33 protein-coding genes, 1 tRNA gene and 1 pseudogene (1 of these 35 running past the window's edge) are annotated in these 50717 nt (G+C 55.1%); 22 read left to right on the top strand and 13 right to left on the bottom strand.

Going from position 1 to position 50717, the window contains the following annotated elements; all coding sequences use genetic code 11:
• Positions 1-90: 90 nt before the first annotated feature.
• Genes alr through leuB form a run of 3 tightly spaced genes read right to left on the bottom strand, consistent with a single transcriptional unit; the run spans position 91 to position 2986 of the window.
• Positions 91-1239: an alanine racemase gene (alr, locus tag HNQ64_RS15800; RefSeq protein WP_184210324.1), complete on the bottom strand. Its 1149-nt coding sequence runs from the start codon at positions 1237-1239 to the stop codon at positions 91-93.
• Positions 1236-1826: a methyltransferase domain-containing protein gene (locus tag HNQ64_RS15795; RefSeq protein WP_184210322.1), complete on the bottom strand. Its 591-nt coding sequence runs from the start codon at positions 1824-1826 to the stop codon at positions 1236-1238. The genes alr and HNQ64_RS15795 overlap by 4 nt, the downstream gene beginning before the upstream one ends.
• A 53-nt stretch (positions 1827-1879) precedes the next feature.
• Positions 1880-2986, bottom strand: a complete 1107-nt coding sequence (gene leuB, locus HNQ64_RS15790) for a 3-isopropylmalate dehydrogenase (RefSeq protein WP_184210320.1) — start codon at positions 2984-2986, stop codon at positions 1880-1882.
• 177 nt (positions 2987-3163) lie between these two features.
• Between leuB and HNQ64_RS15785 the strand changes: the two genes are divergently transcribed.
• A complete protein-coding gene (locus HNQ64_RS15785) occupies positions 3164-8347 on the top strand; it encodes a putative Ig domain-containing protein (protein WP_184210318.1) in 5184 nt (1727 codons plus the stop codon).
• Positions 8348-8426: 79 nt separating this feature from the next.
• On the opposite strand, the gene gatB is transcribed toward HNQ64_RS15785, so the two are convergent.
• Positions 8427-9890 carry an Asp-tRNA(Asn)/Glu-tRNA(Gln) amidotransferase subunit GatB gene (gatB, locus tag HNQ64_RS15780; RefSeq protein ID WP_184210316.1) on the bottom strand — a complete coding sequence of 488 codons (1464 nt, stop codon included), beginning with the start codon at positions 9888-9890 and terminating at the stop codon, positions 8427-8429.
• 179 nt (positions 9891-10069) lie between these two features.
• Between gatB and HNQ64_RS15775 the strand changes: the two genes are divergently transcribed.
• Genes HNQ64_RS15775 through HNQ64_RS15755 form a run of 5 tightly spaced genes read left to right on the top strand, consistent with a single transcriptional unit; the run spans position 10070 to position 16758 of the window.
• Positions 10070-11239, top strand: coding sequence for a sialidase family protein (locus HNQ64_RS15775; RefSeq protein WP_221305468.1), 1170 nt, complete (start codon positions 10070-10072; stop codon positions 11237-11239).
• Positions 11240-11251: 12 nt separating this feature from the next.
• Positions 11252-12211 carry a bile acid:sodium symporter family protein gene (locus tag HNQ64_RS15770; RefSeq protein WP_184210311.1) on the top strand — a complete coding sequence of 320 codons (960 nt, stop codon included), beginning with the start codon at positions 11252-11254 and terminating at the stop codon, positions 12209-12211.
• Positions 12208-13275, top strand: a complete 1068-nt coding sequence (locus tag HNQ64_RS15765; protein ID WP_184210309.1) for a phosphotransferase family protein — start codon at positions 12208-12210, stop codon at positions 13273-13275. Before HNQ64_RS15770 ends, HNQ64_RS15765 begins: the two co-directional genes overlap by 4 nt.
• 19 nt (positions 13276-13294) lie before the next feature.
• Positions 13295-14017 carry an HpcH/HpaI aldolase family protein gene (locus HNQ64_RS15760; protein ID WP_184210307.1) on the top strand — a complete coding sequence of 241 codons (723 nt, stop codon included), beginning with the start codon at positions 13295-13297 and terminating at the stop codon, positions 14015-14017.
• Between the two features lie 41 nt (positions 14018-14058).
• Positions 14059-16758 carry an exo-alpha-sialidase gene (locus HNQ64_RS15755; RefSeq protein WP_184210305.1) on the top strand — a complete coding sequence of 900 codons (2700 nt, stop codon included), beginning with the start codon at positions 14059-14061 and terminating at the stop codon, positions 16756-16758.
• A 59-nt stretch (positions 16759-16817) separates the two neighbouring features.
• On the opposite strand, the gene HNQ64_RS15750 is transcribed toward HNQ64_RS15755, so the two are convergent.
• From HNQ64_RS15750 to HNQ64_RS15735, 5 genes and pseudogenes are all read right to left on the bottom strand, one after another.
• On the bottom strand, positions 16818-22490 hold the full coding sequence (locus HNQ64_RS15750) for a choice-of-anchor tandem repeat GloVer-containing protein (protein ID WP_184210303.1): 5673 nt from the start codon (positions 22488-22490) through the stop codon (positions 16818-16820).
• A 174-nt stretch (positions 22491-22664) separates the two neighbouring features.
• A pseudogene (locus tag HNQ64_RS24485) lies at positions 22665-22850 on the bottom strand (choice-of-anchor tandem repeat GloVer-containing protein); the annotation flags it as partial.
• Positions 22851-23050: 200 nt separating this feature from the next.
• Positions 23051-24862 carry a peroxidase family protein gene (locus tag HNQ64_RS15745; protein WP_184210301.1) on the bottom strand — a complete coding sequence of 604 codons (1812 nt, stop codon included), beginning with the start codon at positions 24860-24862 and terminating at the stop codon, positions 23051-23053.
• A 274-nt stretch (positions 24863-25136) separates the two neighbouring features.
• A complete protein-coding gene (gene acnA / locus HNQ64_RS15740) occupies positions 25137-27941 on the bottom strand; it encodes an aconitate hydratase (RefSeq protein WP_184210299.1) in 2805 nt (934 codons plus the stop codon).
• A 94-nt stretch (positions 27942-28035) separates the two neighbouring features.
• Positions 28036-29007: a ThuA domain-containing protein gene (locus HNQ64_RS15735; protein WP_184210297.1), complete on the bottom strand. Its 972-nt coding sequence runs from the start codon at positions 29005-29007 to the stop codon at positions 28036-28038.
• Positions 29008-29125: 118 nt separating this feature from the next.
• On the opposite strand from HNQ64_RS15735, the gene HNQ64_RS15730 reads away from it, so the two are divergent.
• From HNQ64_RS15730 to HNQ64_RS15695, 8 genes are all read left to right on the top strand, one after another.
• On the top strand, positions 29126-30883 hold the full coding sequence (locus tag HNQ64_RS15730; protein ID WP_184210295.1) for an ATP-binding cassette domain-containing protein: 1758 nt from the start codon (positions 29126-29128) through the stop codon (positions 30881-30883).
• A 77-nt stretch (positions 30884-30960) separates the two neighbouring features.
• Positions 30961-32745, top strand: coding sequence for a phosphoenolpyruvate carboxykinase (GTP) (locus HNQ64_RS15725; protein WP_184210293.1), 1785 nt, complete (start codon positions 30961-30963; stop codon positions 32743-32745).
• Between the two features lie 277 nt (positions 32746-33022).
• Positions 33023-33625, top strand: coding sequence for a nitroreductase family protein (locus tag HNQ64_RS15720; protein ID WP_184210291.1), 603 nt, complete (start codon positions 33023-33025; stop codon positions 33623-33625).
• 117 nt (positions 33626-33742) lie between these two features.
• A tRNA-Ser gene (locus HNQ64_RS15715) sits at positions 33743-33832 on the top strand.
• A gap of 54 nt (positions 33833-33886) precedes the next feature.
• Positions 33887-35800 (top strand): site-specific integrase, encoded by a 1914-nt coding sequence (locus HNQ64_RS15710; protein ID WP_343075899.1) that lies wholly within the window; start codon positions 33887-33889, stop codon positions 35798-35800.
• A gap of 54 nt (positions 35801-35854) precedes the next feature.
• Positions 35855-36664: a zinc ribbon domain-containing protein gene (locus tag HNQ64_RS15705; RefSeq protein ID WP_184210287.1), complete on the top strand. Its 810-nt coding sequence runs from the start codon at positions 35855-35857 to the stop codon at positions 36662-36664.
• 334 nt (positions 36665-36998) lie between these two features.
• Positions 36999-37670, top strand: a complete 672-nt coding sequence (locus tag HNQ64_RS15700) for an NINE protein (protein WP_184210285.1) — start codon at positions 36999-37001, stop codon at positions 37668-37670.
• Positions 37671-37825: 155 nt separating this feature from the next.
• A complete protein-coding gene (locus HNQ64_RS15695; RefSeq protein ID WP_184210283.1) occupies positions 37826-38476 on the top strand; it encodes a recombinase family protein in 651 nt (216 codons plus the stop codon).
• A gap of 436 nt (positions 38477-38912) precedes the next feature.
• On the opposite strand, the gene HNQ64_RS15690 is transcribed toward HNQ64_RS15695, so the two are convergent.
• Both HNQ64_RS15690 and HNQ64_RS15685 read right to left on the bottom strand, forming a co-directional pair.
• Positions 38913-40022 carry a PIN domain-containing protein gene (locus tag HNQ64_RS15690; RefSeq protein ID WP_184210274.1) on the bottom strand — a complete coding sequence of 370 codons (1110 nt, stop codon included), beginning with the start codon at positions 40020-40022 and terminating at the stop codon, positions 38913-38915.
• A 92-nt stretch (positions 40023-40114) separates the two neighbouring features.
• Positions 40115-40537, bottom strand: a complete 423-nt coding sequence (locus tag HNQ64_RS15685) for a hypothetical protein (protein ID WP_184210272.1) — start codon at positions 40535-40537, stop codon at positions 40115-40117.
• A 214-nt stretch (positions 40538-40751) separates the two neighbouring features.
• On the opposite strand from HNQ64_RS15685, the gene HNQ64_RS15680 reads away from it, so the two are divergent.
• From HNQ64_RS15680 to HNQ64_RS15655, 6 genes are all read left to right on the top strand, one after another.
• Entirely contained in the window at positions 40752-42209 is a 1458-nt protein-coding gene (locus HNQ64_RS15680) for a hypothetical protein (protein WP_184210271.1), read from the top strand.
• 266 nt (positions 42210-42475) lie between these two features.
• Positions 42476-42739, top strand: a complete 264-nt coding sequence (locus HNQ64_RS15675) for a hypothetical protein (protein ID WP_184210269.1) — start codon at positions 42476-42478, stop codon at positions 42737-42739.
• Between the two features lie 62 nt (positions 42740-42801).
• On the top strand, positions 42802-43953 hold the full coding sequence (locus HNQ64_RS15670; RefSeq protein WP_184210267.1) for a vWA domain-containing protein: 1152 nt from the start codon (positions 42802-42804) through the stop codon (positions 43951-43953).
• Between the two features lie 37 nt (positions 43954-43990).
• A complete protein-coding gene (locus tag HNQ64_RS15665) occupies positions 43991-44527 on the top strand; it encodes a rhodanese-like domain-containing protein (protein WP_184210265.1) in 537 nt (178 codons plus the stop codon).
• A 51-nt stretch (positions 44528-44578) separates the two neighbouring features.
• Positions 44579-45286, top strand: a complete 708-nt coding sequence (locus tag HNQ64_RS15660) for a response regulator transcription factor (RefSeq protein WP_184210264.1) — start codon at positions 44579-44581, stop codon at positions 45284-45286.
• Positions 45287-45294: 8 nt separating this feature from the next.
• Positions 45295-47256 carry a sensor histidine kinase gene (locus HNQ64_RS15655; RefSeq protein WP_184210262.1) on the top strand — a complete coding sequence of 654 codons (1962 nt, stop codon included), beginning with the start codon at positions 45295-45297 and terminating at the stop codon, positions 47254-47256.
• A 68-nt stretch (positions 47257-47324) separates the two neighbouring features.
• Here HNQ64_RS15655 and HNQ64_RS15650 read toward each other — a convergent pair whose 3' ends face one another.
• Positions 47325-48080 (bottom strand): hypothetical protein, encoded by a 756-nt coding sequence (locus HNQ64_RS15650; RefSeq protein ID WP_184210259.1) that lies wholly within the window; start codon positions 48078-48080, stop codon positions 47325-47327.
• Between the two features lie 94 nt (positions 48081-48174).
• Positions 48175-48621 (bottom strand): D-aminoacyl-tRNA deacylase, encoded by a 447-nt coding sequence (gene dtd / locus HNQ64_RS15645; protein WP_184210257.1) that lies wholly within the window; start codon positions 48619-48621, stop codon positions 48175-48177.
• Positions 48622-48785: 164 nt separating this feature from the next.
• On the opposite strand from dtd, the gene HNQ64_RS15640 reads away from it, so the two are divergent.
• Both HNQ64_RS15640 and HNQ64_RS15635 read left to right on the top strand, forming a co-directional pair.
• On the top strand, positions 48786-50567 hold the full coding sequence (locus tag HNQ64_RS15640; RefSeq protein WP_184210255.1) for a glycine--tRNA ligase: 1782 nt from the start codon (positions 48786-48788) through the stop codon (positions 50565-50567).
• Between the two features lie 70 nt (positions 50568-50637).
• Positions 50638-50717 carry the 5' end (the start) of an ATP-grasp domain-containing protein gene (locus HNQ64_RS15635; protein WP_184210253.1) on the top strand. 736 nt of this gene lie beyond the right edge of the window, so the window shows 80 of its 816 coding nt (coding positions 1-80); it begins with the start codon at positions 50638-50640; the stop codon falls past the right edge of the window.

The raw sequence follows: 50717 nt of genomic DNA, 5'->3' as shown, positions 1-50717 counted from the left end.
CCATGAGGGTGAAGCATGCCATAGGTGTCAATCCCACACAGCGTCAATACCTTCGCTCACAACACCTCGCGCCTATTGCATCATCCGGGTTTAACCGTTTCGATACAAACGAGGAACGCGAGTGTTGATGTTCGTCAGCACTTCATAAGGAATGGTCCCGGCCCACTCAGCCACTTCAGCCGCTGAAATGGACTGCCCCTCAGAGCTTCCTAGCAGGATCACTTCATCGCCATTGTAAGCGGTGCCTTGATCCAGATTCACCATCATCTGATCCATGCACACCCGACCGATGACAGGGTAGCGCACTCCCCTAACGATGACTTCAGACTTGTTTGACAAGGCCCGGAAATAACCGTCACCATACCCCACAGGAACGGTGATCACGCGGACGGGGTGGTCACTTTGCCAAGTGGAGCCGTAGCTGACAGGATGCCCCGGCTGTACTACTTTAAAGTAGGCCACGCGGCTCTTCCACGTCAGCGCTGGGCGCACCGGGACGGTCTGCTGACAGTCTGCGCTGGGATAGACGCCATACAAAAGGATGCCTGGACGCACGAGATCCAAATGGCTCTCTGGCAACTGGAGGATGCCCGCACTGTTCGCCATGTGGCGCATGGGCACTGGCAGGCTGCGCTTTTCATAAAAGGTTAGGACTTCATGGAAGCGCTCCAACTGCAATTTGGCGTGCCCCAAGTCGGCTGCGTCCGCATTGGCGAAGTGCGAATAAATCCCTTCCACCTGCACATGCTCACAGGCTAGACTGGCCTCCAGCAAAGTGGCAGCACTGTAGTAGTGGATGCCAATACGCTCCATGCCGGTATCAATCTTCAAATGCACACGCGCACGTCTGCCCATAGCAGCAGCCGTCTCATTGATGAGGTGCAGCTTCTCGACCGAGGGCGCAGTTAGCGTGAGATCATGCTGAAGGAAGAGCGGAATTTGCTCCCCTGCGATCCCTCCTAAAACGAGGATGGGCGCCGAGATTCCCTGCCGACGAAGAAGGATACCCTCCTCCAAAAAGGCCACACCTAGATAATCCACGCCACACTGCACCATGTGATTGGCCACAGGCACCAGACCATGACCATAGGCATTGGCCTTCAGGATGGTCATCACGCGGGCACTGCCCACATGCTGCTGAATCGCTCTCAGATTCTGTGCTAGGCAGCCTAGATCCACCTCCACATGCGTGGGCCTCACGGGTTGCTCAGCCATGGATGCTTCAAAGACGGAGGTCATGAAATCTTCCGCAGAGCCCGCAGGCGTTCACGTTTCTCGCGCCCAGCATAGGCTTGTTCAGGAATGTAGTCCTCCTCCACAGCCCATGCATGGGGCGGAAACAGAGCGGACAATTCCTCCAGGGATATGCCAAAGGGCGGCCCTGATTCTCCAGGATCCATTTCAGGCTCGATGAACCAGACCCCCACCAGCAACCCACCAGGCCGCAAGAGTTGCCCCACCGTTTCGGCATAAGCCTGCCTCAAGTGAGGAGGCAGGGCACAGAGACAGGTGTGCTCAAAGATAAAGTCAAAACTCCCCTTCCACGCTTCAGGCAGGGCAAACAGATCCCCCAAGACAAAACGCGACGCGTGGCCGGGATGGGTGGCCATGGCGCGCTGGATAGCCGTAGCGGAAAGATCCACGCCGACGGACTCATACCCAGCCTCAGCCAGGAACACCACATCATGCCCGAGGCCACACCCTGGCACCAAGGCACGCCCTTGCAGCTGAGGGTGAGCTTGAACCCATACTGACAAGGGAGGCGATGGCGCTCCCTTGTCCCACGGGGTATTTCCTTCTATGTAGCAGCTTTCCCAATCAGTCATAACAATGACAGAGGGGAGCGCAGCAAGCCGCGCCTGCAACCTGAATCCTTCACTCAGAGAGCGGCCACGATGGCATTGCCCATTTCACGGGTGCCCACCTTGCGGGTGCCTTCCACGCCTGTGAAGATATCACCAGTGCGCAGACCACTTTCGATGGCCTTCTTCACCGCGTTTTCGATAGCGACGGCTTCCTGCTCCAATCCCAGAGAGAAGCGAAGCAGCAGTGCTGCGGAGAGAATCTGAGCGATGGGGTTAGCGATGCCCATGCCCGCAATGTCTGGAGCGGTGCCGCCGCTGGGCTCAAAGAGGCCAAAGTAAAGACCATCGCCCTTCGGTTTACCCAGGCTGGCACTGGCAAGCATGCCCAGGCTACCACAGATCATGGCCATCTCATCACTGAGGATGTCGCCAAACAGGTTTTCTGTGACCATGACGTCAAAGCTGCGGGGGGCTTTGATCAACTGCATGGCCGCATTGTCCACATAGAGGTGAGCCAGAGTCACGTCTGGATACTGAGCAGCCACTTCCAGCATGGTTTCACGCCACAACACACTGTTGGTTAGCACATTGGCCTTATCCACCGAAGTCACATGCTTACGGCGAAGCTGGGCGGCTTTGAAAGCAACGTGGGCAATGCGCTCGATTTCGCTCTTTTTGTAAACCATCGTATCAATCACTTCGATGTCGCCATCTGGCAAGGTGGTGCGGCTCTTCGGCTGGCCAAAATAAAGACCGCCGGTCAGTTCACGCACGCAGAGGACGTCAAAACCACCTTCCACCAGATCTGGCCGGATGGGGGAAGAGGCCGTCAAAGCCGGGTAGCAGAGACCTGGACGAAGGTTGGCAAAAAGGCCAAAATGCTTGCGCAAAGGCAGCAACGCACCGCGCTCTGGCTGCTCGTTCGGGGGGAGTTTTTCCCACTTTGGGCCACCGACTGAACCGAAAAGGATGGCATCGCTAGCTTCGCAGGCAGCCACGGTTTCAGCAGGCAGGGCTTTCCCCACGGCATCAATCGCGGCTCCGCCGACGAGTTGGTGATTGTATTCAAACCCAAAATCAGCCTTGGCGGCGAGGGTATCGAGAACTTGGATCGCCTCGGCCATGACTTCAGGACCGATACCATCACCAGGGAGGACTGCGAGTTTGTACGTGCGACTCATAAATAGGGTCGGGTTTATGGACGAAGAAGCGGCGACGGGCAAGGGCGGAGAATTCAGTTGAGCAATTGGAGCGCCGAATCCGTCCAACACCTAGATGCGACCTAGTGAGTGTTCCAAATACTCCCACATTTTAGCATTGCCTTCTTCTCCCCGTGTCAATACCCTGTCTTTACAACCATGAAAAACCCCCTTTCATCTCTTATCACCACGGCTGCGCTGCTGTGGCTGTCCCCTTTGTCAGGGCAGGCACAGAGTTCTGACGCCCAGGTAGTGGCAGACATCAACACTCAAGCTCCGGCTGCTAATACCTCCCGTAAATCCATGGTGAAGGTCAATCCAGGCAGTGGAGAGATCCTCATCATCGCCGTGGATGATCCTTTAAGCGGGGGCGAACTTTGGCGGAGCGACGGCACTCTGGCCGGCACCCGTCAGGTGCGAGACATCATTCCTGGACCGACAGGCTCAGATCCACGTGACCTCACGACGGTGGGAAACCGGGTGTTTTTCTCTGCATTAGAGGCTAATGGGCGCAGCAGTCTTTGGGTCACAAACGGCGAATTTGCCACCACCAATAAACTGGCTGAATTCCCCACTTCTCCTCAACCGGACAATCGCCGACTGGATCGTTTTACCGCATTCAACGGTCGGCTGATTTTCCGTGGATACGATAGCGACGCAGGCAGTGAAATCTGGATGTCTGACGGCACCCCAGCAGGCACCGTCCGTAACTTAGACATTACAGGTTCATCCCTTAATTCCGACGTGGACCACTTCTTCAATTTGAACAACCAAACGCTCTACTTCACCGCCGATACGAGCAGCTTGGGGCGTGAATTGTGGAAGATGAACAGTTCTTTCCAGACTTCCCTTTACCAGGATATCCAAGAAGGCATTGAATCCAGCTTCCCGTCAGACAGCACCCCAGTCAATGAGACCACGGCCGGATTCAGAACGGAGATGATCGCCGCCACCCCAGATGAAATCCTTTATTTCATCGCAGACAGTCCGCTGGGCATTGAACTCTGGAAGACCGACCGTGCGGGAAATGCGACTGGAACAACCATCGTCCAAGATATTTTACCAGGTTCAGAAAGTTCTTCGCCACGGTCTTTGAAAACGATGACCGTGAGCGGGACGGAATACCTCTTTTTTGCTGCTAACAAAAGCGATACCAGTGGGCGTGAGCTCTGGAGGTCCAACACGATCACAGGCGTCACTGAAATCGTCCGTGACATCGTCCCTGGAACCGATGGTTCCAGCGCGAATAACCTCCACGTCATTGGCAATACCCTGTTTCTCACAGCCAACGATGGCCAGGGCGTGGAACTGTGGCGCAGCAACGGTAGCGTCGGGAACGCTGGAACAACTTTGGTCAGCAACATCAATCCAGGTGCAGGCAGTTCCAATCCGACAAACTTCTTCACCTTTAACAACCGCCTTTTCTTCACCGCAGTCAACGGCACTGGCATGGCCCTCTATAGCTGCGGGACGACAGGTACCGAAACCCTTGTGCGTCAATTTGCTGCGGCAGATACGGCTTCCAGCTTTACTCAGATCGGAACCAATCTGTACTTTCTTGTCAATGGATCCCAGCTTTGGGTCACAAACGGCGTTAATCCCGCAGGGACAACGCTGGTAAAAAACTTCCAGGAAGGCAATGCGGGCTCAGCAGCAACGGGCCTGACAAAAGTGGGCACCACAGAAGTTTATTTCTCTGCCAATGACGGTATCTCAGGCCAGGAACTGTGGAAGACTGACGGGCTACCAGGAGGCAGCACCGTGCAGGTAGCCAATATTCGCCCTGAAGCGGAGGGGCCAAATGCCCCACCGCTTGGCTCAGATCCCCTTTACATCACTCCGTCTGGCAGCAAGGTTTTCTTCAGTGCAGATGCCACCGGCAGCAATCGTGAACTGTGGATGACTGACGGCACAACCCTGGGCACCACCGTTGTCAAAACCACGGGAGATGCCGAAATCAATGTTAGCGGCGCTAGCGACCCGACCTTCCTGGCCGATGTGAATGGTGTGGTTTACTTTTCAGCGGTGTCTTCTGGAAACGGCCGCGAACCCTGGAAGTCTGACGGCACCCCAGAAGGCACTCAGATGCTTGCAAACTTAGTGACGACGACGGGCTCCTCGAACCCTGAAGAGTTCATCAAATTCAAGAATGAAGCGTATTTCGTTTCATCTGCCTCTGGAGAAGGTCGGCGCCTTCGCAAAGCCGTCCCCCCGTATGCAGCCATCATTGATGGCGTTACAAATCCAGGCATCCCTAACGATGCGGGTCCAGATGATCCGAAGGAACTGACCGTCGCTGGCACCGGATCCAATGAACGGCTTTACTTTTCAGCGCGCATTCCTGGCAAAGGCCGTGAACTTTGGAAAAGCGATGGCGCATCCAACCGCACGGAGTGCATTGACATCAATACAGGGGTTAACAACTCCAACCCCGAGCAACTGACCTCTGTTGGCTCCCAGCTCTTCTTTGTGGCCACCGATGGCACTGCGACCAATACCGGACGAGAGCTTTGGGTGACCACAGGCAACCGAGCCACCACTCGCTTGGTTAAAGACATCAATCCAGGCGATGGACACTCCGATATCCAAGACATGATCGAAGCCGGTGGAAAACTCTTTTTCACCGCCGTGACTGCCGCGAATGGACGCGAATTGTGGGTGAGCAACGGCACCTCAGCGGGCACTGTCATGCTTAAAGATATTGTCCCTGGCATCGAGAGCCCAAACATCACCAACATGCGGAATGTGGATGGCATCCTGGTTTTCTCGGCCAACAATGGTGTGGATGGTCGTGAAGTCTGGATCTCCGATGGCACGCCTGCTGGCACCATCCTGCTGCAAAATCTGGCACCACTCTCCGCCTCATCCAACCCAAGCGAATTCACGGCTCTGAATGGCCAAGTGCTATTTGCGGCGACGACACCAACCACGGGCTATGAACTATTAACCTCCTTCATCGGATCCAATCTTGAGGTCCAGCTTCAGCCCGCCAATACTGTCATCAATGCAGGGAGCACGGTGGTCTTCCCCGCTGTAGATTTCAAACTCAACACCACGCTGACGCTGACCTTGAAGAATACAGGCAGCAATGTCCTGAAGGATGTGAAACCCCTGATCAGCGGCGTCAATGCCTCTGAATTTACCCTGGTCGCGCCGAAAGCGGCCACCATGGTCTCTAGCAATGGAAGTACCTCCATGGCTATTCGCTTCACACCCAAGGAAGGCGGGGTCCGGAGAGCGACGCTTTCCATCTTCAGCAATGACAATGAGCCTAAACCCTTTGTTATCCAACTGGAAGGCACCGGCAACAAAGACCCAGAAATCACGCTTCAGCCTCTTCCCCTGATGCTGAAAGTAGGAGAGCCCGCATCCTTTGAATCCACCGCCACTGGTACTGCCCCTCTGGCCCTCCAGTGGAGAAAGGGATCTGCAAGTGTGGCAGGTGCCACCAGCACCACGCTGAACATCAGTGCGGTCACGATCAAAGATGCAGGGGCCTATAGCCTGTTTGTCAAAGGCACCCCCCTTACCGCAGTGAGCAATCCGGCCGAACTCGGGGTGGTAGAAGACTACGTCAGTCCACCTCTGCTCGTGGCAGGGATCGACAAAGTGGCCACGCTGAAGGTGAATGCTGCGGGAAATCAACTCACCTACCAATGGCTGATCCAACGGGCAGGCGATCCACAGCCATCGGAGTTGCAGAATGATGAACGAGTCAGCGGCGCACAGACGAAGACCTTGGTGATTAAAAATCTGCTCACCAGCGATACGGCTGAATACTCATGCCGCGTCACCAACCCTGGCGGCAGCAAGGTGGGCGGCACCACCCAACTCAATGTCTTCAGTGAGTCACCGGATGTTTACAGCACCCAAAATATGCCAAATGGCGTGGTGGGGGGAGACTATAAGCATCAGATTAAAATTGACCCAGCCGCGATTAAATCAGCCCTGACTTACTCCGCCACAGGCCTACCCCCTGGCCTCAAGGTGAATGTCAAAACGGGCGAAATCACAGGCCGCCCGACGAAGGACGGAAACTACAGCCCCGTCCTCACCGCCAAAAACACAGTGGGTAGCGACAGCTATACTGTCGATCCTCCCATCAATATCGAGCTCTTCCCCGCCGGGGTCGAAGGCATCTATGCTGGCACGGTGGAGCACAATGGTGAAATCAATGGTCACCTCGGAGGTCGCCTGGATCTCACCGTCACCAAAACGGGGAGCTTCAGCGGCAGCCTCACGCTCGGTGGCAGCAAATTGCCAATCAAAGGCATCATGAACGTCTATCGTGCTGAAACGAATACGCTGCCGGAATTCGAACTCCTCGTGAAACGCACCGGCAAGCCCGTGCCGGAACCCGTGACCTTGCAGGTCGAGCTTAACCCTGTGACCGGTCTGCTAACTAGCAATAGCAAGGTAACCGTTCTGGGTAAAACAGCTCTCATCGCAGGAGCTCGCCGGGTGGATGCACTCGCAGCCGCATCATACGTGGGATACTACACCTTCGGGATGGAGCTTGGGGACATGGGCCAAGTGGGCGAAGCCTCTGCCGCCACGATTCCTCAGGGTTGGAGTTACGGCTCTTTCACGGTGGCGAAAGATGGTAAACTTACCTTTGCGGGTCGCACGGCCGATGGGGACAAAATCATCGGCGCTTCGTTTGTGGGCGTGGACAGCAAAATCGTTGTTTTCCAGACCATGTATACCCCGCTGAAGGGCTCCCTTCTCGGCAGCTTAACTGTGGACTCTGTGAATACAGCAGACCTCACGGATAACACCCTAACAGGTGATGTGGAATGGGTGCGCCCGGCGGATCCGAAATCGAAGACCCGCACCTATGTCGCAGGCTTTGGTATGACAGGCACGCCCGTGTTAGATCCCGTGCCCCTGGAAGTTACAGGCTCCATCTATGTCAAACCCGTGGGCACAGCACTCACCCTTAACCTGCCTGCACCGACGACTGTGGACCTCGACTTCCGTTATGGCGGCCTTCTTGAGGCCGATGTCATGGCCCGCCTGGATGCCAGCGTGATTGTGGCCGCTAGCCACAAGATCACTCAGCCAACTCCGGCGACCACTGGACAGACGAAGCTTGCCTCCATCGCTGGGGGTACAGGCCTCTTCACCGGCAGCTTCGCCCTGACCGATGCAGACCTCCGACCGAACTTCACCAAACCGCTCATCCGCAAGGTGACCTTCCAGGGCATCATGGTGAAAGACCATTTGGGTGAGAAATTCGGCGCTGGATTCTTCCTCTTGCCAGAGCTGCCAGAAGGCACCGAAACACCGACCACGGTGCCGATTCTGAGCGGTGAGATCGAGCTCACGCCTGTTCTTCCTTAATCATCAGTCATCCATCCAACAGGCGTGAAGGGACACCCCTTCACGCCTGTTTTGTTTTCGACTCAAATGGAGAAGGAATTTAATCCAGGAGCTTCTTGCGCACGATGTCCGTGACAATCTTCGGATTTGCCTTGCCTTGGCTGGCCTTCATGGCTTGGCCAGTGAACCAGTTCATGGCCTTTTCATTGCCGCCTTTGACCTCAGCCACCTTATCTGGATTCGCGGCCAGGATTTGCTCCACAATCGCCTCCAGCGCACCTGTATCACTCACCTGCTCAAAGCCCTTGGCCTTGATGATGGGTGCCGCGCTCTGACCGGTGGTGAACATCTCGGCAAAGACTTCCTTCGCCTGATTGTTGCTGATCTTGCCAGACTCCACCACGGCCACCAATTCATTCAATGCTTCGGGTTTGACCGGGCAGGAGGCGATGCCTTCTTCGCTGTCTTTCATGAGTCCCAGCAGGTCATTGATGACCCAGTTCGCCACCTTTTTAGCGGGCACTTTGAGATCGGCAGAAACAGCCGCTTCATAGTAGCTGGCCAGAGCCTTGTCACTGGCCAGCACACCTGCATCATAGGCACTGCAACCGTAGTCAGATTCAAAACGCGCACGCTTTTCATGCGGCAATTCCGGGACCTGCGGACGCACGCGGGCAACGATGCTCTCTGTGCGCAATGGAATCAGGTCGGGATCAGGGAAGTAACGATAATCGTGGGCATCTTCCTTACCGCGCATGAAGATCGTTTCGCCACGGTCATCGTCCCAGCGCCAAGTGCTTTGCTCTAGCTTGCCGCCACCGTCTAAGACGCCGATCTGACGGTCCACCTCATACTTGATAGCGCGGCGTACGGCCGACATGGAGTTGATGTTTTTGAGCTCGATCTTCGTACCCAAGTCCTTTTGACCTTCAGGCCGAATGCTGATGTTCACGTCACAGCGCATGTTGCCTTTTTCCATATCGGCATCGCTCACGCCTCCATAGATCAAGATTTGCCGCAGGCTGGTGATGCAGGCAAAGGCCTCCTCCGCACTGTCAATGTCTGGGTCTGTCACGATCTCCATCAGCGGCGTGCCAGCGCGGTTAAAGTCAATGGTCGTGAACTTATCGTGGTGGGTGCTCTTGCCCACATCTTCTTCCAAATGGATTCTCGTGAGCTTCACCGACTTGCCCGGATTGACGATGCTTTTTTGCGCATCTTTAGGGTAGGCCAGATCATACAACGGGATGCCACCGCCCAGACACAGAGGCAGATCATTTTGCGTGATCTGGTAGTTTTTCGGCATGTCTGGGTAGAAGTAGTTTTTGCGGTCCCACTTCACCACGGGGGGCGTGCTGCAGCCCAGCATCATGCCTGTGAGGATGGTCTTTTCAATGGCGGCTTCATTCAGCACAGGCAGGGCTCCTGGCAGGCCTAGACAGGTGGGGCAGGTATTCGTATTCGGCTCCTCACCCACCATGACCGGGCAGGCGCAGAACATCTTGCTCTGCGTGGTCAGTTGCGCGTGAACTTCAAGGCCGATGGTGACTGTGTACTTGGGCATGGGAGGGCATGACATTGGAATCCCTTTCCCCTGCTGGCAAGTGGGGCTTCGGCTCCAGCGGCGGAGATTTTCCTGCTGCTGCCTCAGAATCACTTACAAGCCATGTTAACATAACACATTCTTCCCTTCATACTTCACAGGATTGTCCACCAGGGCTGCGTTTATGCCTCACCAACCCAATGAAATCGCTGCCACTTCTCCTCACCACCCTCTTAACCTGGGGTCTTCATGCCCAGGCTGCCGACTGGTCCCAGCAGGCCATGGAAGATGCCAAGCAGGATCGCACCAGCATCCCGTATGATGGCATCACGCCTAACAAAATGGTCTGTGACACGACCCTGCGCCTGCTGCCCGATGGCACCTGGGGGCTCATGATTTTAGCTGGAGGAGACTTTGAGCCATCTCCTGAAAACTACACCGGCATCACCTTCAGTAAGGACGAAGGCCGCACCTGGTCCCCCTTGCAAGCTGTGGACACGGGCCTGCCCCGTGCTGGCGAAACCATTGGCCAAGGGGTGACGGAGCTCATGGTTCGTGAAGGCCGCTGCACCGCCTTCCTTTCCACACATTCGCAGACGTGGGGCCGCCACTGGAAGTCCTGGATCATGCACAGTGACGACAGTTGCAAAACGTGGTCGAAGCCAGAGCCCGTCCCAGGACGCTTGGCCAATTTCACCTTCGTGCGCAATCACATCACCACACGTGATGGCCGCATCCTCATCCCCTTCCAGCATTACGTAGGCCCCGGTGCAGACGTGCCACCGCCCCCAGCCGAAGAAAAACCCTGGCACAAGGCCCTCACCCACTACGTCAGCAATCCCCGCAACGGCATCCTCATGAGCCGTGATGGGGGTAAAACTTACACTGAACATGGCAATGTGCGGCTGACGACTGATGACCGCTACCATGGCTGGGCCGAAAACAACATCGTGGAGCTTAGCGATGGTCGCATCGCCATGATCATCCGGGGAGATCGCCTGGGCGGTGTCCTTTATTATGCTGAATCCAAAGACGGCGGCAAAACATGGCCCGAGTTTGCAACCAAAACAGATATTCCGAACCCCGGCAGCAAAGCCACCCTTTATCCTTTAGGTGGCGATACCGTAGCCATGCTGCACAACCCAAATCCCAAGCACCGCAGTCCCCTTTCCCTCTGGATCAGCTTTGACGGTATGAAGACCTGGCCCTACCAGCGCGTGCTCGTCAAAGAATCCAGCGATGGACCTAAAGGCCGCCTGAATTACCCCGATGGTTTTGTCAGTGCCGATAAAAAGTGGCTGCATTTCGCCTACGATGACAATCGCCACCGTGCCGTGCATTACAGTGCCAAACTACCCGCAATCCCCTAACCACCTTTGCGGATGCAAAATCTCCTCACCCGCTTCACTGGTCTCTACCCCCTGTGGCTGCTTGCTTTTGCCGCCTTGGCTTTTGTAAAACCCGAGAGCCTCTTTTGGTTCTCTGGGCAATGGATTACCTGGGCACTGACCACCGTCATGCTGGGCATGGGCTTTACCCTGACCGTGGATGACTTCCGCCGCCTACTGAAGATGCCGGGCTGCGTCGCGCTCGGTTTTGCGGCTCAATACACCATCATGCCGCTGGCAGGGTGGGCCGTTGCAGAAGCGATGAATTTGGAACCCGGTTTTGCCATCGGCCTCATCCTCGTCGCTAGTTGCCCCGGCGGCACCGCCTCCAACATGATCACTTACTTGGCTCGTGCCAATGTGGCCCTTTCGGTCATCCTGACCTTGGCCTCCACGCTGCTGGCTTTCATCATGACCCCGCTCTGGTGCAAGACGCTGGCCGGCACCTATGTGGCCGTGGATGCCTGGGGACTGTGTCTTTCCACACTTCAGGCTGTCGTGGTGCCAGTCATCATCGGTGTACTGTGCAACTGGCGTTTCCCTCAGACTGTCGCCAAAGTGGCCACGCTCGGTCCCGTCGTCTCCGTCATCGCCATCTGCTTTATCACGGGCGGCATCGTCGCCCAGAGCGCAGACTCCATGGCTGCCAATGCGGGCAAGCTCACTCTAGCGGTGGCTTTGCTCCACCTCATCGGCTTTGCCCTGGGCCACATCGTTTCAAAAGTCTTTGGCTATTCGGACGACGTGGCTCGCACCGTGTCCATCGAAGTCGGCATGCAAAACGGAGGCATGGCAGCCATGCTGGCGAAAAGACACTTCACCACCGAACCGCTTTCCGCCGTGCCTGCCGTCTTCAGCGCGCTGATGCAAAACCTCATCGGCTCCCTCCTCGCCGCCTGGTGGCGTGCCCGGCCTGTGCCATGCACAGACGTGTCCGATAAAAATTGCCCATGAGCCGCAGCCACATTTACTACTGGAAATGCGATCGCCCGGCAGCCTTTCACGGGACTGAGGTGCAGACTTCGGCAGATCTCTACCCACAGGTTCTTGCCCTCCTTAACAAGCAAAATCCAGGCCTAACCATTGATTTAAATGAAGGTGGTGGACAGGGCAATCACCGAACCTTCATCGCTCGCATTCGCGAGGAAGATGTCTTTGTGCGGATTGAAGATGGGCCAGAGCATGACGATTACATCGAAACCGAATCTCGCGTGCAAGAAGCTGTGCGGGCCCTTGGCATTCGCACGCCAAGGATTTTGGGTGTGGATGCCAGCCGCCATGAGGTGCCTTTTGCCTGGCAGCTTATGGAAGTGGTTCCTTATCCAGACCTCAACCACTGGCAGAAACGTGGGGAGTTGAACCTGCCCCGCATGGCTCATGAAATCGGCAGTGCCGTGGCCCGCTGGCAGGATGTTCCGGTGGACCGTTTCGGCCCCTTCCAATCAAGAGGTGAAGGTTTAACAGGCTTTCATGCCAGCTATGCCGATTACTTTCATCTACACCTCGACCGCCATCTGCATTTCCTCAACCAGCATCAATTCCTGTCACTGGCTCACGCCGATGACATCCGCCGGGAAATCAAAATCCACGAACCGCTGCTGCATCTACCCTACGGCTGCCTGGTCCACAAAGATCTCGCCCTTTGGAACATCCTCGGGAAGAAGGATGAAATCCTCTCCTTCATTGATTGGGACGACTCCATTTCAGGAGATCCCATGGATGACCTCTCTTTGCTGGGCTGCTTCTACGATGGCGCCGTCATTGCACAGGCTCTGTCCGGTTATGAACGACTCAAACCGCTACCCCAAGAGCATCGTCGGCGCTTCTGGCTGCATCTTCTCCGCAACATGATCGTGAAGGCCGTCATCCGCGTGGGCGCAGGTTACTTTGACCGTAACGATGGCTTTTTCCTCATCGGCTCCGGCAGTACGGGAGCAGACCTTCGCAGCCTCACTCAGGCCCGGCTTCAGGCTGCACTCCAAGGGCTGCGCGACGACGCAGCCATCACCACACTTTAGCAAATCCCCTTTCCTTTTTATGAATCCTCCTTCGCCTTCACATATCGGCACCTGGCTTTCGATTGGTTCACCTGTGATTGCCGAGTTGGCCGCCGCCTGCGGTTTTGACTGGGTCTTGCTCGACCTGGAACATGGCTGCGAATCTGAAGCCGCCATTCCTAACCAACTGCGTGCGCTACGTGGCAGCTCCACCCAGGGCATCGTACGTGTGGGGGCACCGCACCCAGACCTTATTGCCCGTGTTCTCGACTGGGGCGCCCACGGCATCATGGTTCCGCACGTCAACACCGCGGCGGAGGCTGAAGCCATCGTCAAAGCTGCGCACTATGCCCCCCGTGGTCATAGGGGCTTTTCGCGCACCGTTCGCACCTACGACTATGGTTTAAACCCGCCCGGAGATGAACTAACCCGCCCCATCATCCTCGCTCAAATCGAGACCCTACAGGGAGTCGAACAGGCGGCGGCCATCGCAGCCGTGGACGGCATTGACGCTTTATTCGTTGGGCCAGCCGACCTTGGGCATGACATGAAAGTGCGACAGAGCAAGATCCTTTACGATGACTGCCTCCACACCGTGGCTCAAGCCGCCAACCAGTCAGGCAAAGCCAGCGGCATCCTCATTCGCAATGCTCAAGACCTCGAGAAAATGCGCTCCTTCGGCTTCACTTGGCTGGCGATTGATTCCGATTTGTCCCTGCTGCGTTCGGGATTTTTAGGCCATGTGCAAGCCGCCAAATCCTAACCAATAATTCATCAAAACAACTCTTTCATACCCTTCCCCTTATGAAGCTCTGCCTCACTCTCCTGTCATGGCTGACATTATCAGCCCTGGCTCAAAACGATGCCTCCTTGCCCCCATCCATCTTGGATTTGCCGCTTAAGCCTGTGGTCATCAATACCGATCCCGGCCCCGAATATTCCGATGAACAACGTGACTACGCGATGGTCATCGGTATGGATCGCACGCCGAAAGGCCGCATCTGGGCCGCCTGGGTAGCCGGAGGCGACAGCCCACGCGCTTACTTCGTTGCAGCCAGCAGCGACGATGAAGGCAAGACGTGGTCAAAGCCCCGCCTGGTGATTGATGCGCCAGATGCCCCCACGGGCGTGGAGGTGAGTGTGCTGGTGGGAAATTTCTGGACAGACCCCACAGGTCGCCTGTGGCTCTTCTACGATCAATCCCTTTCCATGTTTGATGGTCGTGCCGGGCTCTGGGCCATCACCTGTGACAATCCCGATGATGACAAGCCCGTGTGGTCTGAGCCGCGCCGCATCTGGCATGGCATGACACTGAACAAACCCACCGTGCTCAGCAACGGTGAGTGGCTGCTGCCCATCTCACTCTGGACACGCGACCGTATCGGCGTGCCAGAGCTACGCGAAAAAGGTTACGCAGATCTCGATGAAGTCCGCATGGCTAACCTTTTCGTTTCAAACGACAAAGGTGTCACCTGGACTCGACGCGGGGGAGTCATGGTCCCAGAAACGGACTTCGATGAGCACATGGTGGTCGAGCTCAAAGATGGTCGTCTCTGGCTGCTGGCACGCACCAAACAAGGCATCTCTGAAAGCTTTTCTAGCGATCAAGGCCGCACCTGGAGCGAAGCCAAGCCTTCTGTGATTCAAAATGCCAGCGCCCGCTTTTTCATCCGTCGCCTCGCATCCGGGAATCTGGTCCTGATCAAAAATGGCCCGTTGGACAAACGCATCAAAGGCCGCAGCCACATGACGGCTTTTATCTCTGAAGATGACGGCAAGACCTGGAAGGGCGGCTTGATTCTCGATGAGCGAAATGGCGTATCCTATCCCGATGGATTTCAATCTCCCGATGGCACGATCAACATCATCCATGATCGTGAACGCGCCAAAGAACGCGAAATCATCATGCATCGGGTCACTGAGGCGGATATCCTAGCAGGCAAATTGGTAACACCGAATTCACAGACCAAGATGCTGGTGAGTAAGGCACGCGGAGCTGAAATCGGCCAGCGTCTTTACAATGGCATCCAACTTCCTAGCGAGTGGCCACCGCGCAACCTTGACGCGAAAAGCTACGAGCCTATGCCGGTGCCTTACTTGAAGGCCAAACCGAAAATCATCCCCATTGATAAAGGCAGACAGCTCTTTGTGGACGATTTTCTCATCGAGAGCACCGACCTTAAGCGCACCTTTCATCAGGCACGCAAACACGAAAAGAATCCTGTCTTTAAACCCGAGACAAAGTATGAGCTTGATCCTGTAAAAATCGAAGGTGACGAGCAGGCCGTCTGCTACCTGGGGCACGGCGGTGTGTTTTTTGATCCGAAAGAAGATCTCTACAAGATGTTTTATACCGCTGGCTGGCGCGGCGGGCTGGCGCTTGCCACAAGCAAGGATTTGCTCCAATGGACACGGCCAAACATCGGCACCGTCGGCGGCAATCTCTTGCTTCCCCCGGGACCTGAGTGGGCAGGCGGCGATAACAGCGTGTGGCTGGACGTGAATGCCAAGGACCCCATGCAGCGAGTGAAGATGATGACGGACCGCCGCCCCTTGCCCGCTGGCCACACATTGCAAACATCTCCCGATGGCAAGGTCTGGTCTCAAGGTGTAGCGACAGGCAAAGCAGGCGACTATTGCTCCTTCTTTTACAATCCATTCCGCAAAGTGTGGTGCTACAGCATCAAGCAAGGCGGCGAACATGGGCGCAACCGCTGGTACTCAGAAAATGCCGACTTCATCAAAGGGGCCGACTGGAGCCAATCTGTCTTTTGGTGCAATGCGGATAAGCTGGATGCACCCGATCCAAAAATCGGTGATGCCGCCCAACTTTACAGCCTCAACGCCACCGCTTATGAAAGCTTGATGCTGGGGGAATTTTACATTCACCTCGGTCCGGATAACAAAATTTGCGAAAACGGTAAATTCCCAAAAATCACGGAAATCAAGCTGGGCTTCAGCCGTGACGGTTTCCACTGGGACCGCCCCGATCGCCAGCCCTTCATCGCAGCCACTCGCCAAGAAGGCGACTGGGATCGTGCCTACATCCACGGCACCACTGGGGTCTGCATTGTCAAAGAAGACGAGATCTGGTTCCCCTACACGGGTTACTCAGGCATCGCCCCGAACGGCAAACGCGGCCTATACACTGGTGCGGCCGTAGGTATGGCGGTGCTGCGTCGCGATGGCTTTGCCTCCATGGACGCGGGTGAAAAGGAAGGTAGCCTCACCACCGAAACCGTCGCTTTTAATGGCCGTCATTTGCGGGTCAATGCAACGACCGCTAAGGGTGAATTACGGGTCGAAGTCTTGAATGAAAAGGGCGAGGTCATCGCTCCCTACAGCCAAGAAAATTGTATCCCATTGAAGGCGGATGCAACTCAACAGACTGTTGCATGGAAAGGCGCCGACTCCCTCGATGCCGTGCGTGGCCTGCCTTTGAAGTTCCGTTTCTACCTTAAACAAGGTAGCCTGTACTCCTTCTGGACGAGTCAAACACCTTGATCAGGCGTTCACAAAACAAGGCTCGCAGCTTAAGATCGCTGCGAGCCTTTTTTGTGGAGTTACGGTGCTGAATTCTCAGAAAGTGAAAAGCTCCCTGACAAAATAGGCGTGCTACCAGTGCCAGCCTGCGGCAGCAGGAAGAACCCCACACCTGCGTGCCCAGGCACCAGCAAGCCGTAAACACTGGCTCTGCGCACTTTGCTTCCAGGCTGCTCAAAGCTACCTGTAAGCTGGCCAGTTTTTACATTGATCTTGAGGTTAAACTTTTCACCAGAGTCTGTGATCGTGAGGGTATTCAGTGTGCTCAAAACAGCCTCGTAACTAAGTGCAGGAGTCACACCTCCATTCGAGGTTTCAACGAAGAGATCTTGTGACAGCCCCAATACCCTCTGGTTTTTTTGTGGCGCGGTGTAAATACCGCCACGGACATTCATCTGATGAAAGAAGCCTGCGGGATAATTCTGAGTCTTACCCTCAGGCTGTTCATTCTTTAGCCAATCCATGCTCCCAGTTACCGTAGGGCTATCCAGGTTTACCCAGCCCTGAACGCTACCTGTGTTGCTGTACAGCAGATTATGAAGGGCGACCTGCCCCCCTGTTCCCATGCTAGTGGCCCCAGTCATCTTACTGCCGTCAGAAAGAAGCCCGCTCCAACTTACCGTGCCCCTAGCGGAAACCGTGAGAATGGCGTGGCCTATGCCCGAGGGGGCACCCGTCTCCGGCAGTGCAGGGGTATTTTCATACATGACGTTATACGTGCCTGCCTGGGAGGCATCTGCCCTGGCACGCCAGGCCTGGATATCGGCCTCCGCGCCTGGGATCCCTACGGTCCCCAGTAATTGCCCTGGATGAACTAGATCTGAAAGCGGCTCCACAGTAAACTCCAACTGCAAAGCGGGAGCTGGCGAACGCCGAAGGATGGTAGCTCGCGCCATCGCCTTTACTGCTTCTGGATCATATTCCAATGTTCCTTTGAAGGCATATACGTTAGGGCCCAATTTGATTTTACCCGTCAGACTCCCTGCGAGATTCGTCACCACTTGAAGCGTGCCGCCAAACCCTTCTTCCGCCCCGCTCACGCCATTGAGAGTGAGATTGCGCTCAACCAAACCATTGAAAGTACCGACAATGCCGGGAGGTAAAGGTTCGACAATCCAGGCCTGAGGTAATGAACTCACGGTGCCTGCCACGTTGGTAGCACTGAAGATGATTTGATAGGGCTGCACCTGTCCTTTAACGATTTTAGCCATTGTCGGTGCTCCAGTAAGAATGCCTGTCACCGCGTCAATCTTAACACCCGGAGGAAGCCCCTTTGCGGTAAACTTTGCTCCATTCTGGCTGGCTGCCAGACCGATAAGAGGCACTGGCTGACTGACAAACAAAGGATCCAGTGACGGCAAAGTCAGAACTGGTAGGGTCAGTACATTCACGACTGTATCTCCATCCGCCACCTCCACTGTGCCCGTGGGGGTAGTCATGGTAATCACGCAGGTATAATTTCCTGTGTCGCCTGTCTGCAAATTCGAGACCTTGAGATTGGCAGATTGAGCACCCGAAATCACACTGCTGGTTAGCGTCGTGCCATCTTCCAAGATCTGTCCTGACCGCTTCCACTGATAACCCACAGAAACTCCCGGCGCTTTCGGAATCGAAACGGTGCTCTTGAGCGTCAATGCAGCCCCCACTTTGAAATTGAGTGTCCCTTGGCGTAAAACGGCAAGGCCCAGGTAAGCATTCTCGGATATTTCTTCCCCGAGGGTATTCTCAGCGAAGACCGAATAAATGCCCACATCGGAAGCTTTAACGGCTGGAAGGTTAAATTCATTGCTGGTGGCATTCCGAATCACAACCAGGTTTTTACGCCATTGCAGGCTCATCGGTTGTTCCCCTACCACATCTACAGCGAAGGAAACGGGCTCGCCAATGAAGCCGATCTGAGAAGCGGGGGGCGTGGTAAAGGAGGGAGTCAGAGGCATGTACCCAGTCCCGGTTAAAGCGATGTCAAAAGGGTTTTCATTGGCATCATTGCTGGTTAGGCGAAGAATGGCCGTCCTCACTCCCGATGCCGATGGAGTGAAGTTGAGAACGAATGAAGTCGAGCCATTGGGGGCCAAACTTGTCACGGTCAGAGGAGCCGCCTCATACTCTGCCGCTTGATCTCCGGTGATGCTGAGGGAAAGATCGGTCAATGCTGCTGTCCCTAAATTACGGATCGTGATCAGCTTTGCCAGCGAGCCATTAGTCGCCACGAGATCAAAGTCCAAAGTTGAAACGCCATCCTCTAGAGATACGTCATTACCCACCGTTACGGCGATCTCTGGCACACTTACGCCCGTTCCGTTGAGAGTGAGTTCAAAAGGATTTTCATCCCCATCGTTACTCACGATTCGCAGAGTGGCCGTGCGACTGCCAGAGGCCTGCGGATTAAAGGTGACCGCAAAATTGACTTCAGATGCAGCGTTCACACTTGTGACGAGAGAGCCGATAAAGAAATCCGCGTTGTGGGTGCCCACAATACTGGCACTGACATTGGAAAGCGTGGCATTTCCCACATTGCGCAGGGTCAATGTGACAGCGTGCAAGTTACCTTGATTGACACTGCCAAAGTCAACCCCAGAGATCCCACTGACCAAATTTTCGACTCCATTCGCCAGAGCAATTTCTGGTGCGGAGACTCCCGTTCCAGATACCTGAATCACAAAGGGATTTTCATCTTCATCGTTACTGCCGATGCTCAAGACGGCAGAGCGTGAGCCACTCGCAGATGGAGTAAAAGTCACACTGAAAGTGGTGCTACCTTGAGCAGCCACTTCTTCAGCAGGCTGCGCTGTGACCACAAAGTCCGCCGCATGGGGGCCACTGGTATTGACCTGCAAAGTCTGCAATAGGCCACTGCCTGTGTTCCTAACAGTGAAAGTACGCACCTGCCCTACACCGACTGTGCCAGAACCGAAATCATAAGAGGCTGTTCCACTCTCCAGATTTGTGGAGTTGGGAGACTCCACCGCGATTTCTGGTAGCAACACCCCTTGCCCTGTTAAAGGAATCTCAAAACTCGCTTCATCCGCATCATTGCTAGTGATGGTCAGCACCGCATTCCGCACACCCGCACCACTGGGTACGAAAGTGATGAGTAAGCCAGTGCTCATTTCTGTAAAAGGCAGACTGCTGACCCCGAGCGGGGTGGAGATAACAAAGTCTGAGGCGTGAGTGCCAGTGATGTTCGCGGTTAATCCTGTCAACTCACCCGTGCCTGCCCCACTGCTGAGGTTCCTCACGACCACGGCCTGCTTGCGCATTTGGCCTAACAAGACGTCTCCCATATTCACCACCGTCACTCCATCTGTCAGTGGCTGCCCGATGGGGGACTCCACAGCAATCTCCGCTTGGGCAGGAACCGAGTTCTGCGGCCCGGTTTGGATGGAACGTAAGGGACCGTAAGAGGGCTCCCCGGTCTGTGTATTTGCCCGGATCCGGTAAAAGTAGGTGGTGAATGCCGGCAAATCAGTCAGCACGACCTCACAAAGACTGCCAGTGTAGCCGGTGCCGGGCGTGGCTGAGGCATTGGCCACATTGCCTAATGCAGTCGTCGGCCCCCACTCGATCTGGCAAGTGATGGCATTCCCATTCGGATTGGCATAACCACGGAGCGTCAGGGTGGTGTTCGCGGCCAAAGAGTAAAACGACGTGACGCTTGTGGAGTTGTATGGCTGCGTCATGACCGCAGGCCCAGTGCTCACTTGATACACCATGCCACCACCTGCAGGTTCTAGATCTTCATTGAATCCAGCCGTCCTATTCACACCATACCACTGGCCATCGCTGTGCTCATACAGCGGACCTGCTGGGGTAAAATCAGGCACCGTTCCTGGTCCTACAATGCCTTCGGCAAGGCTATGGAGCTTGCTCACTGCATTGGTTCCAGGGGTGATCTCATAGATGACCACACGCGGGCTGGCGTATGTGGTAAAGTCCTGCGTCACTTCTGAGCCGATGAAGCGGAGTTTTCCAGAAGCTGCCTTTGTGAGGGTTCCGCCTATCACTCCGCGCTGCGGATAGCTGGTATCCACAGTCGTAAAAACATTGGTGAAAGAGGAGGTTCCTGGCTCAAACTTAAACACCGTCGTGGCGGTCGTGCCCCAGACGTTTCCACTGGCATCCACCGCTAAATCCCCCGTAGGCGTGTGCCCGACCGCCGCACCACTGCTGCCGGTGAAGGCAAGCATGGAGGTAAAGGCGCCTGTGCTCGTTTGAATCTTGAACAAAGTCCCTCGGTTCGAAGGTCCTCCAAACTGGGTCGAACCCCACACATGACCACTCGCATCTGCGGCTAAGCCACAAAGAGGCTCAGTTCCATTGACACTGTCTGCACTGCTGAACGTGCGCACATAAATGACATTGGAGGTAATCGGATCTACCTTGAAAACGCTGCCTAGACTGCTGCTAGAACCCGTGCTGGTCGTCCCCCAAATGTATCCATCTCCTGGAGCGATGAGACTGCCCTTTGGCCGACATCCACCGGTGGTCACGAATGAAGTTAAAGTCGTGAAGGTGTTGAAGCTAGGATCATACTTGAAAAGCGTGCCTACATTGCTGGTGCCACCCTCTTCAGTGGTGCCCCACACCAGCCCATTGGCATCCACATAGACCTTTCCATTCGGCTTTGACCCACGGGCTACACCTGCCGTACCTGTGAAGTGAATCTTTACCTCGCGCTCTCCCGTCGTGGGATTAAAACGATACAAGGTCCCCAGATTATTATTACCTCCCACAGAAGTCGTCCCCCACAGCCAAGGCTGGCTAGCATGGCCACTCACCCCTGCTAATGGCGTGCGCCCCAGGTAAGAAACTCCTGTGTAAGCAGCGCTGCTGGAAAGATGTTCCACCACCTTCGTAAAGGAACCGTCCGAGATTTTGATTTTATAAACGGCCCAACTGCTGGCGCTACCTCCCGCTGTGGCGATCCCCCAGAGATAGCCCTGACCGTCTGTCGTGAAGCCGGCTGCAGGAGACTGAATACTGGCATTCACACCGGTAAGATTGCCGAATTGTAGCACTGTCGTGAGTGTACCCGTGGCCGCTTCGATCTTAAAAACCGTCCCTTCATTGCCAATCCCACCACTCGTCGTCGCTCCCCACAGAAATCCTGCACCATCATTCACCAATGGCCCCACGGGACTCATCCCTTTATTCGTCGCGCCATTGTTGCTGAATTCGATCACGCCCGTAGCGGTATTCGTGGCCATGTGGACTTTAAAGACCGTGCCATTGTCTGACGCTAGACCGCCATCATTCGTGACGCCCCAAAGATAACCCAGACCATCCGGGACTAAAGCCGACTGGCAAACGCTGCCTTTGATAGCCCCCACATCGACCTGAGTTCCGGTGAACTCCACCACCGTGGTCAGTGTATTGCTTGCAATGTTGTATTTGAAGACGGTCCCGTCATCATACGTTCCGCCGAGGCTGGTCGTTCCCCAGAGATTCCCTGCTCCATCATAATACAGTGCACCCTGTGGCACACGTCCTTTCGGGGCAGTGGTATTACTAAAGGTGACCCTGCGAGTGAAGGCCCCTGTCAGTTCATGAATGCGGAAAAGAGTGCCGTGGGAAGCCGTGCCATTGGCTGTGTATTGCGTCATGCCCCACAGATAGCCTTGCCCGTCAGAGACCAAACCTGCCCCCGGACTGTTTCCCATGAACAGGCCTGCATTGCCTGTGAAGGTGACCATATTTTGGAATTCCCCAGTTTCGGGGCGCACGCGAAAAATGGAACTCGCTCCAGGCGCCGCAGCATTGGAACTCGTCGTTCCCCAGAGCCATCCATCTGAACTCGCTAATGGCGTGCTGGCCGGAAACTCCCCCGGCTGACCACCATTCATTCCGTCAAAAGACAACCCGCCAATTTTTCCGGACGGAGACATCTGAAACAGGGTGCCTTTCGTGAAAGCACCTCCACCAGGGCTTGTGCCATAAAAATTTCCATCCGAGTGAAGCAGGAGCGGCGCTCGTGGGGGGACACTCACACCGTTCGGATTTGGCCCCACTTCAAATCCCACTTGAGGAACTATTGCCGGGGTTGCTTGAAGCATCAGGCTACCCAAGAGCAAAGGCAGTAAAGGATTGAGAAGTATTTTTCTAAAGAGCATCGCAGAAAGCAACTCCCCTTTTCCTTTTCCGGTTACCAACTCAACTTAATTTTTTTGCATTTTGCACTCCTATTTTGTGCAGATTGGCAGCCATCTCTTCCGATGACTGCCCATCATTCCTTAAACGTGGATTTTAGCCCCACTCACTTCTTCTTTGGCGGAGGTGCCAGAAAGGCCTTGGGCCCCACCTCAGCACGGATTTCTGTGTTGCGCCGGATGATCACGCTCAGCGTCTGCTGCTCGACCAAGCGGACGATTTCACGAGGTAGATAAGCCTGGTACCAGAAGCGATCTCCATCCCGCAGGCGGGTGAACTGATCGGCCAGAACTCTGTGGAAAGTAGGCCCCACCATGGCCCCAGGAACATCTGCCTCAGCCAGGCCGCCGATCCAGAGATCAATGTCGGTTGGGTTTTCGTAAGCGGCATCCAACTTCGCCGCGACCTCGGGGCTTTTATTCACGTCGGAAAACTTGGTGATGGGCTTCAAACCCAGAGCCTGACGAGTCGCCGCCAAAGCTGGCAGCCCATGGTCACGACCACGCTGAATATTGAGAGAGGCGAGGTCCAAACCACCAGCCCCAGGCGCACCGAACAAGAAGTTTCGCACGTCATCAATCACCATTTCATCCAGCTCCTGAGCACGTTGGGAAGCCATGCCTCGAAGGATCACATCAATGCCTTCATGGCTGATCTCCTGAGGCTGGAAGAAGGAACCCGCCAGGCTGAGGCTACCTGCGGCAATCTCCTGCCCTTGGGCATCAATGCGCAGCAGTGTGGGTGATAGCAGGCTATGTCCCAGGCGATAAGCTGCCGTGGCAAACTCATTGCTAATGGTGGGATCTACATTCGTTTGATAACCCCGATAAGGCTTCAGTGCGGCAGGACCTAACAAAATGGGTAAAAACTCACGATAGGTGATGGCCTGCATCTCAGCGGCCACGATCATGCGGGCAAACTGGTAGATTTCCTCATCCGCTGCTTCAGGGTTCGCTCCGCGATAGAGATCCGCCCACCAGTTGTGCTCACGTAGAAACAGGGTGTGGATAGCGATCAAGCCGACTTGCTCATTCACCCGCACGTCCCCCGTCACAAAGAAGGATGGCCCAGGTGGGATATTGGGCAGATTATCGGTATTAAAGGGCAGTAAGTCTCCATGAGCACTGGTGCTCACTTTGAGGCGTCCCGTGCCGTCATTGGCCCGCAAAGCCGCCGCACGGGTGGCATCGGATCCATACACCTGGGAGGCATCAATCCAGGCTGTGAGCGCGCTCTTTTGCTGGCGTACTCCATCAACCATTTCATAAGCACTCCGGCTCAGTCCCATCGTCACTGTGCCCGTGCTTGCGGGATCGAACTGGGCGTCACCTGTCGGCACTGGAATCGGGAAAGCCTCAGCCGGGGTGGCGGTGGGTGTTTCATCCAGGTCATGATCTAGAAACTGGCCCCACTGCCAGAGGAAATCACTGGCTCCACGACGGTTCGGCCGCAGTGCGGTCTGGGCTGCGACGGCATTGCTCACCACCCGAGCGCTGGGACGAGATGCACCGGAAGGGGCTTCTACACCATCCGCGTAATCCGCAGGCACCAGGCGACGAAAGGGTTTGTTAGGCGTGCCCCACTCAGCGTTGGCCACGTTGTTTGCCGAACCGTCCGCTGTGCGAAACTCCTCAGGCAGGGTAAAGGATTCTGGCAAAGCAACTGGACGTGGAACTCCTGGATTTTTTGGCGGCTGTGGCTTCCCTGTCGGTGGGTGCTGGGGCGGATTTCCCTGTGGAGGCTTGCCCGGGTCTGCACGCGGAATGGGGGCGGGATCACCTGGACGGCCTTGTGGGGGCGTGCCAGCGCCAGGCTTGGGTGGCGGTCCTTGCTGGGCGAGGGAGACACCTGCCACACTCAGCAGCGCAAGCGTGGCCGTAGTGCGGAGAAAGCGACGGGGATTGGAGTTCGGTTTCATGGTCTGGTTTGTTGGTTTGGCCGTGTGTCGCCAGTCGGACCAGCGTCATCACACCGCTAACAGACCACCCGTGTGTAAAGACTGTATGTCAGCCGACCGGGTTTATTGTGAAGGAATGGTAAATGTGGATCAAACAGCCACGACCACACGTTGAGCACCCCTTTTCATCTCATTGCAGAGCCTGATTAAATTCGCACCTAAACGCAAAAAACCCCACAGTCCAAAGACCATGGGGTTTTAAGGAATGGCAGACTCGGCGTCTGCACTTCAATGGTTAGGTATTCGCACGCAAGATCTGGGCGAGCACATACGGCAGGATGCCGCCAGCGCGGTAGTAATCAATTTCCACCGGGGTATCAATGCGCACCACAAGAGGGATATCGAAGCTGCTGCCATCGGCCTTGGTCACGCGCAGGGTAGCCTCGCTCTGGGGCTTGGTCTCATTGGAGATGCCCAGGATGCTGAAGGTGGCATCGGCCAGATCCTTCACCTTATCGTAGTCAGCCTTGTCCTTGAAGTTGCAAGGCAGGACGCCCATACCCACCAAGTTGCTGCGGTGGATACGCTCGAACGATTTCGTGATCACGGCTTTGACGCCGAGGAGACGAGTTCCCTTGGCGGCCCAGTCGCGGCTGCTGCCCATGCCGTAGTCTTCACCACCGATGATGATGCTAGGCGTGCCTGCGGCCATGTAGGCGATGGCGGCATCGTAGATGCTCATCTCCGTGCCTGCTGGCTGGAGAAGAGTATCGCCACCTTCCTTGCCACCCAGCATCAGGTTCTTGATGCGCACGTTGGCAAAGGTACCGCGGGTCATCACCCGGTCATTGCCGCGGCGGCTACCGTAGCTGTTGAAGTCACTCTGAGCCACGCCGTTTTCGCCGAGGAAACGACCGGCAGGACTGGTCTTTTTGATAGCACCCGCAGGGCTGATGTGGTCCGTCGTGACGCTGTCACCGAAGATGCCCAGAGGCCGTGCATTGACGATCTCGTGGATGTCATTCGGATCCATGCTGAAGTCCTCGAAGAAGGGAGGATGCTGGATGTAGGTGCTCTTCTCGTCCCAGCCATAGACCAGACCGGTGGAAGCAGGGATCTCATTCCACTTCGGATTCTGGCTAGCAAAGTCCGTGTAGAGAGCGCGGAAGACGTCTGGGGAAAGGGCCGATTTCAGGGCGTCCTGGATCTCCTGGAGAGAAGGCCAGATGTCTTTCAGGTAAATGCCGGTGCCGGGTACGATTTCATCCTTGCTCAGGTCAATGTCCACCGTGCCTGCAATGGCGTAGGCCACCACGAGCGGGGGGCTCATGAGGAAGTTCGCCTTGATGCTCTGGTGCACACGCGCTTCAAAGTTGCGGTTGCCGGAAAGCACGCTGGCAGCGACGATGTCTTCCGCCTTCACCACGTCTTCAATGCCTGCATCCAGAGGCCCGGAGTTGCCGATGCAAGTGGTGCAACCGTAACCGACGGTCTGGAAGCCCAGCTTGTCGAGCTCGACCTGGAGGCCAGTTTTGTTCAGGTAATCTGTCACCACGCGGCTGCCTGGCCCAAGGCTGGTTTTCACCGCTGGTTTCACTGTCAGACCTTTGGCATTGGCTTTCTGGGCCAGAAGACCAGCGGCCAGCATGACACTGGGGTTGCTGGTGTTCGTGCAGCTTGTGATAGCGGCGATGAGGACGCTGCCATGAGTGATGACGTCTTTTTCACCACCTTTGCTGTCCACGCTCACTTCATACAGGGGATAGGCAGCTTGGTCGCTGCTCTCTGTGACCACACCTTCCTGAGCCCCGAAAGCGCTCGAGACCGAGTCCTTATTGTCAGGGATGGAGTCCAGCGTGGCAGGCACTTCAGGAGCTTCGCCGACCGCCAGTTCAGGGGTCTTGCCATAACCCTGAGGCGTTGGCTTGGTCAAAATGTCATTCCAGGTGCTCTTGAGAGCTTCGACGGTGATGCGATCCTGCGGGCGTTTCGGGCCAGCCACGGAAGGCTGAATGTCGCCCAGGTCCAGAGTCAGTTCGCTAGTGAATTCCACCTCACCCTTTTTCGGGATGCCGAACATACCCTGGGCCGTGTAGTAGTTTTTGAAAGTCGTGCAAAGCTCTTCGCTGCGGCCTGTGCCACGCAGGTAGTTGACGCACTCTTCATCCACCGGGAAGAAGCCCATCGTGGCCCCGTATTCAGGGGCCATATTCGCGATCGTCGCGCGGTCTGGCAGCGGCAGGCTTTCAGCCCCTGGACCATAAAATTCAACGAACTTGCCCACCACGCCGTGCTTGCGCAGCATCTGGGTGCAATGCAGGGCCAGATCTGTCGCTGTCACGCCTTCACGCAGGCTACCTGTGAGGTAAACACCCACCACTTCAGGCACCAGGAAGGTCACGGGCTGGCCCAGCATCCCAGCTTCCGCCTCAATGCCGCCCACGCCCCAGGCCACCACGCCCAGGCCGTTGATCATGGTCGTGTGGCTGTCTGTGCCGACCAGTGTGTCTGGATAAAACACACCGTCTTTTTCCAAAACACCTTTGGCCAAGTACTCCAAATTCACCTGGTGAACGATGCCGATGCCAGGAGGCACCACCTTAAAAGTATCGAAAGCCTGCTCACCCCATTTCAGGAATTCATAACGCTCGCGGTTGCGCTCAAACTCAAGAGCTAGGTTCTGATTCAGCGCTGCCTGGGTACCGGCAAAGTCCACCTGCACGCTGTGGTCCACCACCAGATCCACAGGCACCAGGGGCTCGATCATCTTTGTGTTCTTGCCCATCTTCGCCACGGCACTGCGCATGGCCGCAAGGTCCACCAAAAGAGGCACGCCCGTGAAGTCCTGAAGGACAATGCGAGCCACGGTGAATGGGATCTCGTAGTCTCCTGGATTCTTGGCATTCCAGTTGGCCAGATTCGTCACATCCTTCACCGTCACCTTCTTGCCGTCTAGATTGCGCAGAAGTGACTCCAGCACGATTCGGATGGAAATCGGCAATTTCGAAACCGGGCCCACGCCCTGTTTTTCGAGTTCGGGCAGAGAATGATATTTGCCTGTGGAGCCGGTTCCGGTGGTGAAAGTACTGAGGGTGTTCATCGGGTGAAGATCAGGGATAGCGAGTCTAGCACGATTGGCACCAAAATTTTGCAGCTTTTCACCAGGAAAGCCCCACCATCCCGATGCGCGTCACTCAGCGCCCGGCCACCCGCTGAAAGACCTTTGGCGTCTCCATGGCCGTCTTTTTGGGCTTTGGAGCAGGCTTGCGGTCGAGGTTCTGCGCCAGCTCTTCATCCGTGACGGTGGATATTACTCCATCCGCTGGCACCTCCACCTTGGTCACCCACAGAAGGGCATTCAGGATGGTTTTGCGAAATTCGGGATTGCCCCAGTTTTTGTGGAAATGTCCCCCGGTAAAACCGAAGCCGCGCCCGCCATCAGGCCGCTCCACCGCCCACATCATGGATTCCACCTCGCCCTTTTGAGCCTGGATGTGTGGATACGGCCCTTTAGGGTACACATACGGGCCATCGCGAGTGGCATCCGATGGAGCGGCCACTAGGATGGGGACGAAAGAAGTATCTCCATCTTTTGCCGCTGCAATGCCATCCCCAAAAGCAGGGCGGAACCGCATGTTAAAATACCACTCATCTTCAATCTTGAAGGGCTTCACCCCACGGGTGATGGGATGCACCGGGAAGGTGGTGAAGCTAGGCTCCCAGAGCGGATTGCAGGAGTAGGAGTTTTCATAATGTCCGCCCAGCCAAGATTGGAATTCTTTCCCTCCCAGTTCCGGCACCACCTCCACGCCATAGTGCATGCAGCCATAACCTACCCCACGCGCCATCAGCCCGCGCAGTGTCTCCAAGTGGTTGCCCTGCACAGCCGGGTGCCCCTTGCCACCGTCCGCATAGATCACCACCGCATCGGCATCGGCAAAGGTGGCCTCATCGGTCACCCAGCCCATATCGTGGCGGTCCACCACCAGCCCGGGGACCGCTTTGAGGCATTTTTCGATCAACAGAGATCCAGCCCGGAATTCGTGCATGCCTGGAGGATGCGAAGGTTTGCCAGCGATGAGGACCAGCTTCTGCCTGCCATCAGGCGTGACGGCGGAGGCCAGCGTGGTGGTAACGAGGAAAACGAACAAGGAAAGTCGGCGCATAGATAACCCAGCATGAGCGGGCCGCCCCCTGCTGTGCAAGTCTCTTCTCAGTCGCACCCGCTCTGGCTGTCACGTTTTTGCTGGTTGTATGCCGCAGGTTCTCCGCTTTCATCGCTTCATGCTCGAACTCATCAGCGTCTCCCACATTTTCACCCGGCCCGCGAAGGAGGCCTTGACGGCCCTGGATCATGTGAGCTTCAGCGTGCCAGCCGGGCACCTGCTGGCGGTGATCGGGGCCACAGGCAGCGGTAAAAGCACGCTCCTCCACCTGCTGGCTGGCCTACAGCATCCGGGTGGTGGCACCGTGCTTTTTCGTGGCAAAGACCTCGGCCAAGCTGCCCTGCACCCCAATGAAATCGGTTACGTTCCTGCCTCTGACGAGGTGCTCTCTGACGTGCTCACCGTGCGTGAAAGCGTGATGAGCGCGCTTCTACTGCGCGTGGCCGGACAGACGAAAGAACAGCGAGTGGACCGCGCTTCCCACCTCCTCGTCGGTGTAGGTTTGGAAAATGTCGCTAGCCAGCGTGTTGGCAGTCTCAATCCCACTCAAAAACGTCGGCTAAAACTAGCCCTCGCTCTCGTCAGCGATCCCGCCCTGGTCATCTGCGACGAATTTACTGATGGCCTCGACGCGAAGTCCCAAAGTGAAATGGCGGCCCTGCTAAAATTCGTCACCACAGACCATCCCGCCCGCGTTGTCATCCACGCCACCCAGATGGCCGCAAACCTCGCCGCCTATGACACCGTGGTCATCCTGCATGAAGGCCACGTCTGCTTCCACGGCCCTTCCCGCGCCGTCACTCATTACTTCAGCATCCAGGCCATCGAGGAACTGTACCCGCGCCTCGCCAAACGTCCGGCCGCCCGCTGGGGCGAGTCCTGGATGCGGCATCGCGACTCCTACTACGCGGCCTTCAAGCTCGGCAGCAGCGGCGAATCTCTGAAAGCTCCCGATGAAGAAGACGATGGAGTGGACTCTCAGGGCGTCACCCTTCCCGCCAACGATCAATCCCCTGCCCCGGAAACCCAAACCGAGCCACCAGCCCCATTGGCCCCGGCACTGCCCAGCCTCCAGGCCCAGGCCCAGCACCTCATCCAGCGCCGTTGGACACTCTTTCGCCGAACGCAGCGGGAATGGACCAGCCAACTCATTCTTTTAGTTTTGTCTCCCATCGTGGCAGCTTTGCTCATCCTGCCGAATGACCACTACCTCAGCGAGCTCACCTCTGGCAATACCGCACCCGCCGTTCTCTGGCCTGCCGCCTACACCTGCACCATGGGCTGGCTGCTGCAAATCTTGCTCGTCTTGATCTTTGGCGTTCGCACCGGGGCGCGTGAGATCGCAGGTGAACGCGCCCTTTATCGTCGGGAACTCGTCGGTGGCCTGCGCCCCATGGCCTACTTGTTGGGCAAGCTGGGCTTCATCCTCCCCATCGTCATTTTGCAAACCTTTCTGTTAGGTCTCACGGTGGAAATATTGACGGGCGGCCTGCCAGGATATGCCTTTCCACGCATGCTCCTGCTCACGCTTACCGGCATCGCCTTCAGCAGTCTCTGCCTCGCCATTTCCGCCCATTGCCGCACGGCAGAAAGAGCCCATAGCCAGGCATGGACGCTGGCCTTTGTGAATCTTTTCCTGTGCGGTGCTCTGCTCGGTTTTCCCCGGGTCTTAGGCAGCGTCATTCATCCTTTGGTCACGGCCTATTATGGCTGGTCTGGCGGTATTGAGACGATGCAAGCCACGCCCGTTTTTGAGCCGCTCACCCTCTTTGTGCGGACCTGGTTTGCCACGCCTACCTTGGCGCTCCTCGCCCTTTTCATCCACTTCGTCGTCGGCGTGCTTTTAACCCTGCGTGGACTGCACAAAACACAGTAAAGCCCTCTCTCGCAACAACGACACAAACAAAGCGATTTCGGCACGGCACCTGCGTGATAGGCTGTCCCCAACCTAATATGATAGCCCACCCAAAACTTTCCTCCTGGATCGAAGAGATCCGCGCCCTTTGCCAACCGGAGAATGTCCGTATCTGCAATGGCTCTCAGGCTGAATACGATGAACTCTGCGGCCTGCTGGTGACCTATGGCACCTTTAAAAAACTGAATCCTACCAAGCGCCCCAACTCCTACCTCGCCTGGTCAGACCCTAACGACGTGGCCCGCGTGGAGGACCGCACTTACATCTGCAGCACTCGTAAAATAGACGCCGGCCCCACCAACAACTGGATGCCCCCAGCCGAGATGAAGGCCAAGCTGAAAAGCCTCTTCACCGGCTGCATGAAGGGACGCACCATGTACGTGGTGCCTTTCTGTATGGGCCCTCTCGGCTCGCCCTTCTCCGTGATCGGCGTGGAGATCACGGATTCGCCCTACGTCGCTGTTTCCATGCGCATCATGACCCGCATGGGCCAGGCCGTGCTGGACCAGCTAGGTGAGAACGGTGAATTTGTCCCCTGCCTGCACAGCGTGGGCAAACCGCTCGCCGCAGGAGAAGCCGATGTCCCTTGGCCCTGCAATGCCACGAAATACATCGTTCACTTCCCTGAGGAACGCAGCATCTGGAGCTACGGCAGCGGCTACGGCGGCAATGCCTTGCTGGGCAAAAAATGCCTCGCCCTCCGCATCGCCAGCGTCATGGGACGCGACGAAGGCTGGATGGCTGAACACATGCTCATCTGCGGAGTGGAATCACCCGATGGCCGCAAAAACTACGTCGCGGCCGCTTTCCCCAGCGCCTGTGGCAAGACCAACTTCGCCATGCTCGTCCCGCCCGCCTCCTATCGGGAGCAGGGCTGGAAAGTGACCGTCGTGGGAGATGACATCGCCTGGCTGCGCCCCGGCCCCGATGGCCGTCTATGGGCCACCAATCCCGAGGCGGGTTACTTCGGAGTCGCCCCCGGCACCTCATGGGATTCCAACCCCAACGCCATGGCATCCTGCAAAGAAAACGCCATCTTCACCAACGTCGCCCTCACCGACGATGGCGATGTCTGGTGGGAGGGCATGACCCAAGAGATCCCCGCTTACCTCACCGACTGGCGAGGTGAAACCTGGGAAGCTGACTGTGGCCGCTTAGCCGCCCACCCCAATAGCCGCTTCACTGCCCCTGCCGCTCAGTGCCCCACCATTGATCCCAACTGGGAAAAGCCCGAAGGAGTCCCCATCTCCGCAATCATCTTCGGCGGCCGCCGTGCCACCACCTTCCCCCTTGTCTTCCAGTCCTTCAACTGGGTCCATGGGGTCTTCCTCGGGGCCAATATGGGCAGCGAAACCACCGCCGCCGCCGCCGGTGCCGTGGGCAAAGTCCGCCGCGATCCCATGGCCATGCTGCCCTTCTGCGGCTACAATATGGGCGACTACTTTGGCCACTGGCTGCACATGCGCAAAAACATCAACGAACCGCCTCGCATCTTCCATGTGAACTGGTTCCGCAAAAGTGCCGAAGGCAAATTCCTCTGGCCCGGCTTTGGCGAAAACATGCGCGTCCTGGAATGGGTCGTCAAACGCTGCCGTGGCGAAGCCCGTGGGCACGAGACCGAGCTGGGTTGGATGCCCCGCTACTCCGAGGTCAACTGGCAGGGGCTCGACTACAGCCGTGAAAAATGGAACGAGCTCATGCACTTCGACCACCGCGAATTCCGCCAGGAACTCCTCAGCACCGAAGAGCTCTACCTCGACCTCTACGACGACATGCCCAAGGAGCTCTACTACCAGCGCGAGCTCCTCGCAGGGCGCGTTTAGCAAAAGAAAGTGCCCAGCTCTCAGTGCTCAGATAAAGACCAGAGCAGTCAGGGCTCAGGCAGAGCTATGGATACAGGATTAACAAGATTTCACGATTGATACAATCCAGAAAAGAGCGGGATCAACGGCTGACAAAAAGCACAGAATGCCGCAGGGCATAAACCCAAATCTTGTTAATCCTGAAATCCTGTCAATCCTGTAAAAAATAGGCTGCCCCCTACCCTCTCCTGCCAGCCGAATCATTCACCCTAGAGCACTTCCGACTCCACCCCTCCCCATGAACACCCTCGAAGCCATCACCGCCCGCCGCGCCATCAAGCACTACGACCCTACTCACCAGATGACCGAGGCGGAAATCCGCCAGCTTCTAGAGGCCGCCATGCAGGCCCCCACTGCCTTCAACATCCAGCATTGGCGCTTCGTCACCGTCACCGATCCCGAATTGCGCAAGCAGATCCGCACCGTTGCCTGGGATCAGGCCCAGGTCACCGATGCGTCCCTACTCATCATCCTCTGCGCTGACAAAGACGCCTGGAAAAAAGATGCCGCCCGCTACTGGAAAGGCGCGCCCCAGCCCGTCCAAGACATCCTCGTCCCCGCCATCGGCGGTTATTATCAAGATCGTGCACAAGTCCAGCGCGACGAATGCATGCGCTCCACCGGCCTCGCCGGCATGACCCTCATGCTCGCCGCCAAAGCCATGGGCTATGATTCCTGCCCCATGGACGGCTTTGACTTCGACGCCGTCGCCAAGCTCATCAACCTGCCCGACGATCACCTCATTTCCTTCATGATCGCCATCGGCAAAGGCACCCAGCCCGCCTGGCCAAAACCTGGCCAACTCAGTTACGAAGAAGTGGTGATTTCAAACACCTTTTAAGCCCCGCCCCTCACCAGCCTTCCAGCCCGTTCTGCAACTCTTCTGAAAATCAACTTGCAGCCGGGCCTGGAAGGCGTCATGATCACAGCCCGCTGCCCTACAAGGCAAACGGTAAACGGACAGATGCCAGAGTGGTCGATCGGGCTCGCCTGGAAAGCGTGTGAACAGTAAAATGTTCCGAGGGTTCGAATCCCTCTCTGTCCGCCAGCCTTCAACTAAAGGCTTGTAAATCAACGAATCCAAGCAAATAAAGGGTTTCCAATGGGCAAAGTGATACATCAACCTGATACATCACAACTAGATCCCATGCCCGCCAAGGAGCACCTTTGGAGACGCGGAAGCACCTATTATTTCCGCATGCGCTTCCCCCGTGACCTGTTGCGAGCAGGGGTGGCAGTGATGGTGAACGGCAAGCCTCAAAAGCATGAGGTCAAATTCTCCCTCAACACTTCCGACTACAGGGAGGCCGTGGGTCTTGTGGCTACCCATTCAGCCATATGGACGGATGAGCTAGCGAAGCGACGGCGTGAGTTGAACGACAAAAAGAGGCTCGATCATCAGAACGGATTAATTGCAACCAGTTGCAAATCTTCTCCTGCCGCTGAGGTGCCGGACGTGCTGAGTGATGAACGCATCAGGGCCATCGTCATAAGCGCTTTCATTTCCAGCCAGCAGTATTCTGCCAAAATTATAGACGGCTCACGAGGTGAGGAGAAAGAAGACCGCTTTGATAGGCTGGCGGATTTGAGCCGTGCGTTAGTGGCCTATCAGGGAGGCGACGAAAAGACATTGCCTGCCGACCTGCACAGCAGTTTAAGACGGCATTTGAGCCTGTATGGCCTGGAGAATTTGCCCGAGGAAAGCGATGCGTTTCAATCACTTCTCCGGGGGTATAGAGCCGCTTTGATAGAGGACACAAATCGCCTCATGCATTATCTGGATTCAGGCAGCCCTGCGGAATTTGATTCTCAATTCAGAGGCATTCATGCCGCTTCTCCTATGCCTGACACGGGAGCAGGAGCGACAGTGGACGAACTTCTAAAAGACTTCGACAAAGACCAGCACAACAGAGGAGTTTCTGAAAGCACCCACAAAGCGAATGTGCCTGTATTCCGTGCTCTGAGAGAGTTCTTTGGCCCCCACACTCCGCTATCAAAAATCACTCAAAAGGAGATGAGGGACTTCTTTGATTTTGTGGACAAAATCCCGGTGAATTGCCAGCAGCGTTATCCCAAGAAAAAACTGGCTGAGGCCATCACCTTGGAAGCGGAGTCTCCTTCCCCTCAACTGCTCGCGCCAAAGACGCTCAAGATGTATCATGGCCGCGTCGTTACGATGTGGCGGCACGCCATGGACTTGGAATGGGTGAAAAACAACCCTGCAAGCATCCGCCTCATTGCTAGCCGCTATGTTGTGGAAGAGAAATCGAAGCGCCAGTCCTTCACCATTGAAGAACTGAACACGATCTTTCATGCTCCCCTTTATACTGGCTGCGAAGGGGATTTAGATGGCTGGAACAAGCCAGGAGCAAACGTGTTGAAGCGCGGTCGTTTTTGGGTGCCTTTACTGGCTCTATTTCAGGGCTTCCGATGCAATGAAGCCTGTCAGCTTGAAATTGCGGATATTGGCGAAAAGGAAGGCATTCCAATCATCAATATCACGGATGAATCCGACGATGAAGAAACCGACCATAAACGGGTGAAGAACAGCACTAGCAGAACGCATGTGCCTATTCATCCGACCATTCTAAAAATGGGCTTTCTGGACTTTGTCAATCAACGCAAAACGGCCGGCGTGGGAAGCCTTTTTCCAGAACTTCCACGCGACAAATCAGGTGTTTATTCCAGCACATTTTCCAAATGGTTCGGCCGCTTTTTGGACAAAACCTTTGAGGCGAAAGGCACTAAAACTAAAAGCACGTTCCATTGCTTTCGGCACACGTTTAGAGATGCTGCCCTAATAGCCGATATTGGTTCTGAAGCCGCTGATAGGCTAGGCCGCTGGAAAACGGTAGGAGGAACGGGCCGCTTGTATGGCAATGGCTTTCCACTCTCAGTCCTTCGCGATAAATTGGCATTGATTGAATTTGCAGGAGTTGATTTTTCCCACCTCATACCAACGCCCCCAAGGGTGAGGAACACCGTTTACCCGGAAGGCCATCCAAAGCACATTTAGAGGCTTTACAGGGAAAGATGATCCGCTAAAAGAGACCATCAACTCAAATCCAAAATGGCCCTTATAGATTGCCCTGAATGCAACAGTAGTGTTTCAGATAAAGCCGCAGCATGCCCTCGCTGTGGATACGCGGTTGCTCAGCATTTTTCCGTTCTAGCTGCCCCGCTTAGTCCAAGGCCCTTAAACGAAATTCAAGCCCTCAAGTGTCCATGCTGCGGTGCGGATGTTGAGCCCCGCAGTTCAAACTGCAAATTTTGTGGATCAAACCTTTTAATTATGGCACAAGCGCATCAAATCGAATGCTCTAACTGCCAATCAGAAATGCTTGAGGGAGAGAGTTTCTGCCACGAATGCGGTGCGTTACAATTCAAGAATGAATTGCTAAATGACTTGGCCGCAAAAGTGAAATTTTCCCAAAATAAACTGAGGGAGAGCTTTCCGACTGAAATTCAAAAGCATTTTGAGAAGGATGAATATATCCACGCTTCGACCTACGGCCCTGAGGAATATTATATCTTGAGTGACCGGAAGCTTTATATCGGCTCAATCGTAGGCAAAGGCTTGTTCGTTCGAAAATACGAACTAGCAAATTTAAAGCGAGTAGTCGATTTGAAGCGAGTAACGCGTTTCACTGACTGGTCGGAGCTTTTTTATGCATCGCTCGACTTCGATGGAGCCAACCCGTTTATGGCCCTACAGATCGAGACTTTCGAAGGTGATATCAATGTAACCGTGAACGCATTCGATAGCAATGAAGGGCTTTTTCAAGATCCCTATTATTTTCAAATGCTGCTGGAAGAGGTCATTCAAAATATCCAATCAAACCACGTTCACCAGCATGAGGCCCTTTGGCGCTCCAAATAGCACCGATTGACTCCCGCAAAAGGAATAGCTCCTTTTGCGTAAAAAATTTATCGTTAATTCAGCTATGCGATTTGGCCCCTTTACAGGTGCCTCCTAGCCGCTAGGGTTTGAGCGTTCGGCATCCGCTGAACCGGGGCGTAGTAACCTCGCACACATAGCGGCTCGGTGTTGGCCGCATTCGACACCCTCTGCTCATACGAGCCGGGGGCCATGCTCATATGTCCAGCCTCCCGGCATGCCGAGAGGTAAAAGGGCATGGGGTCGTCTATGTGCGACTTACTAACCTCCGGCTCACCTGGCTCTGCCGTCGTGATTTTCACTCCGCGCACAAGCCATGCAGACCTACCTCATTAAAGACGGCCAACAGTCCGGCCCTTTCGGCAACGAAGAATTGCGGCTCAAAATTGAAGCCGGGGAATGCTCGGCACAGACGATGGCATGGCGTGAATCCGCCGAACAATGGCAGCCACTAGGCATACTCGCCAGCGAGCTTTTTTCCCTCTCCGAATCGGTGCCTGCCGCTTCATCGCCAATTCCTCCCCCGGAAATCAACAACAACCTCAAAACCAAAGCCCGAACTATGTTTTGCCGAACCTGCGCCAAAGAACTGCCTGAAAACGCCGTTGCCTGTATCCAATGTGGCTGCCCTCCGCTGATCGGAAAAAAGCACTGCCAATCATGCGGAGCTGAAACCCTGGAACACGCTGTTATCTGCGTGAAATGCGGTTGCAGCCTCCACACTCGCAGCCTGCCTTCTTTGCAAGGGAGTAGGACTGCTGAGAAAACAACCCTTTGCCTCCTCACATTCTTCCTTGGAGGGATTGGCGTTCACAAGTTTTATGCTGGGAACTGGGGCTGGGGGCTGATCTACCTTGTGTTTTTCTGGACGTTCATTCCTGGCATTGCGGCCCTTGTTGAATTCATCCGCTATCTGACAAAGGACGAAGCAAGCCTCCAGCAGGCATACGAACAGATCAGAGGCAAGCCATTTGGCTTCCTTTGGTAAACGGAAAGTCAGCTAACGAGGTCAAAGGTGTATTCAAAAAATCATTGACCTCGTTTTGCCTTGGATTGGCCCTAGTTTTCAATCCAACGGCATGCCGGAAAGTGTATTCACAAAAACACTTGTTTATTTGAATACACTCTGGCATTAATGGCGGCATGGAGAAGAAACCTGCCAAAACCCCTGTCGCCATTCTCGTTCGTGTTTCGACTGCTAAACAGGAGACAGACAGGCAGGTTTCAGAACTGCGCTCCTATGCAGACAAGAAAGGTTATGAAGTGGTGGCCGTCTGCGAGGAAACCGTTTCAGGACGTGCGCAAGAAACGGAACGGCACGGCCTCAGAGAAGTTGAAGCACTGGCCGAATCAGGAGCCGTTAAAAAGGTGCTTGTGCATGAAGTGTCCCGTCTTGCCCGAAAGAACAGCATCGTGCATCGCTTCGTTGAGAATCTGGAGGAAAAGGGTGTCTCCCTCTATTGGCACGCACAAGGAGTTGAAACCCTTCTGGGCAATGGGAAGCGCAACCCTGCGGCCTCCATCATGCTTGCTCTCTTGGCAGAGATGGCGAGAAACGAAGTTGAAACGCTTTCAACCCGCATCAAATCGGGGTTAGCGGAAGCTAAGAAGAAAGGGCGCAAGTTAGGCCGTCCAGAAGGCAGCACACTGGAACGGAGTGATTTCCTGGCTAAACACCGTGATATTATGCGCCTCCTAAAAGCAGGCCAATCCGTGAGAAACACAGCTAAAATCACAGGGAAGGGCATGAGCACGGTTCAACGCGTAAAGGCGTCGATTGGTGATGCTCTATAGTTTCGATAGAGATGCCAGAACCTCTTGGATTACGTCCTCATCCACACCATCAACCCGAAAGGCATCACTATCTTCGTGCCTAAAAGGGGCTCCACACTTGCCACCCTTTTCAGTCAAAGCGTTGACATAGGATCTTACATATCCTGCTTGAGGCACTACCAACCAAGCATTTTCACTTAGGCTTTTGTAGCGTGGCAAAGGTGATGTGGCGGACATAAATTTCATTAATTATTAGGACTTAAAAATAATGCTATTTATTGACTGAGAGCCATAAAAAAGTCTAAATTTTTTGGTCTAGAAAACTGATTTTTGCACACTTTGCACAGTGTGAAGAAGTTTTTCGTCTTATGTGTTCTCATGGATCATGATACGATCCGAAAGCTCCTATGATTGAGGCGGTAGGTGTAAATCATTCGGAGCCGCCACAGGAAATGTGTCAATTGGATTCGATGGATTCAATAGAATCTATTTCCACCGTATCTGCAATAATTAGATCTTCATCATCCGGTGAAATATCGTCCCCAACTGAGAACGATAAAATCCCCTCTACAATGATTTCGATTTCGCTTTCGGCCTCAAAATAGTGATCATTATGATCTGAGACAGGAGGAGCTTCATCATCAGACAAGCAATACCAGTCGCTCTTTGAAATATAGAAAGTAATCGAAACCTCCATTGTGGACGTGAATGGCAATGAAAAGCTTCCATCCCCATAATAGGATAAGTCATTCCACAGAAAATTGGTCTCCTGAACTTCTCCATAAGACGAGATTGTGGCGTCAGACGAATCAATATCGTAGGCATCGTAACCTACATTTTTCCATACCACTTTCTCACCGAGTTTGTCCTTAATGGAATTACTAAGCAATTCGCTTATTTCCTCGCTTGTTGTGATACGTTGTTTAATTCCTTCGATTTTCTGTCGCTCCTCTTCCTGCAAAATTAGATTTTGAATATCAGGAGTCTGAATGAAAGCTTTTAAGCTTTCGTAAACTTCGACATTATCGAGCTTTTTTGCAGCTTCCCTTAATTGAGAGTCACCACTTACAAATACGACGCCTAGATTATCCAAGGCAAGCTTACGAAGAGCTTGGAATACAAAACTATCGGGAATGTCCTTTCGGATTTTGGCTTGTTTCAGAGGTGGCAGTCCATGGAAATATGCGTCAAGCGCTCCGACAGCCTGTGCCTCGCAAATTGGCATCTTTTCGGCATTTATGGCCTGAAGCCAGTCATTAAGATTTTTCTCATCCGCATCAAGAATTGCGGGAGTTTTATTCCCAACTTCTGTTTCGAATGCGTTGAGCCAAGTTGTCAATTCATCTTGCAACGCTCTTTGAGACAGTGTTTTCACTGAGCGCAAAATCGAGTCGATCTGCTCCCGAGACGATGCACTCTGTTGGGTTAAGAATTCTTTTTCAACAACATAAGGTAAAAACAGCTTAAGTGCCCCAGCCTTCGATAGCGTTGTAAGCAATCTAAAATCTTGCCCTTTCAGGGTCGAGTTTTGATGGAAAACCGTGGTGTCTAAGATGATCCTTATCATGGGATTATCATCTAATATAAAACACTTTTAATAGAGGGGTCAAACCCAATTGTTAATTATAAATTTCCTGTTGTATTCTTCCTCGGTGATTCCTAAAGCCCCAGGAGGTCATCAGGGTCAGCCATACTCATGAGTTCGTCTTGGCTGTAGCGACTGGCTAAGGCCTTGAGGGAGGAGTTGCCAAACAGGGTCCATTCATCCCGCTCAAGCATTTCGTTCTCTGAGTCGCCGCGCTCCTGATAGCCACGCCGCCTGCCCTTCGTCTTGAGGTAGAAGATGATGGAGCGTTCCTTTCCGGCATCAATGCACTGCATGAGCTTTGATTCCACATAGTCCGTGGCCTCCTCCTGCATGTCTTCAACGGCGCGTTTAAAATCCGCATCCGTGTCCATCCAGTAGTAGAAGGTGCGACGGCCTACGCCTGCGCTTTCGCAAGCGGTGGAGATGATGAACCGTGATTCTTTAAGGGCTGCAAGCAGTGCCTGCTTGCGACAATCGGTGGATGATCTTTGCATAGCAAAAAAGACACTCCCCATTTTTTGGAAAGTCGTTTTCCAGGGAATGCGATACTCCCCCACCATATCTCCATTCAGTTATTTTGTCAAATGAAACCCTAGGTAAATAGCTTGTTTTTATTTGCAACCGGTTGCAAATTTTTACCTGCCTATAAATGAGTTTATTGTGTATGCGTTTGAATTGCCTCTATAGAGAGCTACAGCTCAAGGAGGCATGGAAAATAAAACCTATTCTCTTCCTGAGTTTACCCTTCAAACCCGTGTAACCCCAACCAAAGCCAAACATGACAAATTGGAATTCACCATGCCTTTAGGCATTTTTAGACACCACACTGGCGATGCTAAACTAGGCGAAATTGAGCAATACATGGGAGCACCCCCGAAGGGAACGCGCACCCCCGAGAACTGGGATCAAGCGCGGCACTTTTCCACATTTTTGACCCGCCCTCAGGGCAGCCCAAACAGTCCACAGAGGCTGTTGAATGTCCGGAAAAAGCCTATCACAGGCTTGGACTTTGACCCCCGTTTCAATTCGATTCCTTTGTTTTCAGGGCGGTTGGAATTGGAAGAGCGGGGGCACAGTGGAAGGCGTATCGTGACAGCCGTTTATCAAGCCAATGTCAATCCCACGCGCTTCACTCGCTATCAGGACTGGAACAAACTCCGTTTGTATCATCGGCCCTCTGGCCTCCCCACCTTGTTTAGAGATACGCATATTCCGTCCAGCGAGTTTCCTTTGGATGGTTCCGACAATTGGCTTCCTGACAATCCTGCGCTCATTTGGCAGTCTTTCATGATTAGGTGGCCGGATCGCCTTAGAGACTACTTTAACGATCTGGAAAGCACCATGAGACAGGAAGTCGAGAACCGGGGGAGACTGTCATTAGACGGAACCGGATTTCTCTATTTTGAGCCATCCGAAGAAGCATGGCATATGCGGAGAGTCGAAGTGTATTGGGAGTTCAAAAACGCATCTTCACCCGAATTTCTGAATTCTCTGGATAGGGCCATGAGGTCGTATTCAGCCCTTGAGCATTCACGGCAAGAATTCGTTGGTGACGAAGCACAATCACCCCGGCAAAACCGCGACCGGGAAACTTTCAACACCACGGTATTAAGCGTGACCGTCATGCCAGGTGTCCGAATCGTCATCTATCCGAAAACGAATGAACGGCTCCGAATGGAGGTCCGCTTTAATGTCGCCGATTTTTCGCCTCGCTCTGAACTGCCCTCTGAGGCCTCAGGAAGCGCCGGAATGGTTGAAGCGCTCCAAAGATACAGCGAGACCGCAGCGGACGTTCTGAACACCTTTCTGGCCCATTTAGAAGGACAGATGAACCCCGGCTTTATCCCATGGAGTCCTCCGCCCACAGACTTGATGTTCCGAATCATCGGCCATTGCCAAAACCGGGAAGCTGCTCGCGTTATCATGGCGCTCCTGATTCAGGAAGGAGCCGTTTCCAGGGTCAAATGGCTCAAGACATCCATAGATGGTCTTGTGAAGTCTGGAATCCTTGAAAGAGCAAAGAATCAGCAAGGACCTCAGTCCGTGACATTCGTCCCTTCTCCGGCCTATCTAATGGCAGTCCAACGGCTCCGAGACGCGACCACGGCAGATGCCCTCATCATGGATAGGAGATGCCGACGGGACGTTCCCCAGTTGCGAAGGTAAACTGCTCCCAGTGTAAAAAGTAAACCGATGTGAGTGCAGAAGGTAAACAGGGGTAACCGTCTTTCCTGATTCGGCATATCCGTCCCCCTTTCCAGACCATAAAACACTTGTCACAGGCTTCCCCTTGCCCCATAAGGTGATACATCACTCTGATACATCATTGGCTTTAGCTGTTTTTGTAATCTGTTGATTTTCAACGAATTTTGAATGCGAACGGGCAATCCCTCTCTGTCCGCCATTCTTCCCCACGTAGATGCGGTGTAAGAATGCCCTCCGAATCCCACGGCTCCATTTTAAACTTTCTGTCCGTGTGCGTGAATCATAATTACGACAAGCATGACATCGTCCCTTGCAGCCTGTGCAGTGAGACCTTTGTCTGTCTGTGCAATCGTGCGGCAGACTGTCCGTGTGCGCAGGTGAATCTCAACCGAGATGAATCGGAATGGATCAGTTGGCAAACGGGGGGCGAGTGCGTCTGCATTCCTTGCCTGTTGAAGTTACGCGATGAGGCACGGCGGGCCACCGTCTAGTGGGATCGTTTTACACGCGCTTTACAGACGGCGTTGCAGAGGGAGGGCAGGCTGGGGCTGCCATGAAAACACTTCTACGCCATCTCCGTCATTCCATCCTTGCCCTCATCGCCAGCGCAGCTCTCGCTAGCCACGCTGCGGAACCGATCTCCACCAATCAACTTCGTGAAAACGAGGCCCTTGTGCAGATCGCCATCCTCCTGGATACCAGCAATAGCATGGACGGTCTCATTGAGCAGGCCAAAAGCCAGCTTTGGAAAATCGTCAATGAATTCAACGACGCCAAGCAGGGCGACAAAATCCCCGTCGTCCAGGTAGCCCTTTATGAATACGGCAATGACAACTTGAGCATCGGCACGAACTACATCCGTCTCGTCCTCCCCTTCACTCGCGATCTGGATAAGGTCTCGGAACAGCTTTTCAAACTCACCACCAATGGTGGCAGCGAATTCTGTGGAGCGGTCATTCGCGATGCACTGGACAAGCTCGCATGGGACGGCAACGGCAAGACTTACAAAGCCGTCTTCATCGCAGGAAACGAGCCGTTTACCCAAGGGCCTGTCAGCTCACAACAAGCCTGCAAAGACGCCATCCAAAAAGGAGTCGTCGTCAACACCATCCATTGCGGCAAGCAGAGCGAAGGGGAAAACGGCGGCTGGCGCACTGGGGCTGCCTTGGCTGAAGGTCGCTTCCTGACCATTGATCAGGACAAGGCCATCGTTCACATCGAAGCTCCTCAGGACAAAGAAATTACCAAGCTCAGCATCGAGCTCAATAAGACCTACATCATGTATGGCCAAGATGGGGCCCGAGGCGCAGCCAACATGAGCGCCCAAGATAACAACGCCAGCTCCTACAAAAAAGAAGGGGCTGAAGTCCAGCGCGCGCTGACGAAAGCCAGTTCTAACTATAGCAACAGTGGGTGGGACCTGGTGGATGCGAATAAAAAAGCGGGGCTGGCACTGGAGAAAATCAAAGAACAAGACCTCCCGGCTGAACTGAAATCTCTGAAGCCCGAAGAGCGCCAAAGTTATCTGGATCAGAAAGCAGCCGAACGGGAGAAGATCCAAGCCCAAATCAAAAAGCTCAATCAAGAGCGCCTTCAATACGTCGCTGAAAAAAACAAGGAGAACGGTCAAGAAGATACCCTCGATAAAGCCATCGTCAAAGCGGTGCGTGAGCAAGCAGCTAAAAAGCAAATCACCTTCAAATAACCTTAAAAAGCGAGCCTCTTTCCTTTCCTAAACTGCTATGAAAGCTCACCTCATTTTCTTCTCCTGCCTGCTGGGGCTAACGATGACCCAAGCCGAAAACCCCGTCATCGGCCAGAAGATCCCCAATCGTTTGATCTCCTATGAAGGTTTCGAAAAGAACGTTCACGAGGTTGCAAAGATCCGCGAGTCTCGACGCCTTACCGAAGCCCAATTTCTTCAAAAGATGTCAGAGCCAGGGGTTATCCTCCTAGATGCCCGCAGTGCCAGCAAATTTCAGCTTCGTCATATTCATGGAGCGGTGAATCTGAGCTTGCCTGATTTCCATGAAGCCGCTCTGGCGAAAATCATCCCAGCCAAGAACACCGTGGTGCTCATCTACTGCAACAATAACTTCGAAAACAGTCCAGTCTCATTCACCGACAAATCTATTAGCACTGCATTGAACCTGCACACCTTCGTCAGTCTTCAGGGTTATGGTTACACGAACGTCTTCGAACTAGGCCCTCTGCTGGATGTCCATACCACTCGACTCCCGTTTGCTGGGGCGGAGGTCAAAGAAAAGTCGTCTCGCTAGCTCATTTCATTGAGATGCCCCTAGCCAAAGGTGTAAACTGCCACTCATCCCATGCCCACCATCCTTGTCATTGAAGATGATAGCGCCATTCGGCGCGGGGTGACTGATGCCCTCCGCTTCTCCGGCTACGCCGTGCTGGAGGCTGCGGAAGGGCTCTCCGGAATGGAGCAGGCCCAGAAGGCCACTTTTGATCTGATGCTGCTGGATCTTGTGCTGCCTAACCACAATGGGTTTGAGATCCTGCGGGCTCTGAAAGAACACCGCCCTGGCACCCCTGTTATCATCCTTTCCGCCCGTGGGGAGGAGGCCGATCGCGTGAAAGGCTTGAAGTTAGGCGCAGATGATTACGTCGTGAAACCCTTCAGCGTGCGAGAACTTCTCGCCCGAGTGGAGGCCGTGTTGCGGCGTTCACCGGAACGGCCGAAGCAGGTCCAACAAATCCCCTTCCCTGGGGGCATCGTCGATCTGGAGCGACTGGAACTGCGCTTTAGCGATGGGGGACGCGAGGAACTTTCAGATCGCGAATGTGGTCTCATTGAGTACCTCGCCGCCCACCGTGGTCGTGCCATTTCGCGGGAGGAATTGCTCCGCCGCGTCTGGCGGATCGAGCCTAAGCACACCGAGACACGCACCATTGACATGCACATCGCCAATCTCCGGGCCAAGCTGCGAGACAATGGTGGCGAGCCACAATTCCTGCTCACCGTTCGCGGGAAAGGTTACATGCTTGCTAATGAGGTTATTGTCCCTTCAGCCTAACTAAAAGCATGCGCTCCCTTCTCCGCTGGTTCCTATTCACCCTTTGCCTGCTGGTTTTTACCGGGGCGATGGGCTGGATCAGCCTGCGCATGCTCAGCATGGAGGCGCAGCGCCGCCACACGGCGGAGGATGCCCAAGTTCAGGAAAAAGTACGCCTGGCTCTCTGGCGCATGGATTCACTGGCCAGCGCCCTTTTGATCCGCGAAAACGCCCGCCCAGCTTATCATTACCAGGCTTTCTACGCGCCAGATGATCTCTTTGCCAGTCGAACAGAGAGCATCCCCAAAGGACGGGCGCTCATGCCTTCTCCCCTCTTTGGCAGTTTGCCAGACCTCGTCCAACTGCACTTTGAAAAGATGCCGGACCAGCCCACGCTGAGCAGCCCCCAAGCGCCGATGGGAAAGCAAAAAGAACTCGCCACAAGTTGGTACACGCTGAATCCGCAAACCAGCATCGCCGCTAAAAAATTGGCCCGTCTGGATAGCCTTCTGGAAAAACACCCTGATATCCAAAAAGCGCCGACGGTGAGTGCGACTCCAGTGATCGAAATCAAAAGCCAATCACTCGAAAACGCCCCCAAAGAAAGCCTCAAATCGGCGTCTAAAACCCTCGATCTCGACCCCCAAAGTGTAGCCAATGCCACAGAGCAGTCTCAGCGGGCCCTGATCTTGGATAACAACATTAACTTGGAAAAAAAGGAACTCCCCAAACCTCAACTCAAAAAAGCAGCCCCACTGCCCAGCAGCAAAACTACGAAGGAAGGGGCCGACATAGCAGCTACTGCACCTAACCGATCAAGTGTGGGATCAGACTCAACTTTGGGAGAAGTGACGCGGCGCTACCAGCAGGAGCGTTCCACCGATCCCTCAGCGGCACTCACCCGCCAGTCTCTCCCGACTCTTGCTGGTGACTTGCAGCCACTTTGGGTCGAAAACGAATTATTGCTCGTGCGCCAGGCCACAGTCGAAGAAATGCCCCGGCTGCAGGGGGTGTGGCTTGACTGGGCGTTGCTCCAGTCACGGTTGCTCGACACCATTCGTGATCTCCTGCCTGAGGCCACTCTGCTTCCAGTCGCGCCAGACATTGCACGTACAGATGCCACCGCCCTGGTGACGCTGCCTGTGAAACTGATCACAGGCAGAATCCCCATGCTCGCCGTCGAAACGAGCTCTCCATTGAAATCGGCTTTGGTCGTTGCCTGGACCTGCCTGATTGTGGCCGCGCTTGCCATTGCTTTTGTCCTTCACCGCGCTGTTCTCCTCAGCGAACGCCGGGGTGCCTTTGTCTCCGCCGTGACGCATGAGCTGCGGACCCCTCTGACCACCTTTCGCCTGTATTCCGAAATGCTGGCAGATGACATGGTGCCCGATGCCGCCCAGCGCCGCAGCTACCTCCAGACCCTGTGTGATGAGTCCACCCGCCTCATGCATTTGGTGGAAAATGTCCTCGCTTACTCCCGGATCGAGCGCGGGCGCACGGCCGGGCGTATGGAGAAAATAAGTGTGGAGGCCCTGCTGGATCGCATCCTCCCACGCCTCCGCCAGCGGACGCAGCCCGTGGATTTAACTCTGGAAGTGCAGCCCTCTTCCAACGCCCTTGCCTGCCTCATCTGCGTGGATGCCATGGCGGTGGAGCAGATCCTTTTCAACCTGACGGACAATGCCTGCAAGTATGCAGCCCCTGACAGCGAGCCGAGGAAGTTAGACCTGGCGATCCAAGATGAAAACTCTGCCCTGCGTTTCATCTTCCGAGATTACGGCCCAGGTCTCCCTGAGATGCAGCGAAAGCGCCTGTTTCAGCCCTTTAGCAAATCCGCCACTGAGGCCGCCCACAGTGCCCCAGGTGTGGGCCTAGGTCTGGCGCTCAGCCGCCAACTGGCACGTGAATTGGGAGGTGATCTCATCTTCACCCAGCCACAGGGTCGGGGAGCCCAGTTTGAACTCCGTCTGCCCAAACGAGCCAAGGCCTAACGCCCGATTCAACAAAAAGGGATGGACACCCGATAGGCATCCATCCCGTTTCAAATTTGGTTCGGCAATTAACGCTTAGCCTTCTTAGTAGCCTTTTTGGCGGCTTTCTTAGCCACAGGAGCGGCAGCTTTCTTCACGGCCTTTTTGGCCACAGGAGCCACCTTCTTGGCAGGAGCCGCTTTTTTCGCGGGGGCTTTTTTAGCCGGAGCTTTCTTCGCTGGAGCGGCCTTCTTCGCAGGAGCGGATTTTTTCGCTGGAGCAGCCTTTTTGGCGGCCTTCTTCGCAGGGGCTGCTTTCACAGGAGCCGCTGCTTTCTTAGCGCCCTTAGGAGCCTTGGCCTTGACGATGCCGGTGATGCCACCTTCACGGCTGAGGCGCTGCTGCAGCAACTCCTCGCGGAAGGAGATGGCCTCGGCCAGCACTTCGTCGTGAGTTTCCTTGGTATAACGATAGACCTTGGAGACGGTCTTGCCCTTTTCAGCACGCACGGAAACGGCAATGAGACGGGTCACCTTACCCTTAGCAGTTTTGTATTTGCGATAAGAGATACCGACATGGCCGCTCTTGTTCTTCGCATTGGTCGTGTGAGCGATGCGGCTCGCTTCGATCTCTGGCATTTCACCCAGAAGTTGGTCGCGATACTCACGAGCCACTTTCAGAGCGCCTTTGGTGCCGCCATAAAGGCTATCGGAGAAATGCTTGGTGTGGAGGGAACCGTTTCTCGAAATGCAGACCTGAAAGCCGTGCGTCTGCTTGGAGGCATCGTTACGGGTATCAATGCGTTTAATGTTGCGTTCAGAGAGTGGGTTGGAGCGGCGGCGCATAGGGAAAGTGATCTTGGTAATGGGGGGAAGGTGGAAATTGAGCGCAACCCAACTCTGCGCAACCCGAAAGTGACTTTTTTTGCATTATTATAGGTTATTCCTTGGCTTTCGAGTCTATCCAAATCGTTACCGGACCGTCATTTATCAAGGCCACCTGCATATCCGCGCCGAAAACGCCACACTGCACCGGCACCTCTTTCGCCAGCGCAGACTTGAAGTATTCGTAGAGCGGGATGGCCCCCTCAGGCCGCGCGGCCCGGATGAAGCTGGGGCGATTTCCCTTCTTCGTGCTAGCATGCAGGGTGAACTGACTCACCACCAGAACCTCGCCCCCCACATCCTTCACACTCAAGTTCATCTTGCCCTCAGCATCGCCAAAGATGCGCATCTGGACGATCTTGCTGGCCAGCCAATCTGCATCCTCCTGCGTGTCTTCATGCTCCACGCCCAGCAAGACCACGAGGCCTAGAGGAATGCTGGCTTTCACCTCCCCTTCGATGGTGACGGTGGCTTGTTTGGAACGTTGGATGATGGCGCGCATGGAGGGGACTTGAGGAGATCCCCAAAGAATGCAGAAGGACGCTAAGAATGCCACCTTTCCCTTGCGAAATGGCGGCTCCAGCGCTCCTTACGCGCCCCTTGTTGAATCGGGTCCAGCCAGGATTCAGTACAACATTTGTCAATCAGCCATCCGCACACCATCCTATGTCCACCGACGTTAAGAATAACACCGCCCTCATGGAGAAAATCGTCTCTCTTTGCAAGCGCCGCGGTTTCATCTTCCAAAGCAGCGAGATCTACGGCGGCTGTGGCGGTGTCTGGGACTACGGCCCGCTGGGTGCCGAACTGAAGCGCAACCTGCGCACCGCCTGGTGGAATGCCATGACCCGCGAGCGTGAAGACGTCCTCGGCCTGGATGCCAGCATCCTCATGAACCCTGCCATCTGGAAGGCCAGCGGCCATGTGGACACCTTTGCGGATCTCATGCGCGAATGTTCCCTCACCAACAAGCGCGTCCGTGCCGACCACGTGGAACCGCAGGAAGGCGTGGTCATGAACTACACCGGTGCCGAAGCCCCGGCAGGCTGGAAGCTAGACCGAGTGATCTCCGTCCTCATGAAAAAGGGCGAGCACATCGAAAGCTTTCGCAAGCGCGTCCGCACTCTCATTGCTTCCAATGCTGGTGAAGCCGCAGGCAAAGTGGAAGAGATCAATTTGTTAGGCGAAGCCAAAGGCGACACCATCGAAGGCAGCGTGGACTTCCATCCGGAAACCGGCGGAGCCCTGGGCCCGGCGCGTCCCTTTAACCTCATGCTCAAGACTTACCTCGGCCCCACAGCGACCGAGGACGACGTGACCTACCTGCGCCCAGAGACCGCCCAGGCCATCTTTGCCCAGTTCAAGAACGTCTTCGACTCCAGCCGCATGAAGGTCCCCTTCGGCGTTTGCCAGATCGGCAAGGCCTTCCGCAACGAAGTCACCCCCAAGAACTTCACCTTCCGCAGCCGCGAGTTCGAGCAGATGGAGCTCGAGTTTTTCATCAAGCCTGATGAAGCCGTCGAAATCATCAGCGGCGAAGTCGCTCAGTGGAGCGAGGGCGCTGACCTCAGCGAACCGCAGCCCAACTGGGGCTGGGATCTCTGGCACCGTTATTGGGTGGATCAGCGCACGAAATTCTATGAAGGCATCGGCCTCGGTGGCGTGCTGGAATACTACTGGCAGACGAAGGACGATCTCGCCCACTATGCCCGCGCCTGCGTGGACATCCTGTGTGATTTCCCTTTCGGCACCGAAGAACTTGAGGGCATCGCCGCCCGTGGTGCCTTCGATTTGACGGCCCACCAGACCGCCAGTGGCAAGACCCAGGAAGTCTTCGACGAAGAGCTGAAGAACGCCGCCGCCAAGCTCACCGACGAGCAGAAGGAAGCCCTGGTCCAGAAGCGCCTCGCTGCCGAGCAGGCGAAGGTCAAAGGCGAACCGATGCCGGAAGCCGATGTCCGCGCCTGGTTCGAACGTCTCTTCAAAGGCAACTATGTTCCTCACGTCATCGAGCCCTCCGCCGGCCTCGACCGCATGGCCCTGGCCATCATCGCCAATGCCTTTGTTGAGGAAGAAAAAGCCGATGTAAACGGCAAGGTGGAAAACCGCACCTACTTGCGCCTGCATCCTCGTGTGGCCCCGATCAAAGTCGGCGTCTTCCCCCTCCTGAAGAACAAGCCCGAGCTCGTCGCCAAAGCCCGCGAAGTTTATTCGCTCCTCAAAAAGCACATGAACTGCTTCTACGATGAGACCGCCGCCATCGGTCGCCGCTACGCCCGCCAGGACGAAGTCGGCACGCCCTTCGGCATCACCATTGACTTCGAAACCCTCGGCGAAAAAGGCCCTGAGCTTCAAGACACCGTCACCCTCCGCCACCGCGACGGCGGCGAGCAGGAACGCGTCAAGATCTCCGACCTCCTGCCAAAGCTCCTGGCCGCCGTGAGTTAAGTTTCACCCTCACTCAAATCGGCCTCCGTGATGCTCGCATCCGGAGGCCTTTTTTTATATTACCTGCCTTATGAACTCCTCAGCCCCATTGCTCCTCCTAGCCCCACGCATCACTGAAGACTCCATCTCCATGTGGAAGGCCGCGCTTGC

It is taken from the genome of Prosthecobacter dejongeii, from assembly GCF_014203045.1.
Lineage (GTDB): Bacteria > Verrucomicrobiota > Verrucomicrobiia > Verrucomicrobiales > Verrucomicrobiaceae > Prosthecobacter > Prosthecobacter dejongeii.
Note: the sequence above shows the minus strand (reverse complement) of the source record. Positions and strands in the feature narration are given on the sequence as shown.

What these genes read in the sequence shown, in the direction of transcription:
- HNQ64_RS15685 (WP_184210272.1), bottom strand. Translation starts at nt 40,537, where the DNA reads ATGCAAAGATCATCCACCGATTGTCGCAAGCAGGCACTGCTTGCAGCC.
- acnA (WP_184210299.1), bottom strand. Translation starts at nt 27,941, where the DNA reads ATGAACACCCTCAGTACTTTCACCACCGGAACCGGCTCCACAGGCAAA.
- HNQ64_RS15725 (WP_184210293.1), top strand. Translation starts at nt 30,961, where the DNA reads ATGATAGCCCACCCAAAACTTTCCTCCTGGATCGAAGAGATCCGCGCC.
- leuB (WP_184210320.1), bottom strand. Translation starts at nt 2,986, where the DNA reads ATGAGTCGCACGTACAAACTCGCAGTCCTCCCTGGTGATGGTATCGGT.
- HNQ64_RS15765 (WP_184210309.1), top strand. Translation starts at nt 12,208, where the DNA reads ATGAGCCGCAGCCACATTTACTACTGGAAATGCGATCGCCCGGCAGCC.
- HNQ64_RS15720 (WP_184210291.1), top strand. Translation starts at nt 33,023, where the DNA reads ATGAACACCCTCGAAGCCATCACCGCCCGCCGCGCCATCAAGCACTAC.
- HNQ64_RS15660 (WP_184210264.1), top strand. Translation starts at nt 44,579, where the DNA reads ATGCCCACCATCCTTGTCATTGAAGATGATAGCGCCATTCGGCGCGGG.
- HNQ64_RS15760 (WP_184210307.1), top strand. Translation starts at nt 13,295, where the DNA reads ATGAATCCTCCTTCGCCTTCACATATCGGCACCTGGCTTTCGATTGGT.
- HNQ64_RS15700 (WP_184210285.1), top strand. Translation starts at nt 36,999, where the DNA reads ATGCAGACCTACCTCATTAAAGACGGCCAACAGTCCGGCCCTTTCGGC.
- HNQ64_RS15690 (WP_184210274.1), bottom strand. Translation starts at nt 40,022, where the DNA reads ATGATAAGGATCATCTTAGACACCACGGTTTTCCATCAAAACTCGACC.
- HNQ64_RS15675 (WP_184210269.1), top strand. Translation starts at nt 42,476, where the DNA reads ATGCCCTCCGAATCCCACGGCTCCATTTTAAACTTTCTGTCCGTGTGC.
- HNQ64_RS15785 (WP_184210318.1), top strand. Translation starts at nt 3,164, where the DNA reads ATGAAAAACCCCCTTTCATCTCTTATCACCACGGCTGCGCTGCTGTGG.
- HNQ64_RS15745 (WP_184210301.1), bottom strand. Translation starts at nt 24,862, where the DNA reads ATGAAACCGAACTCCAATCCCCGTCGCTTTCTCCGCACTACGGCCACG.
- HNQ64_RS15710 (WP_343075899.1), top strand. Translation starts at nt 33,887, where the DNA reads ATGGGCAAAGTGATACATCAACCTGATACATCACAACTAGATCCCATG.
- HNQ64_RS15770 (WP_184210311.1), top strand. Translation starts at nt 11,252, where the DNA reads ATGCAAAATCTCCTCACCCGCTTCACTGGTCTCTACCCCCTGTGGCTG.
- alr (WP_184210324.1), bottom strand. Translation starts at nt 1,239, where the DNA reads ATGACCTCCGTCTTTGAAGCATCCATGGCTGAGCAACCCGTGAGGCCC.
- HNQ64_RS15680 (WP_184210271.1), top strand. Translation starts at nt 40,752, where the DNA reads ATGGAAAATAAAACCTATTCTCTTCCTGAGTTTACCCTTCAAACCCGT.
- dtd (WP_184210257.1), bottom strand. Translation starts at nt 48,621, where the DNA reads ATGCGCGCCATCATCCAACGTTCCAAACAAGCCACCGTCACCATCGAA.
- HNQ64_RS15795 (WP_184210322.1), bottom strand. Translation starts at nt 1,826, where the DNA reads ATGACTGATTGGGAAAGCTGCTACATAGAAGGAAATACCCCGTGGGAC.
- gatB (WP_184210316.1), bottom strand. Translation starts at nt 9,890, where the DNA reads ATGCCCAAGTACACAGTCACCATCGGCCTTGAAGTTCACGCGCAACTG.
- HNQ64_RS15750 (WP_184210303.1), bottom strand. Translation starts at nt 22,490, where the DNA reads ATGGTCACCTTCACAGGCAATGCAGGCCTGTTCATGGGAAACAGTCCG.
- HNQ64_RS15775 (WP_221305468.1), top strand. Translation starts at nt 10,070, where the DNA reads ATGAAATCGCTGCCACTTCTCCTCACCACCCTCTTAACCTGGGGTCTT.
- HNQ64_RS15705 (WP_184210287.1), top strand. Translation starts at nt 35,855, where the DNA reads ATGGCCCTTATAGATTGCCCTGAATGCAACAGTAGTGTTTCAGATAAA.
- HNQ64_RS15695 (WP_184210283.1), top strand. Translation starts at nt 37,826, where the DNA reads ATGGAGAAGAAACCTGCCAAAACCCCTGTCGCCATTCTCGTTCGTGTT.
- HNQ64_RS15735 (WP_184210297.1), bottom strand. Translation starts at nt 29,007, where the DNA reads ATGCGCCGACTTTCCTTGTTCGTTTTCCTCGTTACCACCACGCTGGCC.
- HNQ64_RS15640 (WP_184210255.1), top strand. Translation starts at nt 48,786, where the DNA reads ATGTCCACCGACGTTAAGAATAACACCGCCCTCATGGAGAAAATCGTC.
- HNQ64_RS15730 (WP_184210295.1), top strand. Translation starts at nt 29,126, where the DNA reads ATGCTCGAACTCATCAGCGTCTCCCACATTTTCACCCGGCCCGCGAAG.
- HNQ64_RS15655 (WP_184210262.1), top strand. Translation starts at nt 45,295, where the DNA reads ATGCGCTCCCTTCTCCGCTGGTTCCTATTCACCCTTTGCCTGCTGGTT.
- HNQ64_RS15670 (WP_184210267.1), top strand. Translation starts at nt 42,802, where the DNA reads ATGAAAACACTTCTACGCCATCTCCGTCATTCCATCCTTGCCCTCATC.
- HNQ64_RS15755 (WP_184210305.1), top strand. Translation starts at nt 14,059, where the DNA reads ATGAAGCTCTGCCTCACTCTCCTGTCATGGCTGACATTATCAGCCCTG.
- HNQ64_RS15665 (WP_184210265.1), top strand. Translation starts at nt 43,991, where the DNA reads ATGAAAGCTCACCTCATTTTCTTCTCCTGCCTGCTGGGGCTAACGATG.
- HNQ64_RS15650 (WP_184210259.1), bottom strand. Translation starts at nt 48,080, where the DNA reads ATGCGCCGCCGCTCCAACCCACTCTCTGAACGCAACATTAAACGCATT.